This is a genomic window from Brucella lupini (genome assembly GCF_002252535.1).
GTDB lineage: Bacteria > Pseudomonadota > Alphaproteobacteria > Rhizobiales > Rhizobiaceae > Brucella > Brucella anthropi.
Genome location: NZ_NNRN01000054.1, coordinates 1 through 57671 on the forward strand (window position 1 = coordinate 1; position 57671 = coordinate 57671).

Consider the following 57671-nt stretch of genomic DNA (forward strand, 5'->3'; position numbering starts at 1 on the left):
CGGTGGAAACGCCGGGTCAGTTCTCAGTGGCAATCAACAGTGAAGCGCTTTAATGGCGAGTTTTTCAAAAAGCGTCGTGCTTTGAAGCTCGCAAAAGAAGAAATCGGCGAGCTGGCAGCAGCTGCAAGCTACAACTGGAAAGATGTCGAGCCCGCAATTTTTGGTACTTTTCTAGAACAGGCGCTGGACCCAACAGATCGCCGCAAATTGGGCGCGCATTACACGCCGCGAGCCTATGTTGAGCGGTTGGTTATTTCGACAGTCATAGATCCATTGCGCGCGGAATGGGATAGTGCAAGATCTACTGCTGATCGGCAAAAATCCGAGGGTAAGCAGGATGCTGCAATCAAAACGGTGCAAGCATTTCATGACAAGCTGTGTGAGACCCGCGTACTAGACCCTGCCTGCGGTACGGGCAATTTCCTCTACGTTTCGCTTGAGCTTATGAAGCGCCTTGAAGGTGAGGTGCTCGAAGCATTGAATGATCTTGGCGGTCAGGAGGCGCTTGCTTACGAGAGCCATACAATCGACCCGCATCAATTCTTAGGTATGGAAATAAACCCACGTGCGGCAGCAATTGCGGAGTTAGTGCTTTGGATTGGTCACTTGCAATGGCACTTCCGCAACCGTGGCGTCGCACCGTCTGAACCTATTTTAAAAGCTTTCAAAAACATCCAATGTATGGATGCGGTTTTGAAGTGGGATGGATATCCTCTTCCTCAGGTCATTGACGGAAGGGAATGCTATCCGAACCCGCGTAAACCCGATTGGCCGAAGGCTGATTATATAGTCGGTAATCCACCTTTTGTGGGTGGCAAAGATATCCGTGCACGAATGGGATCGGCTTATGCTGAGGCTTTATGGAAAGCGCACAAGCATATGAATGAAAGTGCTGATTTTGTCATGTATTGGTGGGATCGAGCGGCGGAAATTCTCTTGAAACCTAAAAGCGGATTGAAGCGTTTTGGCTATGTAACGACCAATTCTATCAGCCAGTTGTTTCAACGGCGCGTGATGGAGCCTTATCTAAACGCCAAGAAGCCGCTTTCCCTATTGATGGCCATTCCAGACCATCCTTGGACCAAGGTTACCAGAGACAGCGCTGCCGTTCGCATTGCGATCACTGTAGCAGGAGCGGGCAAACACGATGGCCGGCTGTTGGAGGTTGTTAAAGAAGAAGCTGTCGATACCGATAGTCCCGTCATTTTGTTTGACGAACGGAGTGGAAAAATTAATTCGGATTTGACCGTTGGAGTGGATGTTGCTTCCGCCACCAAACTTTTGGCTTCAGAAGGACTGTCCTCTCGTGGCATGTCTCTACATGGTGCAGGGTTTATCCTATCACCACAGAAGGCTGAATATCTAGGTCTGGGACGCCACCAAGGTTTAGATAAGCACATTCGTGTTTACAGGAACGGTCGCGATTTGATGGATCGCCCGCGTGGCGTAATGGCGGTCGATTTGTTTGGCTTAACAGCGGAGCAAGTACGTTCGCGTTATCCTGAAATCTATCAGCATATTCTTACAAATGTAAAGCCTGAGCGCGACAGTAATAATCGTGCTTCTTATCGAAATAATTGGTGGGTTTTCGGCGAACCGAGAAAAGAGTTAAGGCCCGCTCTTTCTGGTATTTGTAGATATATAGTTACTGTTGAAACCGCCAAGCATCGCGTGTTTCAGTTTTTAGAAGCCGACATTCTCCCAGATAATATGCTTGTAGCGATTGCATTATCAGATAGTTGTTTGTTAGGCATATTGTCGTCTAAAATTCATGTAATTTGGGCGCTTGCTCAAGGGGGCACGCTTGAGGATCGCCCGCGCTATTCAAAGTCTTTATGTTTCGATCCATTCCCATTCCCTTCTGCATCAGATGTGCAGAAAGCCCAAATTGGCGACATTGCCGAAGAACTAGACGCTCAACGTAAACGTGTTCTCGAAGAGCATTCACATCTCACGTTAACCGGACTCTACAACGTTCTAGAAATGCTGAAGGCTGGCACTAAGCCTGATGACTTAGGAGCGAAGGAGCGTCGAATATTTGATGATGGATTGGTTCTCATCTTGAAAGAGTTGCACGAAAAACTTGATGAAGCTGTAGCTGTTGCCTATGGCTGGCCTGCCGATTCATCCGACGAAGAAATCCTAGCGCGCCTCGTGTCGTTGAATAAGGAACGAGCAAAGGAAGAAAAACGCGGATTGGTGCGTTGGTTACGTCCTGAATATCAGATCCCACGTTTTGGATCTGATAAAGAAAAAGCTGAGCAGTTAGAAGCCGATCTTGGCGAGGGCGGAGCTCCGGTGAAAGAAGGGCCTAAACCTAGTTTCCCTACTGACGAACGCGACCAGACGCCTGCTGTATTGCAACGCCTCATGGAGGCCGACGGAACACTTGATGCAAATGCAATCGCTTTGTCGTTCAAGCAAGGACGCAGAGCTTTACCAGCTGTATCTGCGGTATTGGCTGCTCTTTATCGCATGGGGCTCGTCTCTACATCGGACGGTAAAAGTTTTTCTCTTCGCCGTGTCGCATAGTAACATTTCCTTATTTGAAGGTTTTCAAAGCAAGGACTTCACCTTCGTATACTATCATATGTGAGTAAAATTGGATTTAATTTTAATGTATTATGAATTCATGGAGGAAAGAATACATATGGCAAAAGTGCCGTTTTGCCATGTGTCGATCTTGCAGAAAACTGGCACGTTATAGCGGCGAACCATTTGTATTTCTCGGGTTGGCCATTTTGAACGAGATAGGCGGCCGAGCCATGTCCGCGAGCCTACCGATAGGGCTTCCGCCATGACTGTCGAGTCGCAGCGCGCCCTGATAGATGCCACCTCTTAAAAGAAAACAATGGCTTTTCCGGTATTCAAATTTTTCTTTATTTGAGTCAGCGCTCTTGGCAGGGACGGAAAGCTGAAGGCTTCTATATCTGGAACAACTAGCATTCCACGCGTGATCATCTCGAACAGGTTAGTGCCGGCAGTACGCCAATCACGCCAGTCCGCCTCAGTACCGTAAGCGTGTATACTATTTAATGCGACTTCGTGACAGGAAACGGCAGTGCTGAAGGGAGCCTGCGGATTCTGATCTATACGGTCTTGAATACAGACAAGATGACCATTATAGCCAATCATAGGTAATAACGAGGCGGCATGGTCGCGGCTTACAGTATCGAATGCTGCATAAAGTTTGCGCGCACCCAATGCTTCCTGGAGCTGTTTACTCCAGTCGTTCAGATGATAGTCGAACACACCACTGATCCCCAGTGACAATAGCTTGTCGCGATGTCTGGACGAAGCCGTTGCCCAAACTCGCCAACCTTGCGCGACAGCAAGTTGTGAAAGGACAAGGCCAACGGCTCCACCGGCACCCACAACAAGAACATCCCGAGCGCCATACCGTAGCGAGATTTTTTGAAGCGCCTGCCAAGCAGTCAGAGCGGGGCAAGGTACAGCAGCAGCCATTATATCGTCGACGCTATCGGGGACAGGTATAATGCTGGCTGAATCCACCACGGTGAATTCGGCAAAGCTTCCGTCGCGTGCGAGCGATTGATGATAAGCGACACGCAGTCCAAGTGGTAAATGCACGTCGGGACTGGCAGCAACGATATGGCCGACCCCATCCACGCCAGGTACATGCCCAGGCTTCCAATCGGGATTGCCCCAGGCAATCATCTTCCAGTCTACGGGATTGAGACCAATACTTCTATTGGCGATCAGCACCTCACCGGGACCTGGTTGAGGCAAGGGGCGCTTTTCCATACATAAGCCACTTGGTTCGCCTGCTTCACGCCACGCCCAGACCCGATACGTTGTCGGTAGCGCTTTATCCATTGCCACATCCATTTCCAAAGTTGCACGTCGTTTCCGTTTGTCAGCAGTTAGAAGCCACCACTAACAAAGCCGCCATCTACCGCAATATCAGTAGCCGTGATATAGGCGGCAGCGGGCGAGGCCAGAAATAGGGCGGCTCCCACGACGTCATCTGGCGTGCCCCAGCGCTCTATTGCGCAGCGATTAAGTATTCGCCCGGTCAAGTGGCTGTCTTCCTGCAGGCCGGTCGTCATGGCCGTGGCTATATAGCCGGGGGTCACTGCATTAACCCGGATACCTTCAGCGGCCCATGCATGAGCAAGATGACGGGTCAATCCCAACACACCGGCCTTGCTTGCGCCATAGGCAGGCACAGCGATATCGGTAAGGTAGCTCAGCATTGAGGCTGTATTGATGATGTTGCCGCCGCGAACGGCGAGAAGCGGCTTTGCGGCGCTGCTCAGCCACATGACACTGTTCAGGTTAACATCCATCACTTCCTGAAACGTCTCGGCCTCGTATTCTTTGTCGGGCCTTGCGATCCCAGCGGCATTGACGAGAATATCGAGCTGCTGCATGCCTTCGAATGCCTTTTCTGCCGCTCTACGGTTGGTCACGTCAAGTTGGACGAAGTGCATGCCGCTGATGGGCGGCTCGGCGGTTAGCGCAGCAACTTTCGCAGACGAACTGCCCGAAGCCGTAACGATTGCACCAAGTCGGGCGAAGGCAGTCGCAATCGCAAGACCGATTCCGCTGGTGCCGCCGCTGACATAAGCGGTCTTACCGGTGAAGAGATTGGGGGCGAAGCTGTCAATGTTCATACTTGGCTAGTCTCCATTTCAATCAGGAAAGGACCGATCAGTGGTTTGCGGCCTGGCGATAGGCTTGCAGTGGCCCGGACAAAATATGCTGCTGTTCGGCAGCAAGACGGTAACCGCTAAGGCCGTTTGTATAGGTTGCGTGCGTTTGCGGCGATGGGCGGCTTATGGCTTCAATCTGGTGGATCGAGCGCAGCGGCGTGAAATCAGCCCACAGACCCAGTGCCTTAAAGGCGATCGCGGCAGCTCCCAGCGTTGCCGCTTCCTGATCTATGGAAGTCTTAACAACGTCGATATCCAGAATATCTGCAAAAATCTGCCGCCAGAAAGCGCTTTTTGCGCCACCGCCAACCGTTACCATCGACTTGCCGATGGCAGTCATCCCCCGCAATTCGTCGAGCGCAACCCGTAACCCGTAGGCGACCCCTTCATAGGCTGCGCGAGCGAGTTCGCTACGTCCGTGCTCTAAGGAAAGGCCGATATAGGCACCACGCACTTCCGCGCCGCCTTCAAGCGAAGTGCCGCCGCCAAGCGTCGGCACTAGAAGCAGTCCGCGTGCTCCGGGCGGGGCGGACGCGGCACAGGCCTCCATGTCGGCATGGCTGGCGTCTTTGTCCAGCAACCGGTTACGCACCCAGTCCATCGTCGTTCCCGAGGAAAAGATCGATGTGGCGGATATGAATTGCCCAGGCACCAGATGGGCGAAGGCATAGGATCGCACGCGCGTGTCCAGAACCGGCCGCGAGGCTGAAATAGTCAGCCAGCTCGACGAACCCATCGAGGAGAAAAGATCGCCGTCTTCGAAGGTTTGTGCACCGAGTGCCATGCATGAGTTGTCGACGCCGCCGGCAATGACTGCCGTTGCGGGCAGAAGCCCGAGGGTGTTTGCAATATCGGGCAGAAGGGTGCCAACGATAGAGGCCGAGGGGACAACCGGCGGCAGAAGCTCTACCGACAAACGGGCAGCGGCCAGAATGTCGGCGGCATAATGACCACCTGTCAGATCGTAGCAGCCCGAGCCCGAGGCGTAGGATGGATCGGTCGCGATCTGTCCGGTCAAGCGATGGTTGAGGTAATCCTTGGTACCAAGAATTTGACGGGTTCGCGCAAAAATATCAGGCCGGTTTTCACGCAGCCACATTATCTTGAAGAGAGGATAGAGCGGTGCGGGAAAGCCGTTTCCGGTGCGCAGATACCACGCGTCTTCATCGAAGATCTGAAAGAAGCGGCGCGCCATGTCTTGGGCTCGCGCGTCGGACCACAGCGGGACGGCTTCCTGCAAAAGCCGGCCTCCGGCATCGAGCGGAATACAGCCTAGGCTGTGGCCGGACAGGCTGATCGCCTTGATGTCGGAGGCGGCAAAGCCTCCGCAAACACCTTGCGCAAGCAGGTCATGCACGGCCCGCACAAGGTTATCCCACCACTCCGCCGGACGCTGTTCGTGTAGGAGCGGTTCAGGATAATAGGTCGGATAGCGCTGGAAGGTTTCGGCAAGCAGCGTTCCGTCTGCTGCGAAAATGGCGCCCTTGAGGCCGCCGGTGCCGAGGTCGCAGGCAAGGACGAGGTCGTTCATTGTTTCAGCTTCCGAGTGAAAAGCAGGATACGAGCGAAAACGGATCAGCCGGGAATCGACAAAACGCCACCGGGAAGCATGCGGCATTGCGCGACCAGTTCGCGGGCGACCTGCGTATTGATGCCAAAGCGCGTGACACCTGCTGCAATCATCCTTGCCACCGTGTCGAGATCGCGAATGCCACCTGAAGCCTTGATGCCGATATCGGGGCCTGCGGCTTTACGGATCAATCGAATATGGTCCAGTGTGGTTGGCATACCCGTCCAGCCCGTACCCGTTTTCACGAAAGCAGCGCCCGCATCCGCGACTAGCCGGGCGGCCCGGGTGATTTCGGTATCGGTAAGTCGCGAAACTTCTATGATTACCTTGACAGGCACCGGCGCAACCGCGGCGATGACGATGGCAAGTTCACGCTCCACATAAGCATTGTCACCCGATTTCAACCGTCCGATATTCATCATCAGATCGACTTCGGTTGCGCCAGCCTCGACAAGCCCGCGTGCCTCGGCTGCCTTCGTCGCAATCAGGCTGCCGCCGGAGGGAAAGCCGATTGGCCCACCGACCAGAACACCGCTTTCGCTCGGTAAAAGCTCGGAGAGAAGCGCGGTAAAACTCGGCAATGCATGCACTGCGATAAACTGTTCGGCGAGTCCGACAGCAGCCACGGCACGTACATCAGCCTCGGTGTGAAAAGCCTGGACGGCGCTGATATCGATCATCTGCGCAAGGTCGCGTGGCGAAAGGGTACGAGGTGGCATTTTATCTCCTGCATTGGTGGTCGCCGCTGGGCGGCGTCAGATGTTGTCGCGTGTTCGCAGCAGGGCGAGATGCTGCTTCATGCGTTTGAACCGGTCGGCATGTTGCATATCGCGGCGCAATGCTACGGCTGTCGACAGCACGTCGATGGCCACGAGAGCGGCAAGGCGCGATATGGTTGGCGTGTAGATATCGGTGTTATCGAGGGTTTCGAGGACGAGCAGCACATCGCAATGCTCGGTCAGTGGTCCGCGCTGTCCCACGAGCGCCAGAACTTTCGCACCATTCTTGCGTGCAAGATCCGCCATCTCGATCAGAGAAGCGGTTGAGGCTGTGTTGGAAATGACAACGGCAACATCACCTTTACCCATCATGCCGGCGAGCATCATCATCTGGTGCATATCTCGTTCCGCGCCGCACGGCACATCGAAAAGCGGAAACTTCTGTTGGGCGTCATGGGCGACCACACCTGATGCTCCAAAACCGAAAAATTCGATACGGCGAGCAGCAGTCAGCATCTCGACAGCCAAATCGAGTTGTTGATAGTCCAGCTTGCGACGTGCCCAGTCGAGACTGGTGATGGTGTAATCGAAAATCTTGCTGGCAATAACCTGCGGCGTATCATCTTCCGAAATGACCGAATGGGTTGCTGGCGTGCCGAGGGCAAGACTATGGGCAAGCCGCAGCTTCAGATCGCTAAAACCATCGCAACCGATGGCCGAGCAGAACCGGATGACCGTCGGTTGGCTGACCTCGGCAAGTTCCGCTGTTTCGGCAACCGTGGCGTTGAGGATGCGCGCGGGATCGTTCAGAACGATTTCTGCGACCTTGCGGTCTGATCGACGCAATGTCTCAAGTAACTCTCTGATAAGGGTGAGGATATCGTCCGCGTGATGTGGAGAGCCCTGTTCGGTCAGACCGACCTCAACCATTGTTTTTCCTCATATTGAGTCCTGATTCAGCGTTGCCATCATAGACGACATCGGCAAGAGCCCGAGAAACAAAAATTGAACGCTCCCAGCGTGCAGCTTCGTCAATAGCCTCTGGCGCACAGCTGTTGAAATCGAACATCCCGTAGTGATGCGCTATAAGTTGCGATGCCCCCACGTCGCGCGCCGTGGCAATGGCCTCATCCAGCGTGAAATTGCCGGGCACGCCAGCCGCGCGCAATACGCGATCACGCCCATTAACCGGCAGCAGGGCGACATCCGGCCGGAAGGCTTTCACGAGCGGGACAAGACTGGAAAACGGAACACAATCACCCGAATGCCAAAGGCGCAATCCGGGTATTTCTATCCCGTAGCCGAGAAACCTGTGGCGACCCGCGGCATCTGTTTCAGGCGTTTCATGAGCGGCTGGAAAGACGGTCAGACTCAACCCTGCGCCAAGCTCCATGACTTCCCCGGCATTGACGCCCACCAGCCGGGGGGTATCTATGGCAAGTCCGGTGCGAAGCGAGGCTTCGGTGAGTTCGGCTTCCGGCACGATGAAACGCGCTTGCGCAAATGTGCGGGCAAGTGCCGGTAAGGTTCCCGGGTCCATATGATCGGTATGGCGATGGGTAACGAGAACCGCATCGAGCCGCGGCAGTTCTTCGGGTTGGATTGGCGCTGGCATCATCCGTTCATGCGGATAGGTGGTGCCGCGATATTTCTCGGCCAGGCTGTCGGACAGATAGGGATCGATTACCAGCAACCGGCCCGCCGCCACCAGCGCAAAGCCCGCCTGTCCCAGCCAGAACAAGGCTAGATCATCCCCGCGTTGCAAGCTCTGCGAAAGCGCGCCGGCGAGATTTCCATGCAGCGGTCGTGGAATAAATGGGGCGGCGACAGAAATGTTCATTTTGCCGATCCCTGCGCCAAAAGCACGGCAAGAAGATTGTCAACCGCGATACTGGTCGCCCGGCTGACACTTTCTTCGGTCAGCGCGCCGATATGGCTGGTTGCGATGACGCGAGGGTGCCCGGCAAGATCGAGGTTCGACGGTGGCTCGGTTGGAAACACATCCGCGCCATAGCCGCCGATCTGGCCGCTGTCGAGCGCCTTGCGCAGGGCGGTTTCATCGACAAGTGTTGCGCGAGCCGTGTTGATGATCATCGCGCCTTGGCGCATCCGCGCGAATTCGGCTTCGCCGAGCAGCGCTGCGCCATCCGACCGGCCCGGCGCATGCAGGGTGATCAGATCGGAAGCGGACAACAACTCGTCCAGCGTTGTGAAGCGGAAGAGTGCGGGATGCAGGCCGGGATCACGCGGAAACGGATCGAAACCAATCACCTTCACGCCCATGGCGCTCACGATGCGTGCGACGTGGCTTCCGATCGCGCCCATTCCAACGATTCCGACGGTGCGCCCGCTCATTTCCGCGCCGCGCTCGCGGAGCCAGCCGCCGGATTTGACGCTCTGGTCAATCTGCGGGATACGACGCATTAGGGTCAGCATCAGTGTGACTGCCAGTTCTGCTACACCGATGGAGTTGGCGCCTTCGGCTTTCTTGACGACGATGCCGCGTTTTTCGCAAGCTGCCATTGGCAGATTATCGGTGCCGACGCCGTTGCGTGAGATGACGCGCAGTTCGCTGGCATATTCGATGACGTCTCCGGGAACCGCTTCAACACCGGCGAGCCAGCCGACGCAACCGGGGAGGAGCTCTTTCAGGTCGTTTGGTGCTGGCGTTTGCCCGGCCAGTGCATAGACGAGATCGTACCCCGCCTCTTCCAGTCGCCGCAGTTCGGGCGGTGGAGAGGATGTCATGGAACGGGGTGTGATGAGGATACGCGGCATCGCTTGGTCCTATTCTTTCGGCTTCTGGCGTCCGGCTTCGTCGGCAATTCGCGAAATTTCGTCGAATTCGGGTCCCGATGTGGGAATGGCCACGTCGAAGACTTCAGCGATAACCTGCGTCCAGCCATGCAGAAAATAGGTCCAGCCGTCCTCAATTTGCAGGTTTTTCGTTTCCTGCTGAAAGCGGGCCTGGCGCAGAAACACCAGATCGCCGCGATAATTAAGATCCCAGACGATGCCTTTCTCGGGGAATATTGCGGCATCGGTCAGCGGCGAGCCGGGCGCGTCCTTGCCGAGGCCCGTGGCATTTACGACGACGGAACCGGGCTTGAGACCGGCGAGCAGGGCATCGTTCTTGCCTGGCTGGTCGGCCAGCACATACGCGACAGGCAAGTTGGTTTCGACCTGCGCATGCACCTTGGCGATTTCGTCAAGGCGTGGCTGCGAACGGTTGCTGACGATGATGCGTGAGGGCACATCGGTGCCGCGCGCCTTGCGCATCAGGTGCCAGGTGATGGCGATGGTGGAGCCACCCGCGCCCAGCATCAACAGTTCTGCGCCGGTCTTCGCGAAATGGTTGGCTGGCAGGAACCCGTCCAGCGACTGGCCTGATGAAATTGGATCTTTCGCGTGGCAGCGCAGCTTTCCATCACGCTTGGAAATGCAGCTTGTTTCATGCATCAGCGCGGCATGTGGATCGATTTCATCGAACATGTCGCGGCAGGCCGCAAACAGGTCTAGCTTGTGCGTGGTCACGAGTGCGCCGAGCGACATCGGATCGTCACGGATAAAAGCGACGGCTTTACGATAGGCGTCCGGGTCGGCATGCAGCGGAAAATCCATGCCGACGATCTGGGCGTCCGTGAGACCAAGGAATTGCGCCCAGGCTGGAAAGACGCGCATGATCGAGGATGAGCCTGTGGTGACGCCGATAAAATATAGGGTCGGACGCCGGGCTGGCTGATAGGTAGTCATTTCTTGTTCTCCTCGCGGATCTGAGCGGCCAGTGCGACGGCTTCGCGAGCTTTGCGGGTGATGCCCGCGAAATTGTCGGAGGCGATGTCCTCGCGTGTTGCGATCCAGGTGCCGCCGACGGCAGCAACGGCGGGCAGGCTCAGCCAGTCGCGCATCGTGTCAGGTGTGATGCCGCCGGTTGGCACGAAACGCGGGGCGAGATGGGCAAAAGGTGCGTGGATAGCCGAGAGGAGTTCACGGTCACCAGCGGCTTTGGCCGGGAAGAACTTGAAAAGCCGGATGCCATCGGCCAAGCCTGCGCCGAGTTCGGAAGGGGTCATGATGCCAGGCGCAAAGGGCAGCCCGATATCGACCGCAGCCGCAGTGATCCGCGGATCGTAGCCGGGGGCAAGTCCGAAGCGCGCGCCAGCTGCGCGGGCGGCTTCAAGATTGGCGGTGTCGAGAATGGTGCCTGCGCCTGTGATCAGCGCCGGACGTTCCTGCGCCATAATGGCGATGACTTCGGCGGCGGCTTTTGTGCGGAAGGTGATTTCCGCAACAGGCAGGCCGCCTTCCAGAAGAGCGTCCGCCAGGGCGATTGCACGATTGGCGTCATCAATGGCGATAACCGGAACGACCCCGAGTTCGGCAATGCGATGAAAAATACTGTTGGTCATGGTTTTGCCTTCAGACTGCGGCGCTCTGGGTGACGGCTTCAATTTCGACTTGCGTCCGTTGGCGATAGAGATCGTTTTCACGTTCGACCCAGCCGCCGGTGTCATCGGCATAGATGCGGCTGTGCATGCCACCCGAACGGGCAATGATGTCGTAGTCCTGTCCGGAATCGGATGGATAGCAAAAGAACATCACCAGTTCGCCGGAACCGGTATTGACGGAGCGGTGGATCCAGAAGGGCGGGACGTAGCAGACAGTGTTCGGACGGATTTCAACGACGCGGGTCTCGCCTTGCGGCGATTCCATCAGCATAAGTCCTTCACCGGAAAGCCCCTGATAGATTTCGGGGCGGTTGGCCGTCTTATGAATATGGCCCCGCGTCATGAAATACTCGCCTGCAACCTGTCCGGGCTGCATATAGGTGACGCCGAAAATCAGATCGCCTGCCGTTTCGACCGGGCGGAATTCCTCGACAGCGTAGACGACACGGTCGCCTTGCGTGGCGGCAAGGCTCCTGAAAGCGTCTTCATCGCGGTAGAGGCCGCCGAGGTCGGAGAGGCGCTTTTCGTACCGTCCGGTCGCATTGCCGAGCTTTCCGGTTTCCGGGGTGATCGCGCATGCGGTGGGAGGAAATAATTTCAAGATGATGCTCCTGTGTCGTTTCGGCGACCAATGCCGTGTCAGCGAATTGTGTAGCCGCCATCGATTGCGAGGTTCGCTCCATTGACCATGGCCGCTTGCGGGCTTGCGAGATAAAGGACTGCTTCCGCGACCTCTTCGGGCTTGGCGAAACGCCCGGTGGGAATCGCAGCCCGCGTTGCCGCGCCCTTTTCGCCGCCCCAGCTCATCAGGCCGAGTTCGGTTTCAGTCACGGTTGGCGAGAGTGCGTTGACGGTGATGCCGTGCTTGCCCCATTCGAGCGCCATGCAGCGGGTCATGCCGAGAATGCCGGCCTTGCTGGTGCAATAGGCGACATGACCTTCAATGCCGATAACTGCCGCTTGCGAGGACAGGTTGACAATACGGCCATAGCCTTGCGCGATCATCGGGTGCGCGGCCGCCTTGGCGAAGAGGAACGCTGCGCGCAAGTTGATGGACAAGGTGGCATCCCAAAGGTCGAGCGGATAATCCTCCGCCGGGGCGAGGGGGCCGATGCCGACATTGTTGACCAGAATGTCCAGACGCCCGAAGGCATCCAGCGCTGCCGTAACGGCGCGATCACCGCATGTGTCCTCACGCACGTCGAGGCATATGGCGCGATGCCCGGCGCCGAGTTCCGCCGCGACCGCGACGATCTTTTCGTCACGGTCGATCAGAAACAGCCTTGCGCCGCGTGCAGCAAACATACGGGCGACGGCAAGGCCGATGCCTGCCGCTGCACCGGTGACGAGAACGACGGAATCCTGAAATGCGGAAGCGGAAGATGAAGTCTGCGGCATGTCGAAGTTCTTTCAGAGGGTGTGGCGGGCAAAAGCGTCGAGCGCGAGGATCGCATCGCGCACCGTGTCGACGGTTAGTTCAACGGGGGTTGCGAAAGTGCACTCGCCCGGCGCAAGAGCTGCTTCTGCTACACGGGTGATGTCGTCTCGGCTGGCATCCGCAAGACCGAGATCGGCCAGCGTGGTGGGCAATCCAAGTTTGCGGCAGAAGCGAATGGCTTCAGTGATTTCGGCGCTATCGCGGTTTTCCAGCATCAAAAGGCAAAGCGTACCGAAAGCCACCTTCTCTCCGTGCAGGAAGCGATGGGTCTGCGGCAGCGCCGTCAGTCCGTCATGAATACCGTGCGCTGCCGAGCAGCCGCAATTTTCGAAACCAAGCCCGCTCATCAGGATATTGGCCTCAATGATGCGCTCGACTGCGGTGGTGATGAGTCCATTCCGCGCGGCGCTGACCGCTTTTTCGGCTTCGGCCATTAATATGTCGTGGCAACGCCGCGCGATGGCAATACCGACATCGGTCGGTGGGAAGCCGCCCGCAACATAATTGGCGGTACGGGATTCAATATTGGAACGGGCCTCAAACCAGGTGGACAGAGCATCGCCGATGCCGGCAATCAGAAACCGAACCGGGGCGGCGGCAATGATCTCGGGGTCGACAAGAACCAGATCGGGATTGCGGGGCAGGCGCAGGGATTCCTCATAGACGCCAGCGTCCGTATAGCGCACCGCAACAGCGGAGCAAGGTGCATCGGTTGAGGCAATCGTGGGTACGACAACAATGCGCGCACCGGTTTCGATGGCGGCGATCTTGGCGGTATCGATGGCCTTGCCACCACCCGCGCCGATGACGACATCGACATTCGAATTGCGGATAAGGGCGACGGTGCGAGCAATTTCGGCTGCGCTGCATTCGCCGCCGAATGCCACGATTTGCAGTCCGGTCACGCCTTCGAGAGCGGCATTGAGGTGGCCCAAGACAGCGCGGTCCGCCAGCATGAGAAAGCGCTTGCCGAGGGCGTCGAGATGCGCACCGATCCGCGCGATCTCTCCGCGGCGTTGAATATATTTTCCTGGTCCGCCAAAAGCTCTCGACATTGTCGTCACCCTTTAATTTTGGTAATAACACTACTAAAACAATAAATGGAATTGCCTGTCAATCGCCAATTGTGCCGAAAAATGCGATTAAAATCCCTTTAATGGTGATTGACTAAACCATAAAAAGTAATAAAACTACATAAATCGCGATGTGAAAATAGCGCGGTTTTGGAATTGCAGTAGAGCGACCGTCTGGAGGAGGCATGGCGAACAACCTTGAAATGGCTTCGATATCGAAGCGTTTTGGTGGGATACGAGCGCTGTCCGACGTGACTTTTTCCGCCAACGGCGGTGAGGTGCATGCCTTGCTGGGTGAAAACGGTGCCGGTAAGTCCACGCTGATGCGGGTTCTGTCCGGCGACTATCAGCCAGATGAGGGCAAGGTTTCACTCGACGGCGAGGAATTGATCCTGTCCAATCCGCGCGTGGCGCGCGATCACGGCATTGCGGTGATCTATCAGGAATTTGCCTTGTGCCCGCATATGAGCGTGGCCGAAAATATTTTCATTGATGATCTTGCCTTCGGCAAGCGCGTTATCAACTGGAAGCAGCTCCATGCGCGTGCCGAGGAACTGGTCGCCAGTCTCGGTCTGGCGCAACTCGATGTCCGTCGACTGGTTTCGGACCTGTCGGTCGCCGAGCAGCAGATCGTGGAAATCTGCAAGGCATTGCGCCGCCGCTCACGGGTTATCGTCTTTGATGAACCGTCGGCGGTGCTAACGGAACGTGAAACACAGAAGTTGTTCCAGTTAATTGGCCGTCTGAAAGACGAGGGTGTCTGCGTCATTTATATCTCACACCGACTTGAAGAAATCTTCGCGATCTGCGATCGGGCGACTGTGATGAAGGACGGCCGTCGGGTTGCGACCGTAAGTGTCGGCGACATCGATCAGACCGGACTGGTCGAGATGATGGTGGGACGTGATCTGGCGCATGTCTTCCCGCCGCGCGACGTGACGATCGGTGAACCGGTTCTGGAAGTCGACAATCTGGCTCTGTCGCGGCTGGTCGACAATATCAGCTTTACGGTTCACGCTGGCGAGGTGCTCGGCTTTTACGGTCTGATAGGCTCGGGACGCACGGAGACGATGCGCGCCATATTCGGTGCTGATCGTGCGGTTGCCGGGGAAGTGCGTCTCAAGGGACGCACGGTGCGCAACACCAGCCCTGGCATGGGCGTGCGTAACGGCTTCGGAATGGTCCCGGAAGACCGCAAAGGACAGGGTGTGCTGCTCGACCTGTCGATCAGCGAGAACATCATGTTGCGGCGCAGCAATGAAACGCTGCGCGGCGGTATTCTCGACCGGACCGCGGAAAGGCGCGAGACGGATGGACTTATCCAGTCGCTTCGTATCAAGACGCCGAGCGGCGATCTGGCTGTGTCCACCCTGTCGGGTGGCAATCAGCAGAAAGTGGCGCTGGCTAAATGGATCGCCACGGATCTGGAAGTGTTGATTCTCGATGAACCGACACGCGGCGTCGATGTTGGCGCAAAAGCCGAAATCTATGAAATCATAAATGAGGTCGCCCGCCGAGGTCTGGCTGTAATCGTGATTTCCTCCGACCTGCCCGAGTTGATCGGCGTGGCCGACCGCATCGTCGTTATGCGGAATGGCAAGATCACTGGTGAGGTAAGTGGAGAGAACATGCGCGAAGAAGCCGTGATTGCACTGGCGATGGGAGTAAAACAATGACTGTGGATGGAACGCATACCTTGACCGCCCGAGAGGGGCTGGCTTCCCGGATCGTCCAGTTTCTGATGCGCCATAGCTCGATCGTGATGCTCGTGGCGCTGATTGCCATATCGGCCTATTTGTCGGATGCATTCCTGTCGCGCGGAAATATCTTCAACCTGCTGCGTCAGCTCACGCCACTGCTTCTGATCAGCATAGGCATGTTGGTTGTCATCAATACAGGCGGTATTGACCTGTCGGTCGGTGCAGTGGCTGCTGCGGGCGGTCTCGCGGTGGCGATGCTGACGCCGCAACTGCCTTTCGACGGCCCCATCGCGGTGCTGACAGGGGTTCTGATCGTGCTGGCTTTTGGCGGGCTGCTCGGAGCGTTTAACGGCGCGCTTGTAGCGTGGTGTTCCCTTGCCCCCTTCGTGGTGACGCTCGCCATGATGACGATCGCGCGCGGCATGACATACATGATGTCGAACGGCCAGCCAATACGCCTGCCATATGAATCAAAATCATCAGCAATTTTCGACAGTTTCGGCAGCGGTGGCGTGCCGGGCCTGATGCTGCCGTGGCCGGTTCTTCTGTCCATCGTCGCTATCGCCTTCTTCTGGTTCCTGATGCACCGTACTGTATTCGGACGCATGGTGATCGCCACTGGTAGCAACGAAACCGCCGTGCGTTTGGCTGGCATCGCGCATCGCCGCTACGTTTTCGCTGTCTATGTGATATCCGGCGCATTGTCCGCGCTGGCCGGTGTGGTCGTCACGTCCCGCACTGGCGTCGGCACGCCAATTACCGGCATCGGCTTCGAGTTGGATGCGATTGCGGCCTGCGTGATCGGCGGAGCGCGCCTGTCGGGCGGTCGGGGCACGGTTATCAACACGCTCATCGGCGTGCTGGTGCTGGGACTGATTGGCAACATCATGAATCTCATGAGCATTCCATCCTATCCGCAGCAGATCATCAAGGGGCTGATCATTATCGCAGCCGTGATGTTCCAGCGTTTCGGTAGGGATGCCCGCTAAACCGATATCCGCACGCCGCAACGGGGGCGGCGAGCCGGATTTATCTCAAACTTTATTACCCTGGGAGGAACCGATGAAATACAGAACTACGACACTTGCCTTCATTCTGGCCACGACAATGGCCGGCTCGGCTGGATTGGCCGTTGCGCAGAACGCCGGCGGCAAGGCCGAAATCTATAGCCTCATGCCCGATACCGCGCTTTCGGGTCTGATCGATCCGAACATGCCCGACCGCACCGATATCGAGAAAGCATGGCCGAAGAAGCCCGCCACTACGGACAAGATCAAGGTAGGCTGGACGGAAATCACCATGGGCAATCCCTTCTTCGTGGAGCTGATCAAGGGCGCGCAGAAAGCGGCGGAGGGCAGCAATCTCGATCTTGATGTGCAGGTGGCTGATGGCGACCTCCAGCGGCAGTGCTCGCAGATCGATACATTCGTCACGCAAGCGAAGGATGTGATTGTCGTCGATCCGACCGATACGCTGGGCATTGCAGCCTGTATCAACCGCGCAGTCGATGCGGGTATTCCAGTTGTGGCGATCGGAACGGTTCCGTCTGACAAAGCGCGCGTTCTCACTACGATTACGCCAAATCCATATGAAAACGGCTTTGGAGCCGGCCAGTATATCGCCAAGGATGCCGGACAGAGCCCCATCGTGGCGGCGCTGATCATAGGCGTTGTTGGCAACTCGACATCGGAAAGCCGTCTCAACGGCATGGTCTCCGGTATCGTATGGCAGCGCGTTCAGGACCTCGGCCTGAAGATGACCAAGGAAGAAGCGATGCTGCGCGGCTACAAGCTGTTTCAGTCCGCCAAGCAGTCCGGTAGTTTCAAGGACGACGAGCTGAAGTTCGAAGTCGTTGCCATGAGCGAGGGCAAATGGACGGAAGAGGGCGGCCTTGCCGCGTCGGAGGATATGCTGACCGCACATGGCAGCAGCCTTACCCATATTATCGCAGACAATGACTGGATGGGGCTGGGTGCATTGCGCGCCCTGCGCAATATCGGAAGCGACGGCAAGATCAAGGTCGCTACCTCCGCCGACGGCAACCGCATTGCGCTTGATGAAATCAAGAAGGGCAATCTTCTGGTGACAGGCACGTTCTCCGGCGAGCAAATGGGCGTTTCGACCTCGGTTTTCCTGAAGAAGATCTTCAACGAAAATCTCGACGCACAGAACCTGCCGCTTGGGTCCTATTTCCCGGCTAGCGCGATCACCAAGGAAAACGTGGATCAGTTTATCGATCCGAATCCAGACAACAAGTTCTACAAATTTGAGGTCTCCCCAATTCTCAACATCAAGCAGATTCGGGAACAGGCCGCAAAGTAGACAACACCCAAACCGGGGGGAGCATTTGTTTCGCCCCGGTTTTTCAAACCCACCTACAATTCAACTATAGGGAGGCGATGGACTTGCCGGAAAACACATCATCCACCACCAGGCCTCTGGTCATGATCACCGGTGCGAGCGCGGGCATCGGCGCTGAAATCGCGCGCATCTTTTCAAAAGCGGGCTATCCGCTTCTGCTGTTGGCCCGTCGCGACAGCAAACTCCATGAACTGGGATTGCCCAACACGGTCTGTTGCAGTGCAGACGTGCGTGACAGGGAAGCTGTGCTGCGTGCTATAGGAGAGGGTGAGAAGCGCTTTGGCCCCATCGATCTTCTGGTCAACAATGCCGGAATTTCGCGGCTGGCACGGCTTGACGATCAGGACCCTGAGCAATGGCAGGACCTGATCGATATCAATGTGCTGGGTGTTCTCAATTGCATGCATTCCATCTTGCCGGCCATGAAAGCCCGTCGGCATGGCACGATCGTCAATATTTCATCCATCGCGGGTCGCAAGGTTTATCCTTTCCATGATGTCTATGGCGGGACCAAGCACTTCGTCCATGCTGTCAGCGAAGGTGTGCGTGGCGCGTCGGCAGAATACAACGTTCGTGTGATGACTGTTTCGCCTGGCATCACTAAATCGGAGATCGACAAAACGATCACCGATCCAGCGGCATTTGCGGTGTGGTCAAAGGACCGCGATCATATGGACGGCGGCATCGACGCGATCCATGTCGCCAACACCATATTATTTGCGTATCAACTTCCGCAATCGGTCAACCTACAGGAAATGACTTTGACGGCTACCGCACAATCTTACTGATCGTTAGGGGTATAATTAAATGCTTCAGGTCTGCGGACCTCGGGATGACGAATGACAAACAGTGGCCGTCTACGGGCGGATTTTGGAGCGCTCTCGCAAATCTCGGTTGCATTCTATGATATTGAAATAGTTGTGATTTTTGTTCTGATATCGGATCTTTGGCTGGGGGCAGAGTGAATATCTTCTTCAGGGCGTCTGAAAACGGCGATGCTATGATGCTTTACACTTGTTCCCCTAGAGCATTTCATGCTTTGACCGAAACGTATCCAGCGTTTACGAGATAGTTGTTGTACTCGTTCGGCTGGATCGTTTCGACGATTTGGCCGATGTAACGCCATGTCTCGTCTATGGTGCGTTTTTGCGCTTCTCGCATCCAGTGCTTGATCTTGGCGAAGACCTGTTCGATCGGATTGAGATCCGGCGAATAAGGCGACAGAAACTACAGCTTTGCTCCCGCAGCGGGGATCATTCGTTTCCGACGTGCTCCCGTTAAATTAGGCTATTCAGAATTGGAACTTTCCACTTAAGTTCCTGATCGAGGAGCGGGCATGAGTTTTCCAGTCAGCTCGCTGGATATCGAAGATGGACATAACAATCTACCTTTTGTTTTCAGCGATCGAATTAATTTTGCGAATTTTCGACTAGGCTTCTAATTAGAAGTTAGAAGCCAATAACGCATTGATCTTCTCACAGATCTCCTCTGCAGCCGAAAGCAAAGCGTTGTCAGGACGGTGAATATATCGTGACGTGACACCTCTCCCCTTATGCCCTAGCAGGCCACCTATGGTTCCATCAGAATAGCCGAGCTCTGACGCATAGGATGCATACGTATGTCGTAGAGTATGACAAGTGACATTCTCTAGGCTTGCGGTTTGAAAAATTCTCACTGCCTCGTGATTCATCCCGTGATATGATTTTTCACCGCGATTTGCCGGAAATACCCAAGCCTTCCCGGCGTGCACATCACACTCTTTCAATAACGTGACAGCTCGAGATCCGATAGCGCGGATACTTTGCCCGGTTTTTGTGTCGGCGAGCCGTAAGCACTTTTGATCGGCATCAAACTCTTGCCAGCGAAGAGCAGATATCTCGCTCAAGCGACAGCCCGTCAGCGCCAAAAGCGTGACGATCTTTATCGCGAAGGGATGGAAAGTTTTGTCGGTCTCGTCTTTCCCATGACGGAGGACCGCTCCAAGTTGTGCTAACTCTTTTTCATTTAAGAAACGCTGCCTCGGTTGAGCGCGAAATCTCCGCACCCGGTGGACTGGATTAATTTGAATCAGTCCTTCATCCACCGCCCAGGTCATTATTCCTGATAACATATCGGCCGTTCTGGCTGCTGTGCTGGCACCACCTGTAACAACTGCGCGCCCGCGTTTCTTTGTCTTCGTAATCGCTTTCGTCTTACCGACGGTGATGTCATGGATCATGCGTTTGACGACACGTGCGTCGACATCAATGACAGCCATCTTTCCCAATAATGGTTTGATATGCCGAGCAATCCGGCCCTTATCCGTTTCTATAGTCGAGGGCTTTTTCGGCCGATTGAAACGGGTTAGGACGGCGCCCGCCTCGGCGGCTTTCATATACTGGTCGCAAAGCTCCGCAACCGTCAGCGGTTCGGCTTGAGTTTTCTGCTCATCACGTTCTTTGGCAGGATCAATCCCTGTCGCGACCAATCCCAATATGCGTTTAGCTTCCAAGCGTGCGGTTTCAACCGTCCAGGGTGCGCCGAATTTCCCAATAGAGACCCATCGAGCCCTACCGCGCGCGGAATATTTGACAATGAAAACTTGAACAGCACGTTGCCGCCTTACACCAAATCCGGCGACACTGCCGCGACCGGAATCCCATATTATTGAGTTCGGCGGCAACCCTTCAACATCAGTTTTTGTGATTGGCATCGCGGCTCCTAGCAACTAATTAGCAACTTTCAGCGACTGATTTGAGCAGAATTTTAGGGAAGATCAAGGATGTATTTTAAGATAAAAACTAATTAAATCAGTATTTTAAGGATATTTCGGGAAATTGAGGGAAGTACTAAGGAGCCATTTACACCGAAGATGTCGGGAGTTCGAGTCTCTCATCGCCCACCATTTTTTCATAATGATATCAATTATTTAGATGGTCGCCTCGGCGGCCTTTGTTTTTACCGCCACGAAAAACGTTTCCTCGCAATTGTCGTCGCCGGTGGCATTTGCGACGTCGGCTTTGAAATTTTCAAAGAGGCATCCCGAGTAGCGTGCAACTCATATCAAGCCAGCAAAATTCAGGACGATTTGAATTTGTAATCTATAGGTGACATGGCACCGCTCCATGTCGAAAATTGCCAACGAAAAAGGCCGCCGAAGCAGCCTATTTTTTATGTCGAATTGCAATGAAATCCTGCTGTGCGATTACAATGTTTTGTTGCTGTTACGCAGCCACCACGACGAGACCATCTTCATATTTACGAGCCAGCTGAATCAGATCACCGAGCGTCGCGGCACGGTCATCCAGACGCCAAAGGCGTTCGTTTATCTGATTGACGCGGTGCCCTTTATCCCGAAGCAGCGCGATCATCTGCTCTTGGGCGACCGGGATATCTTTCATCCCATACCTGGGAGCATCAAGCACGATAGCAGCGGCAGCGCCTCTGTGTCTACGAACGACTTCGCGCCAATCTTGTTCTCGTTCCGCATTTCTGGCTTCTCTGGCGGCATATCGTTGAACAGCGACGGCCTGTGAATGTGTGATCTGCACCGCATCTGGTAGCGCTGCAACCAGAACGCCATCATCCAATTTAAAAACGATATCCGTGAGATCCAGATTCTGCGCTGCTATTCGGCAGTGGTTGCCCAGAAAGTCCAATGTGTGGACTTCTGAAAAGCGGATTTGGTCTGCGCTTCCGAAAACTTCGATGCTTTCACGACAATCTCCTTCTCCCCAATAAGGGATCACAAGTGGAAAATTCCAGTTCTGAATGGCCTAATTTAACGGGAGCACGTCACTAGCTGCGTTACCGCAATGGTCTTTGATCTAACGCTAGGTCGAAATGATGGCTTATGCGAGCCGCCGATAGTACCAACGACTTCCCCAAGCTGCTTTATGAATAGCCAGAGCGTCGGCTTCGCTCACCTCTCTTGGATTGTTGACCAGCAGCCTTATTTGCTTCATGGCGTCGCGGGCCATTGCACGCAGATGAGCTTCCTCTTTCCTTGGTAGTCACGCCAGAATTCCCGAACTGCGTGTCAGGTGCGAATGTTGAAAACAGCCTTCAAGCGCCGGTTATCGCTTGTAATCCCAAAGCGACTTATTGCTTGACGAAACGGCAATGGCACCCTGCTTCATTGCCGTAGCAACATCGGTCTCATTGCAGATAAAGCCAGAAGCCACGACGGGCGGCAGGCGGCGCTTGTCTTCTGCAGACAGGTATCCAAGCATCGGCGATGGCATGATCTGCACCAGATTGGGTGCGCTCTGCGAGATTGCTTTCAGGCTGCGGGGCCAGGTGGAACGGTCGGTCACGAAGACCTTCTGCATGGTCAGAAGGCCGCATTGCGCAGCCTTCTGAATTGTTGGAACGCGGGTCGACAGCAGCACCGAAATGCCAATCTCGGCAAGAAACTCGATGGCCCCCTTGTCCTGCGACAGGCCTTCGCAACTGTCGATGTTCAGAACGATCAGCTTGTTGCTTTTCTTGAGCGCGTTCAGCACTTCAGCCACATGGCGCAGGGCAATATTGGCAACGATGCCAACTTCCGCCTTGCTGTCCAGAAAGGCCTGAAGATTATCCACGCCGTAGAGCGTTGCCATGACAGGCGCCCGCAAAAGCCGCTCACCGATCGTTCTGTCCAAAGTCATTCCATCATTTTCCGTCTCTTGGCATGTCGAGCGAAAGTCCGAGCTTGCCGGGGTTAAGCAGATTGTCTGGATCAAGCGCCTTCTTCACCGTTTCCAGCAGCGGAAATGCTGATCCCAGAGCATCCTTCATGTAAGGCGCGCGAAGCAGTCCGACACCATGATGATGGCTCAAGGCCGCACCATACTTGATTAGAACGGCATTGGCAGCATCCCATGCAGCGCGATACCATTCTGCGCGCTTTTCCACGTCCACGTCACCACGCAGCGAGAAATAAAGGCAGGCGCCATCGACATAGGCATGCGACTGATGCGCCGATCCCGCCAGCGTACCCGGCACGGCATTGATGGCAGCCACGACTTCATCGTAGATCGCAGGCAGATCGCGCCAGCAGCCGGTCATTTCCAGCGTATCGGCAACAAAGCCGGGGCTGCGTTTGAAGCCCTCGGCGCTCTTGCCGGTCAGATAACGCGTATCGAGCCACTTCTCGAAAATCGTATCACCATCAAGCTTGTCACCGAGTTCAGCGCAAACCTTCTCACTGATCGCCATCACGGCATCGACCATTTCCTGCGCGCCTTCGTCCGCAATCAGCAGCACGTTGCTTTCCGGCAGACCGAACTGCACGCCGCTTTCCAACTCGTCGTAAAGACGCAGCGCTGCCGGATTGGCACCGCCCTGCATGATGCGGCGGCAGGCTTCCAGACCGATGGCAAAGCTCTTGAACCCATAGGCAATCGCACGAGCGTAGTCCGGCAGGCGATGCAGTTTCAGGCGCGCCTTCACGATGATGCCGAGCGTACCTTCCGAACCGATAAAGATCTGCTGCAGATCAGGTCCGATTGCCGCGCGGGCATAGTTTCCAACCGTCACCAGCGAACCATCGGCCAGCACGACTTCCATGCCATAGACCATGTCCTCAATCTTGCCGTAGCGCGTCGAAAGCTGGCCCGCGCCGCGGCAGGCTATCCAGCCGCCCACAGTGCTGATACCGAACGAGGACGGCCAATGCCCCATGGTCATGCCAAAGTCGCGCTGGATCATTTCCTCAAAAATATCGCCGAACATGCCAGCTTCAACTTCGACGATCTGGCTGTCCGCATCGAAGCTGACAAAACGGTTTAGATTGCAGACATCAAGCACGATACCGCCGCGCAGCGGCAGCGCCGCGCCAGTAACATTGGAGCGCCCGGCAGAAACCGTGACGGGTACCTTGGCTTCATGCGCAAGGCGCATGACAGCCTGAACCTGCTCCACCGTCGAAACGCGAACGAACACACCATCAACCGTTGCGGGCTTTCCGCCCGTTTCCGCGACCATCGTGCGCGCCCACCAGTCGCGGGTATTCACAACGAGATCTTCGCGCGCGGTCAGAACTTCGTCTGCAACGCCCTGCAGCTTCGCGACAAGGGCGGCGTCCACTGAAACGGCGTCCTGAGCCAGATCGGCCTTGGTTCCGATTTCGTTGATGCTGCCGGCATAATGCGGCTGGGTCGGGGCACCAACGACATAATTTCCGCGATTGTAACCGCGCTTGATGGCTTCCTTGCTGATCATGTTCAGTTCGCTCCTGTGAGAATGGATTTTTCTTTTTCGGTCGCGGCCACATAGGCGGCGACCTGACGGTCGATTTCGGCCTGGGGGAGACCAAGCTCTTCACCCAGCAAGGCGCCAACCTTTGCGGCGGCACGGGCGGAGGCATCGCGCGCCATCAGGCGGGCACGCATACGACGCGACAGCACGTCATCGATGGTCCGGGCAAGTTCATGCCGGGCAGCGTAGACGACTTCTCCGCCGGTATAGGGCAGGCCCTCCACCACCGGTTCGGCAAGTTCAGGACGAGCAGCCATCAGATCGCTGACGAAGCGCGATTCCGTGCCGTAACGTTCACCCAGATGTGCCTCCATGCCACCGGAAGCCACGATTGCCTGTGCGTCATAACCGGCTGCACCCAGCAGAAACGCCTTCTTCGTGGTGCAGCGGCGACGATCACCCAAAACTTTTGCAGCAGCATCCACCGTCTGTTCGGCCATATGACGCGAAGTCGTCAGCTTGCCGCCCACAATCGTGACGAGGCCGTCTGGTGCAACATGCACGGAATGATCGCGTTTGACGTCCATGGTGCTACCGCCAGACGAAGCGGCTACCAGCGGACGGCACCCGGCGATACTGCCGACGACATCATCCGGCGTCAGGTCGATATTGAGTGCGCTGCACGCGCCCTCAATCAGAAAATCAAGCTCGCGACGCGTGCAATGCACATCATCAAGATCGCCCTGATAGTCCTCATCGGTCGTGCCAAGATAGGAGACGTTGCCCCAGCGCGTGATGGTCGCGCGACGGCTGCGGCCGGGCACCGGCACCGTCACGGTGCAGTCGTTGCGGATTTTCAACCATGGGATTGCCACGTGAACGCCTTTGGCCGGGCGCACATGCAACGGTTTTTCGCCATCCTTGCCGAGCCCCATCCAGTCGCGCAGCCACACGCCTGTCGCCATGATGACGGTCTTGGCGCGCACCTGGATTTCCTTACCCTCGACAGTCCGAACAATAGCGCCGTCGACCCGACCCGAGCTACGGGTGATCTCTGCTACCTTCGAATGGTTGAGGACCGTGGCTCCATAAAAGCCGGCAGAACGGGCAAGTGCCAGCGTCAGGCGCGCATCATCGACGCGGGCATCAAAATACATGAGGCCGCCACGCAGATATTCGTCCTTGAAGGTTGGACAATGCGCCAGCACTTCCGCCGCAGTCAGCTTCTGATGCAGGATGCCCTCGCGCCAGCCACCAGCCAGATCATATGTCCAAAGCAGGCCTTCAAATGCCTTGGCGAAGCGGGAATCGAACACACCATCCCGTTCCAGAATGGGGAACAGGAAAGGCAGGCGCTGCACCAGATGGCTGGCATTGCGGCGCAGGCGTTGACGCTCCAGCAGCGAGTGACGCACCAGACCGAGATTGCCCTGCTCGATATAGCGCAGGCCACCATGCACCATCTTGGAGGATTTGGACGACGTACCGGATGCAAAATCATCCTTCTCGATCAGCGCAACACGAAAGCCGCGCAGACTTGCATCAAAGGCGCAGTAAGCACCGGTCACGCCACCGCCAACGATCAGAATGTCGTAGGTTTCAGTGGCAAGATGGTCTTCCTGTTCCGACCGGTTCAACCTCAGCGGCTCGGTGCGGATCATCCGGGCGCGATCCTTGTCCGCGCGCCGGGAGCGCAGATTCAGCATTTCAACTCCTGTTTAATGATAGTGACCCGACTGAACGCGTGCGACTTCCTCATCCGTGAGGGAGTGCCATCGCGCTCTACGGTCTTGTCTTTCCGCTTTGCTGGTCTTGGGGATGAAGAGATTGCCTTCGGGCAGCGTGGCGCGCGCTTCCGCAAGGTCGCTCCAGAGCAATCCGTCGCTACCTGCCAGAAACGCGGTGCCCCGAAGGCTCGCGCGATCCTGATCCGCCATGCGCCGCACAGGAACACCGCTGAGATCAGCCTGTAGCTGAAGCAGCGTATCGCTGGACGAAAGCCCCCCGCCTGCCACCACTTCCCGCACCGGAACGCCAGCCACTTCAGAGCTTGCCTCTGCGCAGGAAACAACCGAATGGGCAATGCCCTCCAGAATGGCATGAGCAAGATGCGCCCGGCTGTGGGCCATCGAAAGCCCGGTCAGCGATGCCCGGCCATCCGGTACGATGTTCGGCTGACGCAATCCCGTCAGGGTCGGCATGAAGAAAAGGCCGTTGGAAGACGGTACTGTCGCAGCCAGTTCGCTGATTTCCCTGGCATTCTCGAACCAGCGCATTTCATTGCAGAGCCAGTTGAGCGCCGAGCCGGTTGTGGCGGCATAGGTCTCGACCGCGAAATGCGAGAGGTTCTCGCTCCGCCAGGCCGCCATGGTGAAAGTTGCCTCGTAGAGGCCGGGATTTTTCGGCGTCTGCTTTCCAATCACCAGATCGACGAAGCTTCCCGTGCCATGCACGCACATGGCCTGACCCGCATCGTGACAGCCAAGGCCGACCAGACCGCCGAGCTGATCACCGCAGGACGCCTTGATCGGCACGCGGATACCCAGAATGTCCTGCCGCGTAAAACCGAAATCATCGGCGTCCTGTTTCAGCTCGGGCAACAGTTCCAGCGGAAAATCCTGCGCTTCCACCCAATCGGTGAAATAGCGATGTTCACCAAGAATATAGGCACCGGCAGAGGTCGCATTGGTCGGCGTCGTGACGGCTGTGCGTTCTTCGGACAGGTTCCACAGCAGCCAGCTGTCGACCGTGCCAAAGGCAAGTCTTTTCGCTTTCCACGCCTCGCGCACAGCAGGCGTTTCCTGCATATGGCGCGCCGCCCACAGATAGATCGCCCGTCCGCCAACCGGACGCCCGGCAAGCGACACGAGTTTCGCGTCCCATATGGCGCCGAGCGGCTTCAGCTCTTCGGCATAGCGTGAATCCTGCCACACCATGGCCGGGACCAGCGCGCGACCCGTCTCGGTATCCCACAGAACACCGGTTGCGCGTTGCGTGGCAATTGCCATTGCGGCGATCTCCACGCCCGCATCCCGCGCTGCGGCGATCGTCTTGCCGCATACTTCGATGGTCTTTTGCAAAAGAACATCGGCGTCCTGTTCCACCACGTTATGACGCGGCGAAGATACGGTAAGCGTCGTGTAATTGACGGCGGAGACCGAACCGTCGGCCGCGACAAGCGCGGCCCTGGTTCCGGACGTTCCTTTATCAATTGCCAGAATGGCCTGTCTGCGTCCGTTCACATTATCCTCCGTTATTACCGGTCACCTTCGAACTGCGGCGCATTAGGCTCGTCATCCGGGCTGATCTTGGTGCGTGTCGGATCCCACTGAATGATCGAGCAGATGATGCAGGCAATCAGTGGAACGACCGATAGGATCAGGAATGTCGTGCCGAGACCGTAGGTCTCTCGGAAGATCGGAAAGACCAGCAGGCCAAGAGCCGCACCCATGGCACCGAGCGCACCGATGACACCGTTGGCGCCAGCACGCAGTTCGCTGCGGAACGAGAGTGACGACAGGCTCTTGCCGTTCGCACCGGGACCGCCGGAATGGAACAGGATGAACAGCGATGGCACGATCACCGCAAGCCAGGTCGGCATGGTGTCATGGAACAGGCCCATGATCAGCAGCATGACAAAGACTGCACCGAAGCCGATGGCGGAAGCCTTGCGCAAGCCGAGTACGCGTCCGATGACTGGCGAAGAGAAGCCACCGATGATGCCAAACACGTTGAACACCAGCGTGCCCATCATGGCGTAGAGGAAGTCCTTGCCGAACAGCGCCGCACTGATGAGCGGCAAGTACCAGCCCACGGCAAAATACTGGATCGACTGTCCGATCTGGACGGTTGCGGCAAGAATCGTGCGCGGCAGATAGATGCCACGGAAAATCAGGGCAACATTGGCGATGCCGCGACGGGCCTGATTGAGAACCGGCAAACGGTCTTCGGGCACGGCGGCAACAAAATCGCGGTGATAGATGCGGGTCATTGCACGGGCGGCATCCTCCAGTCGTTCCTTGCGGGCGAGCCAGATCGGGCTTTCAACCATGAATACCGCCTGAAGAATCATGATGGCGAAGGCGAACACACCCGTTGCGGCAACAGAATAGCGCCAGATCGAGTCACCCACGTCCCAGCTGTAGAACAGCATGGCCAGAAGCACGTTTGTACAAACGGCGGTGTACCAGATGCCCTGCCACGTATTGAGGCGGCTGCGCAGGCGCGCAGGCGTAAATTCGGCAAGTACGGCCATAGCGATAGCAAAATCGATACCGTAGGCGGCGCCCACGAAGAAACGCCCCATGAGGATGACTTCATAGGAATGGGCCGTCATCACCAGCACTGCACCGATGAGCGCAATGAGCTTTGCGAAGATCAGCGGGCGCATACGGCCCCAGCGGTCGGCGATCCAGCCGCCGATTGGATTGAATGCGATCGATACCCACGAGGCGAAAGACGTCATAAGCGCAACCTGCGCCGCATCCAGCCCCAGATCCCGTGTCATAGGTCCAAGCCCTGCGCTCAGTGCCGAATTGGCGAAGGCATCAAGAAACAGGCCGCCAAGGGCAAGCCACCAGATGATACCGGCGCGACCTCGAATACCGTCATTCGCATCAATGTAGGAAATAATATCCGGCACGCCCCTCAGGGCTATCTTGCTTCCGTGCATTACGGCGTCCTCCCAACGTCGTTAAGACATCTGCAAGAGGACTTATCCGGATTCCAGACGCAATAAGACCATCCTTGCAGATGGTCTTAAATCTTCAGTCTGCATTTATAGTTATAGCCAGTTTTTAAGAGGAGTCAATGCGCCGCTTTTATCGCTGACCACCATGGCTCAATAGAATTATTCGACAATTTTCTCGACTTTGCATTGTGTCTAAACGCGCGGGACGCAACTAGTTTAGGTCACAGAATGAATGGTTTCCACCTCCCACTGCCATCCTCATTACATAATTGCCAATCGGCAATCTTCGGCCTTTAACGACTGGAATGGGTAGATGGCCGGCCTCTCCTTGCCCCTCAGTAGACGCTTCCTAGACTGTGATGGACTGTTACAAAAAACTAAAAACTGTACTTGAGAAGTGGCTCAGTTTGTCTGAACAGTTTCGGGCGTTTCGCTAAGTGGATTTCCGCCTCGATTATGCCGCCGCCATCATTGGTGTCAGTGCGTTGAAGTAAGCCTGATCCGGCGTCTGCCGGTCAAGCGATGAATCTGGGCGTCGGCTATTGTAAAAGTTTTCAGATGCCGGCCGATGCCAGCGCGAGCAAGCTCTTCGAGTGCTCGCTGCACCGTACGTGGGCTCACGTTCAAGGCGAGCGCCAATGCGAACTCGACCAGGCTTCCCCATCGTTGAGCAAAGCTAGGATTTGGGCACGGTCGCTCACATTGGCGGAAGTCAATCCAAAGCGCGCCGATGATCTGTTCAAGCGCGGGTTGTCGTTTGGACAAAGCCGGGTGATCTGTAACGCGCACTGGCAAAGCGATGTCGATGCGGGACGCATTATGGGGGCCGCGACAGTCGCCAAACTGCACAGCAATCCCGAATTCCTTGCTGATGTTCAGGCCGCGCGCAAGGAATTGGAATCAGCGAACAGGCCGTCTGTCGATTGCACTGTTGAGGAGCAGGCGCTCTCAGAGCAAATGCAATGACAACCCTTTCCCTCAACTGATCACCGAAGCGGAATTTCGGGGGGAATGCATCACTATAGATTTTTCGCGATTGCGCTGACTGTTTTGATTGGCAGTCAGCATATGGCCTTTGCCGCTGATATTCCGTTCGCATCCACTGTCTCAGAGCCTGTAAGTCAAGAAGTCAAACCGGATGGATGGCGCTTTAGTGCAAGCCCATGTTTCTGGGCAGCTGGTATCGGTGGCACTGCGGGCCAATTTGGGTTACCACCTGCAAAAATGAAATCTGATTTCGGGAGCCTCTTCAAAGAACTCGACTTCTCGTTCATGGGTGTCATTGAAGGGCATTATGATCGCTATAGTCTGTTCAGCGATATCATTTATACAATAATATCGACAGGTGGTCAGACCCCTTACGGAGTATTGAGCAACGGCGTTGATATTAAATCTGGGACGTTTTCCGGTTTTCTCGGCGGGGGGTACAGTCTTTTTGAGGAAGGGAGAAGCCGCCTTGATGTGGTGGCAGGCGCGTGCGTCTGGTACGCGAGTACGGAAATCTCTTTTGATGGTGGATTATTGGACGGCCACAGCGGGCGCGACAGTGCTGCATGGGTCGATGCCGTTGCCGAAGTACGCGGTAAGTACTTCCTGACAAATGATGTTTTCTTCAGTGGTTGGGGCGTCGTGGGGGCGGGGCAAGCCAAGATCGATTGGGATATTGCCGGAACGCTTGGATATCAGTTCAGGAACAATCTATCTGCTGTTGCAGGCTATCGCGCGCTTGGTATCGACTATAGTCATGATGGTTTCGTTTATGATGCGGTTCAAAAAGGGCCGATACTGGGGCTTGTGGTACACTTCTAACAAGATACCGAAGCTCGAATGAACCATTGAAATCAACGTCAATCGGGTTGCCGTCGGTTAACGTGGGCGAGAATGGAGCGAAAGATGATTTTGCGAAATGTCACCAGCGTCGAACCCGGTAAATCAATGCGCTATGGATCGTTGGTCGCCCATAGCGCATCGCCCACGATTTCGAGAGGCGGTTATCCGCGCTCAAGTCAGACTTGATGGTGCTTCTCCCACCACCGAAGCTGAACTAGCCGTCATTTCCGAAAGCATCGAAATCAAAGTACTTATCGTTGATTTCCTTATATTTTCCGTTGATTCGGATTTCCTTGATCGCTTCGTTGAACTTTGAAACCAGTTCCGGGCGTCCTTTCTTGATAGCAGCGCCAACGCCAGCGCCATGATATTGTGCCACCGGCGGATAGGTGCCGATCATCTTGCAGCATGCGCCCTCGGGTGTTTTGAGCCACTCAGCCAGCGACACACTGTCATCATTAATGGCATCAAGACGACCATTCACCAGGTCTAGCTTGAATTCCTGAGAGGTCGGATAGGCTTTTACTGTGCTGTCGGTAAAGTAAGCCTCTGCATAGTTCGCGTGGGTCGTTGAGCCTTGCACACCGACAGTCTTGCCAGCAAGGTCGTCCTTGGTGACACCCTTGATGTCAGAATCCTTCAATGCCACCATTCCCGGAGGAGGGTTGAAGTACTTATTGGAAAAATCAACCTGCTTCTTGCGTTCCTCGGTTATCGACATGGAAGCGATAAACGCATCAAACTTTCCGGATTGGATAGCAGGGATAGCGCCGTCCCAATCCTGAGCGACAATTTCACATTGCGCCTTCATCTGATCGCAGAGCGCCTTGGCGATTTCAACCTCGAAACCGGCAAGCGTTCCATCTGCCAATTGATAATTCATCGGCGGATTGGCACCCTCAGTACCAATGATGAGCTTCAAAGGCTCTTCGCCATGGGCAATGCCCGCTCCTAAAGAGAGTGCCATCGCGATTATTGATGGTGTGAGCGCTGCTGTTTTCAAATATTTCATGGTTTCCTCCCATTTTGTTTGAAATTGAAATAGGTGTTCGAAAGAATACTAACCGCTGTGTTTTTCTTTATTTTCAGATCGAAAGTATTCGATAGAATATTGCGCATAGAGGGCTGCACCCCTGAAAAGAACATCTTCATCGATATTGAATTTCGGATGGTGGTGGGGATGGACGGCGTCGATCTCTTCGTTTCGCACGCCGATGAATGCGAAGGCACCGGGATAGACTTTAAGGAAATCGGCAAAGTTTTCTGAGGCCATTACCGTGTTGAAACTCGTGCAGTCTTTTTCCAGGCCGAGAGACTGAATGGCGCGACGGGCAACGTTGCTGCATGCCGGATCATTAGTGACTGCTGAAACACCGCCGCTGAATCTGATTTCTGCTCGGGTGCGATAGGCATCGGCCGTGCTTGTTACTGTCCGCTTCAACGCTTCTTCGAGATAATTCATTATCTCAGGGCGCGTTGCACGCATCGTGCCCGAGACGCTGACCTTGTCTGGAATGACATTATCTGCATTGCCGCCGCAGATACTTCCAAAAGTCAGCGCGACGGGTTCCGTAGGATCGAATTCACGGCTGACGAGTGCAGCGCAATTCAAAATGATCGCTGCAGTCGCGATGATAGGGTCGATACCTCTGTTGGGGTAAGCGCCGTGCGTGCCCACGCCATGGATTGTCAGATCGATTGATTGCCCGGCAGCCATTCGAGGGCCTGATTCAATGGAGATTTTGCCGGTCTCCAGCTCCGACCAGAGATGAATGCCCAATACGCTTTCAACGGGGTGCCTTGCGAGTTCTTTCAGAATGTCCTCTGTTCCCTCGCCAACTTCTTCGGCTTGTTGAAAGCATAGCTTGACTGTTCCATGGAGCTGGTCGCGAGATTTCATGAGAATGCGCGCCGCTCCCAGCAGCATGGCGACATGTCCATCATGGCCGCAGGCATGCATGACGCGAGCCGTGCCGGACCTGTACTCCAGGTGAGGGTTGTCTTCTTCGATTGGCAAAGCATCCATGTCGGCGCGCAAGGCGATAACCCGTTCGCTTTGCGATCCGGCAATTGTTGCCACAATCCCAAATTCGCCGACTAAAATATAAGGGACGCCTATTGCATCAAGTTCTTCCCTGATACGTGCAGAAGTGCGTCGCTCATTCAGGGAAAGCTCAGGGTATTTATGAAATTCCCTGCGCAATTCGCGCATATAGTTTTGCTCACTTCGAGCCAGTTCCAACGTTTTCAGTTCCGCCCCCGCATTATTTGTCGTCCCCATCACCTTCCGATGATCCTGCCTACGAACAGCCAGTGCAGGTCCAGAACCTCCGTGAGTGATCAGGTGCAATCAGTCGAACATCCGATTGCGACTTGCCCACTTTCTTTTCCGTCCTGTGTCTTGTTCTGTTCCCGCTTGACCGTCGAGGCTGTCATATCTCCCGCCGCACTTCATCCGGTAAAATGCCGTCTTGGCAGGCACCATGCCTAAATCTGCCGTCATATTGTCGGCGGCGGCTATCCATGAATGAGCCGAAGGTTTTGTGTGGGGCAGGTCTGTTGATAATGGCTAATATTGATCGATTGACAAAACTGCTGGCGCCACAGCAATCTGGCGTGGGGAATCGCTCGGGGGACACGTGACTATGCTCAATAACGGGTCTGTATCAGTCGGGCGGCTGCATTCATCATGACGCTCGATCCAGTATTTCACCTGCGTCCAAAGAATACTGGCGCTGCACCTCTTTGTGTCGTGGAGCGAAATTCCTGTTTCCAGGGCGCTGTACATATTTCCGGATTTGTCATCGCGGCAAACAGCAAAGTGCTTGGTTTGAATCTCAAACTGCCGGACGGGCGTGAACTGGTAATCTCACAGCACAGCCTGCCAAGCCCCGACCTGAGCCGTGTCTATGGGCGTTCGGCGGCAGCATGTCGTTTCAATGAGCGAATCTTTACCGGCCTCGAAACCGCTCAAATGCTGAATGCTACGATAGAAGTTTGCCTGGCTGATGGGTCCAGATTGGAACAGCCGCTTTCCGCAGCGGATCCGCATGACCCTGTTCTGGTGCTGGTCAACCGTTTCTTCGATGAGATTCATCAGTGCTCAAACGGGCATATGCTCGAAATCGGCTCTCGCAATCGAACCGGTGCCATGTGGCGCGAACGTCTGCCTGCCGCCTGGCAATATACCGGTTTTGATATTCTGGAAGGCGAAAATGTCGACGTCGTCGGCGATGCCCACGAAGCGAGCAGTTTTCTGCCCAGAAATCAATTCGACGCCGTCATGTCATTTGCGGTGTTTGAACACCTGCTGATGCCGTGGAAAGCAGTCATCGAAATGAACCGGGTGATGAAGCCGGGAGCGATTGGCATCATACTCGCACCACAGACCTGGCCGCTGCATGAGGAGCCTTGCGATTACTTCCGCTTCTCGCGCCATTCATGGAAAGCGCTGCTCAATCGCGCAACGGGCTTTGAAATAATCAAAGCCGTTGATGGTTGTGACGCTTATATCGTGGCGAAAGTCCACAATCTGGCGACAAGCTTCGGCGAGTTCTATACCGGGGCCTTGATGTCAGCGGTCTTTTTCAGGAAGACAGGCGAAACGAACCTTGACTGGCCTGTTTCACTTTCCTCTCTCGGCGATGATGTTTACCCGATGTGATGCGATTTTCAGACAAAGATGCGTGTTAAAACAAAGCGTTAAAGCGCCGATCTGATCCAGTCAGATCGGAGCTCTAGCGCAATGTTTTTTAGAGCTCAGTCTAAGCAGACGCTTTGGAGCGCGAAGCCAGGATGGACAGAGATGGTCCATGTTCGGCATCGGGCTTATCGTGCGCGGTAATGATCTCGTCAAAGCCGAGCTGGGCCAGAAGCCAGAGCAAATCTTCCCGGTTGATCCAGCGAGGTTCCGCCTCCATGCCGCCGCAAAAGGTCTTTTCCTTTTGTTCCAGATAGGGCCGCTTGTGGAGCTTGATCAGTCGTCCGTTCCAGTCGCGCAATTCCGGATCGCCGAGGGCATCCAGGCGCGGATCACCGGGAAGCATGGCATCCGGATCGACAACATGCGTCCAGAGATATAGCCGATCAGTACGGCTGGAAAGAAGCTCGAGCGTACGGATCGGGTCCGACATGTGATACAGCACGCCGCTGGCGACGATCAGCGGCCATTGCGTTTCCTCTCTTTCCAGATAGGGGAGGAAATTACCCAGCTGGAAAGATGCGCCGTGCAGTTGCAGAACTTCTTTCGTTACCAGACAGCGAAGATAAGAATCCCGTTTTGCCTCAATAGCCGTAACGGATGCAGCACCTTCTGAAAGCAAGGTTGCAGTATGGGCACCTTCCAGGGGCCCCAGCTCGAGGACGTCTTTTCCTTTGAACCAATCCTTCAACTGTGCGGTGAGCCAGAGGATTCTCGGGTCCGCAAACAGGGCATTGGTGCCCGCCCGCAGGCCTGTCTCTGAAGGAAAGGCCGATACCCAGCCACCCTTGAATATGTCCATGGCATTCTGTGCCGAAGGTGCTGTGCTTTCATAGCCCGGCGCAATGTCAATTTGCCGGGGAGTTGCCGCTGCCGACGAAGGTTCCTCCGGGCCTGCTTCCTTGATCGCATTCAGTGCAAGGGTAAGTCTGTCCGGCTGCGTCGTTACAGATGGATTGCGGCTCATCACCACATAGAATTCGCAGCCGAAACTTGGGTGAAACAGCTCTTCCTTGAGACCCAGAACGCCAGCGTTGTACAAATCCTGCATGGCGAGACGGAAACTTGAGGGTGTGAAAACCCAGGCGTGGCAATCGACGTATTCGTCATTCTTGCTCGTCGCGCTCGCGTAGCCGGACGAGGGGGTGCCGGCAAAAGCGAAATCGCCCTTATGCCCTTCCATCCAGACCTGTATGCCGCCGCGGGTTGCATTGGAGGCATGGTGATCGAAGAGGACAGCTGTTCCATGTCTCTTTTGTTCCGCGAGGTAGGCAGCCAGCATATGACCTGCTGTGGTGCTCGGACGCAGATAATCAAAAGTATAACGTCGGTCCGGCACGAGAAGATAAACCTTGCCGCCGGGCTTGAGCGCACGCTCACAACGCTGAAGGAAATGAATGGGGTCTGTCAGATGCTCGAAAACATGGCTGGCAACGATGAAGTCAAACCCATCCCCGGTCAGATCCAGCTCGCTGAACTCGCCGCCATCGTCAATTGCATCGACGGTTTCCAGCCTGGAAGTGTCGACGCCCATACTATTATACTTGAGACGCAAGGATTGCGTGTCGGTATGGTCTATGACGAGCGTCCTGAAGCCGTCTCTCTTTGGTAAAATCGGAGCATAAGATGCACCTATTTCTATGCCGCGAGAGTTTTTTCCCACTTCATTTCTGATCAGCTCCCGGAAATCCATGAATAGCCTACCCCCTTTATTATATCTTCTCTGAATATCGCATCCGAGCCATTTATTTTAGCGAGGCCCAGTGTTATTCACAAAGAAATTGAGCCGGGGGGGCAGGAATGCGCATTGGAAAAGCAATGAACTGGTTGGCTGTGCGCGCTTATATACGTAGCGCCAAGCTTGTTCAGGCGCCGCATATTTTCATGGAAAAAACGCCGCGATTTCTATCGGATGAAACAACACGTCAGCCGAACGGCGATCTCTATGCAATCGTCGTCAAGTATAACAAGTTTGGTGTTACGCCCGATTTTCTGCATCTCCTGAATGAACTGCGTCATCAGAACATCAATCCCATTGTTGTTTGCAATGGCAGACTGTCGCAACCGGAGCATGACGCAATCAAAGCCGTGGCCCAACGCGTTCTCGTCCGCCAGAATATCGGCCGCGATTTTGGCGCCTATCGCGCAGCTACATTGCTTCTTGCTGCTGAAGGGCTGCAACTCCGGCGACTGCTCTATTTCAACGACAGCATCATGTATGTTCCCGGTGCTGGCCTTCGAAACATGATCGCATCGCTTGCCGATAGTGAGTATGATGTCGTCGGCACGAACGAGAATCACGAATTCATCCACCATGTTGGCAGCTATGCCTTCAGCGTTTCCGGCAAAGTATTCAACGATGCTGCGGTGCGGCGTTTCTGGTCGCGATATCGCCCATACGATATCAGACCTCATGCCATCAGAAAGGGTGAGGTGGCTCTGTCAGAATGCTTCGTGCGCTGCGGTTACAACATCGATGTGCTGTACTCCACTGACAAGCTGGCTCTCAAACTCGACAAAATGGCGATGCCGGATATCGTATCCAATCTTCGCTATCTGCCAAATGGCGCTTTTCGCAGCTATGAACTTGAGCCGCTTCTGGCTGGCGCGATCTATACCGGTAAAATGCTTTCCAAACGCTCCGGTAAGCGGAACGCAAAGCCTGCGGCTATCGATGAGATGAACCTGACGCCAACCATCAGCCAATATTCAAAGGCGATGAAGGGACGTGTTGACACATCGCCCGCTGACGACCGGGGCAGGCTTGTCGGCGAACAGGTGAGGCGAGAGGTCCTGGTCAATCACATGATGGGGATCGTCATGAATGGCAGTCAGGTTCACTATGGTTTTGGGCTGTTTCACAGAACGATGGATAGTCCGCTGATCAAGCGTGATCTGCTTCTTCGCGGTCTTCTTTTCGAACATGATTGCGCACGCATTCTGGACTATATGCCTGCTCAGCAGCGCGAGCCCATCATGCGCGAGTTGCTCAATCGGGGCCGTAGCGTCAATGTCGGCGGTTTCCGGCGCTTTAAGTTGCGCAACGGGTTGGTCTGAGCCTGATGTGACAGGTGCTCAAAATTGAGGTGTTACCTGTCCGGTACTTGCGATTTTGAAATTTCATGGGGAATATGTCTTGTGTCTTCCCCTAATACAGCTAATCATCGACAGCAGTTTATTTGATACGGAAGAAGAAATTCAATCATTGCTATGAGGAGGTGAAAATCCATGACCTCGATAAAGCAGTATATGATTCAGTTTGCGTTGATGCTGGGCCTTTTCTCTCTGGGCTCTATTGATGTTTCCCGTGCACAATTTCTCGATGCTTTCAAAGCCCGAAATACAATAACGGCTGATGCCATTACCCGGACGCCGGTCGGAACCCGTGTGGTGCTCACCGGTTCGATCAAAAGCAATGTCAGGAGGGCTCAGTATGTTTTTCAGGATCGCACTGGACGAACGAGAGTTCGGATCGAAAGAGAAGTCTGGCGCGGAAGAGAAATAAACACCAAGAACAAAATTGAAATTCGGGGTCGCGTCGAAAACGACGTCAGGGGAAGGTTCATCGACGTATATTACTTCAAGATAGTCGAATAGTTGGTTCGAATAACTGATTCAATCGGGAGTTGCCATGTTTAGACTGGGTGGAAAATATCAGCATTTCATTCACGGTGACAGCTGCGGTTGTTCCACCCCCATGTTGCAACAGGTTTCCCGGCGTCTGGACCGATTATCGCGAAGACATTTTCTTGCAGGAGCGGCGGCGACAGCTGCGGCAACGATGATCGCGGATCGCTCTTTCGCACAGTCTCCTAAAACTCTCCTGACGCGGGCGCGGCTTTTCGACGGCAAGGCGGACACTCTGAAATCCGGTGTGCAGGTTCTGGTCGAGGGCAATCGCATCGCTGCTGTCGATACGACAAACAGTGCTCCGCCCGAAGGCGCGACGGTCATCGACTGCGGCGACCGCGTGCTGATGCCGGGTCTGATCGACGCGCACTGGCACGCCGTTTATGCGGCGGTGCCGCTGCCGGTGCTTCTCGAGGGAGATCTGGGTATAATTTTCGCAGCGTCTACGGCAGAAGCAGAACGCACGCTTCTGCGCGGTTTTACGACGGTGCGCGATATGGGCGGGCCGACTTTCTCGTTCAAGCGCGCGATCGATACGGGGGTCATCTCCGGCCCGCGCATCTTTCCCGCAGGTGCGATGATAACGACTACCGGCGGTCATGGTGATCTGAGGCTGCCAACGGAAATTCCGCGCGACGGGGGCAAACTTAGCACTGGTGAATTGATGGGGGCTTCAGCAATCGTCGATGATTCAGGCAGCTTGAAGCTTCGTGTGCGCGAGCAGCTGTTGCAGGGCGCCTCGCAGATCAAGATCGTTGCTGGCGGCGGTGTGTCCTCGCCGCGCAGTCCGCTTGACATGTCGACATTCAGTGAGGACGAAATTCGCGCGGCGGTCGATGTGGCAAAGGACTGGAACACCTATGTCACGGTCCATGCCTATGCGTCGAATACGGTCCAGCGGTCTATCAGAGCTGGTGTTGCATGTGTCGAACATGCGCACCTGATGGATGAGGAAACTGCGCGCATGTTTGCGGAAAAGAGTGTCTGGTTGAGCATGCAGCCTTTCCTGACGATGGAGGATGCGGCGTCACAGACAGGGCCAGGCGCCGAACGGATTCAGCAGCTTTTCGCAGGCACGCCAAGGATTTACGAGTTCGCGCGCAAATACGGGATAAAGACCGCCTGGGGTTCAGACGTTCTGTTCTCACCCGCATTGACCCCGCGCCAGAATTTCATGCTGACCCATTTGAGCCAGTGGTATTCAAATGCGGAAGTGCTTCGTGCGGCTACATCGGTCAATGCGGAATTGCTCGCCCTTTCCAATCTGCGCAATCCTTATCCCGGCAAGCTCGGCCTCGTGGAACCGGGCGCTTTCGCCGATCTTCTGGTTCTGAACGAAAATCCGCTAGATGATATTCATGTGCTTGAAAAGCCGGAACAGACGCTGGCGGTCGTCATGAAAGACGGTCAAATTCACAAGAATACCCTGAAATCATGAGTTGATTTCTTGGCTGGGGATGGGGAGGTTTTATGCTGAAGGCTGGCAATGCAACCCTGATCCTGATTGCAGGATGCGTCCTGATTGCATTGCTCCATTACGGCGGCGCGGTATTTGCGCCGGTCGTTTTTGCATTGTTTATCATTATGCTCGTCTGGCCGGTCCAGCGCAGACTTTCATCGCTCATGTCGCGCTATCTTGCATTGGTGATCACTTTTCTTCTGGTGGTTTTCCTTCTGCTCGGTTTTGGCTGGCTGCTCGCGTGGACAGTCGGGCAGGTCGGTCGCCGCATATTGATCGATGCAGTTCGGTATCAGCTCCTCTATGAGCAGCTTAAAATCTGGCTTGAGGGGCATGGTATCGCGGCTTCAGTTCTGTGGTCGGAGAATTTCAGCGTAAGCTGGACTTTGCGGATGCTTCAATCGATAGGAAGCCGCCTCAACAATACATTCAGTTTCTGGCTCGTGGCTCTGGTCTATGTCCTGTTGGGGCTTGCCGAAACCGATGAGTTTCGCGCGCGGATCAAGCAGCTGAAAAATCGGGAGGCTGCAAATTCATTCCTGCGTGCCAGCCAGTCAGCAGCTACAAAAATCCGGTTCTATATGCTGCTTAGGGCTTTGATGAGCCTTGCGACTGGTTCGTTTGTCTGGCTTCTAACCCGTTTGATCGGTTTACCATTTGCCGAAACCTGGGGATTTGTCGCGTTCATCCTGAATTTCATCCCTTTCCTCGGCCCGCTGGTCGCCACGCTCTTTATTACCGCGTTTGCCTTCACACACTTTGCCAGCTGGCAATGGGTGCTCGCGGTCTTTGTCGGTTTGAACATCATACAATCTGTCATCGGAAGCGTGATAGAGCCTCGATTGACGGGAAAGACAATTTCCCTGTCGCCGTTTGCAACGCTCTTTTCCGTGTTCGCCTGGGGCTCGCTCTGGGGTGTCTTCGGAGCTTTTATCGGCGTGCCGATCACAATCGTCGCCCTGACTTTCTGCGCGCGATATTCCGCTACCAGCTGGTTTGCCGAAATATTCGGCTTTTCCCGCGAATAACGTTGAAAGTTTTACGATGGAAGAACCAGTAATCGGGTCTCAAGCGGGTGCCTTGACCTTTCAAGATGCAGCCTATGTAATATCTGGGAATGGGCATAATCAAAATGGGAAGGATATTTCTATGAGAATGATCCTGTACAGTGTCTTGACGATGGCCGTAATTGGCGCCACTGCGAGCGGGTGCACAACCGACGAAAGAAGAACAGCCGGCTATGGTGTTGGCGGTGCCGCGATTGGCGGGCTTGCCGGAGCTGCCATTGGAGGTGACACGCGTGGCGCGCTCACCGGCGCAGCCATCGGTGCAGCCGCAGGTACGCTCGTAGGCGTCGCACAGACCCGTAATGGCGTTCAGTACTGCCGCTATCGCGATCAGCACGGCCGTATTTACGAAGCACGTTGCCGCTAGAGCATGTCTCCCGCAAGCGGGAACCGGTTTTGGAATAGAGACTTGCGGTCCTGATGCGGCTGTGCCGCATCTATGCATTGGATATCTGGAGCGTCTCTCGATCTGATTGTATCAGATAGGCGCTCCAAAAGTTTGTTTTCATGACATTTTCCCGAACCTGTTCATCCGCTTCGGGACTTTTTATGCCTGTCGCCAATCATGAAACCGGCGAACAGGTTCGGCTTGTGAGTTGTGGTTCTTTGTTACTTTGGAGGGGACATGAAGCTGCATTCGATCGGGGCTATTCTTGCATTCACTGCCATTTTTACGATTGGAACCGTTGCCGAGACGGTTCCGGCTTTCAGCCAGAGCTATTCGGTTACAGTGGGCGTGCGGATCAACAACGGACACAGGATACGGTGTTCCGAAGGTGTCCGATTGCTGAGAATGCGCGGTTTTCGCAATGTTCGCGCACTCGATTGCCGCGGGAGTCATTTTCTGTATCGGGCTGATCGGTCTCGTAGAACTTACGATGTAACGGTTCGGGCCAGAGACGGCAGAATTACCAATGTTCGCACGGTGAGATGGCGTCGCTGATCCATGTGATATCCTCATTTCAGACTTGTCGAGGAAAGGAGCACGGTTGTGTCAGAACTGGTTGTTATTGGATTTGATACGGTAGGAGAGGCGGATGCTGTTCTTTTGAAACTCAATCAGCTTCAGAAGGAATATCTCGTCGATCTTGAGGACGCCGTGATTGTCGTCAGGGATGAACAGGGCAAGGTTCATCTCAAGCAGAAATATAATCTGCCCGCCATGGGCGCTGGATCGGGGCTGCTTTCCGGAGCGATCTGGGGCGGGCTGGTAGGGCTTATTTTCCTCAATCCGCTTGCCGGCATGGCGCTTGGTGGCGCTGTAGGGGCAGGCGCCGGAGCCTTGTCGGGTTCGCTCGCCGATTACGGCATCGATGACAAGTTCATCGTGTCTCTTGGCGAAACCATCCCGGAGAATTCGTCCGCCTTGTTCGTTCTCCTGCGCAAAATCCAGTGGGATAGGGTAATGGCCGATTTCCCTGACCTGCGCGGCAGGGTCCTGAAAACGTCCTTGTCTCTAGAACAGGAAAAGCGCCTCAAGGAAGCACTCGAGGGAGCGTTGCCGACAACCTCATAAATGCGGTGTTGCCCAGAAACCGGCGATGCGACACCATCGCGACAACGTGGCCGTTTTGCCTCGATTATCGAGCGAGGGCATGATTTGAAGCAGATTTTCATCCTCGCATTTGTTCTGCTTGTCGCAGTGGGATGCGCCGGAAACAGGGCTGTCACTGGTCTGGGAATGGATGTGTCTGACCAGACCCTTTCCAAAGTGGTGGTTCCGTTTACGGTTGCGACCGTACGCGAGCGAATAGACGATCCCAGTATCGCCTATTCGCGCGACAGGTCTCAAGTACTGAACTTCTCGACGATTGACGTGCACATCCCGGAAACGCACCGTCCGGGAAATGTAGAGACTGCGTCGGGCAAACCTGATCCCCGAAGGAATTTCATAGCCTCAAACTATGCACCGTTGCCTGATCGACAAGCCATGATCCGGGAGTTGAACCGGCGTCTTGCAAGCCGCCCGGCAGCACAGCGTGAGATATTCGTTTTCGTCCACGGCTATAACAACAACTTTGCCGAGGGACTTTTCCGCAATGCGCAGATTGTCCACGACTATGATGTCTCCTCGGTGCCTGTTCATTTTTCATGGGCATCCGCTGCGGCATTTACGCGATATCTCTACGATCGCGACAGTGCGATCATCGCGCGTAGGGGACTGGCGGAAACACTCGAACTTGCAGCACAGACAAAAGCCAACGGCATCGTCATTGTCGGCCATTCGATGGGCGCTGTCGTCGTTATGGAAGCCTTGCGCACACTGTCTGCAGATAAACGCCTTAACGTGTTGAAGCGCATCAAGGGGGTGCTGCTTGCAGCTCCCGATCTCGATCCGGATCTTTTTCGCAGCCAGATTGATGATATCGACTATTTGCCTCAGCCTTTCACGATTGTCGTATCCCGGCGTGATCGGGCTCTCGATATCTCGCGCAGACTGGCAGGTGGGGCGCCGCGGGTCGGTAGCGGCTTTGATATAGCTTTCCTGCAGAACAAGAATATTCAGGTTCTTGATATTTCTCAGGTTGATAGCGGTGGTCATAGTCTGTTTGCCAGCTCGAACACGCGGATCAAGTTTCTGGGTTCGGGCTATCTGCTGCGCCGACTTATTACAGATGAATATGCAGGCATGGATGATACTTTCATCGCCGCCGGGCAGGGTACATTCGAACAGGCCTCGCTGGCCCTTCATCTGCCTGCACGTGTGATTGATCGCCTGGGTTCACGATAGGGGCACCACACCGTGACAGTGGACCCTCAATGATAAACTAGGTTAAGATTCTTGTGCGGCTCACGACTGAACAAGTTGATGGTGCATCACTCAAGTCTATAATTGAACTTGTCTATAGTGATCCAGCGAGTTAATCTGCCTGAATATTTCATCCTGCCTTGGTTTTATTGTTCGGTATCGATAACGCATCGTAGTTCCCTGAGAACATAGAGGTGGCAATCGTCGATGAGCACGGGTTGGCATGCCGAGCTTGAACTGCGGTTCGAGCATAATCGCGAAGTGACGCGGCTCATGCGGCGACGCCATGTGGGGCCACTTGCGGTGCAACAACCGTTCTATCCTGAAAAGGATGGCAGTGCGCACGTCTATCTTCTTCATCCACCCGGTGGCGTGGCTGGTGACGATGTCCTTGATATTTCTTGTTTTTTAGGACGTGGCGCCAGAACCGTTCTAACGACGCCCGGCGCTACCAAATTCTATCGCAGCGAGAGGGGCCAGAGTACCCAGACGACCAGGATCGATGTGGGTGAGGGCGGCATATGCGAATATCTCCCGCAGGAAACAATCGTTTTTGATGGCGCAAAGGCTTCCATAGGCACGAAAGTATTCCTGAGTGGAGATGCGGTCTATCTGGGGTGGGACATTATCAGTCTTGGACGGCCGGCCTGTCAGGAAAGTTTTGACACTGGCGAAGTCCGTCAAAGGGTCGAAATATTCAGGGATGGCAAGCCGATCTGGTTCGAGCAGTTTCGCCTTCATGGCGCCGACCCGGCGCTGAATGCCGCTTTTGCCTTCTGCGCAAAACCGATTGTCGCGACGATGGTTTATGCCGGTCCGGCAGATGAAAGCGCGCTTCACGCTATTCGCGAAGCGGTCGGCGATGCAGCCAGAAATCTGTTCTCGGTGTCGCGGCTCGAGCGGGTGATCGTCTGTCGCTATCTCGGCGGGCGCATGACGGAAGCCAAGACACTGTTTCGAAAAGCCTGGGAAGTTCTGCGCGAAACCGGACTGGGGAAACCGGCAGCTGCGCCACGCATCTGGGCAACATAACTCACTTTGGAGAGGGCCTACAAATGGAACTATTGCCACGTGAAAAGGACAAACTTCTGATTTTCACCGCAGCATTGGTTGCGGAGCGACGGAGAGCCCGAGGGGTGAAACTTAACTACCCGGAAGTTGTGGCTTACATCTCCGCCGAAATTCTGGAGGGGGCCCGTGACGGCAAGACAGTTGCGGAACTCATGTCCTACGGTGCCACGCTTCTCACCCGCGATGAGGTGATGGAGGGTGTGCCTGAAATGATCCACGACATTCAGGTGGAAGCCACCTTTCCTGACGGCACCAAGCTTGTGACCGTTCACAACCCAATTCCGTAGAGCATTCCCTAAATCTTCGGAAACGCTCTGAGTTTTTGTTTTTATGCGCATCTTGTCCGAAACGTTTCACGTCTTTCGGGATGCGTCTCAGGAGACGATCATGATACCGGGTGAATATTTCATCGAAGAAGGGTCGATCGACCTCAACAATGGTCGCGAAACGCGCACCATCGCCGTGGAGAACACGGGCGACAGGCCGATACAGGTTGGATCGCATTATCATTTCTATGAAACGAACGAAGCGCTTGCCTTCGACCGGGAGCAGACGAGAGGTTTCCGGCTCAATATTCCGGCCGGAACTGCGGTGCGGTTCGAGCCGGGACAGGATCGAGAAGTCGAACTGGTAGCGCTGGATGGCAACCGGGAAGTGTATGGCTTCAACGCAAAAATCGACGGAAAACTCTAGGAGGGACAGATGGGAAGGATCTCAAGACAGGCCTATGCCGAACTGTATGGCCCGACCAAGGGTGACCGTTTGCGTCTGGCCGATACAGAGCTCATCATCGAGGTCGAGGAAGATCGCTGCATCTATGGCGAAGAAGTAACCTTCGGCGGCGGCAAGGTCATTCGCGACGGTATGGGGCAGGGGCAACGACCCTCGTCCGAAACCGCCGATCTGGTCATCACCAATGTCATCATTCTTGACTATTGGGGCATCATCAAAGCCGATGTCGGCATCAAGGAAGGTCGTATCTCAGGGATCGGCAAGGCCGGTAATCCCGATATTCAGCCCGGCGTCGACATTATCGTCGGACCGGCGACCGACGTCATTGCAGGCGAAGGCAAGATTCTCACCGCTGGCGGTATCGACACCCATATTCACTTCATTGCGCCGCAACAGGCCGAAGAAGCTCTGGCTAGCGGTACAACGACTTTGGTTGGCGGCGGAACGGGGCCGACGGTCGGCACGCTAGCAACCACGGTTACACCGGGGCCATGGGCTATCCATCGCATGCTTGAGGCCGTCGAAGCGCTTCCGATCAATGTGGGACTGCTCGGCAAAGGCAATGCAAGCAAGCCGGAACCGCTTCGCGAGCAGATCAGAGCCGGTGCTGTCGGCCTGAAGCTGCATGAGGACTGGGGAACCACGCCAGCCGCCATCGATAATTGCCTGAACGTTGCCGATGAGGAAGACATTCAGGTGGCTATCCATACGGATACGCTGAACGAGAGCGGGTTCGTCAAGGATACCTTTGCTGCCATGAAAGGCCGCACCATCCACAGTTTCCATACGGAAGGTGCAGGTGGCGGCCATGCGCCGGATATCATCACAGCGGCGGGCGAAGAAAATATCCTGCCGTCCTCAACCAATCCGACCCGCCCCTACACCATCAACACGGTCGATGAACATCTCGATATGCTGATGGTCTGTCACCATCTCAGCCCGAAAATCCCCGAGGATGTGGCATTCGCGGAATCCCGCATCCGGCGCGAAACCATCGCCGCCGAAGACATTCTCCATGATCTGGGCGTGTTTTCGATGATGTCGTCGGATTCTCAAGCCATGGGCCGTATCGGTGAAACGACGCTGCGTTGCTGGCAAACTGCTCACAAGATGAAGGTGCAGCGAGGCCCGCTGAGCCAGGACAGCAGCCGGAATGACAATTTCCGCGCCAAACGTTATGTCGCCAAATATACGATCAATCCTGCAATCACACACGGGTTTGCCCATGAGATCGGCTCAATCGAAGTCGGAAAACGGGCCGATCTGGTGTTGTGGAAGCCGGAATTCTTCGGCGTGAAACCGAGCCTCGTCATGATCGGCGGCATGATTGCGATTGCACCGATGGGCGACCCAAACGCATCGATCTCGACGCCCCAGCCGGTTCATTATCGGCCAATGTATGGGGTATTGGGCCGGGCGCTTGGTTCCACCGGCGTCACCTTCGTCTCGAAAGCGGCGCTGGATGACGGCATCGGCGAGAAGCTGAAACTCAGCAAGCAACTGGTTGCGGTGAAGGGCATCCGGTCGATCCGCAAAAAGGACATGATCCATAACGGGCTTACACCCAAACTGGAGGTCGATCCGCAGAGCTATCAGGTGCGGGTGGACGGTGAACTGATCACGTGCGAACCGGCTGACGTTCTGCCGATGGCGCAGCGTTATTTTCTGTTTTAGAGCATGTCTCCCGAAAGTGGGAACCGGTTTCGGGAGACATACGTAAAAACAAAGAGATAGAGTTTTTCCGGTGATTCAATCAAAACAGAAAATGCTCTAGTCAGCGGAAAATAGATCACGAAAGACGGGGAATAAATCCATGCAGCTCAATGCCTTGCAGGATCATCCTTCTCTGGGGTTTGTTGATTGGACGCTGCGCGGTATCGGGCAGGTGGTGTTCCAGAACAATCCTCTGTCGGGGCTGGTCATTTTGTTCGCCATTCTGGTCAATTCCTGGATTTATGCTTTCATCTGCGTGCTTGGCGTTGTTGCCAGCACGCTGACGGCAATCATCCTCAAGGCTGACAAGGGGCTGATCCGGGATGGCTTGTTCGGGTTCAACGGCGCTCTGGTCGCCCTTGCGCTGATAGCGTTTACCAGTGCGGATTTCCGCAGCGGCGCACTGCCGTCGCCCGCCATGACGATCTATCTCATCTGTGGCGCCGCTTTCTCCACCATGGCTTTCGCCAGTATCGCTACGCTTCTGGGGCCGCACAAGGTGGCACCCCTGACAATGCCATTCGTACTCGTCGGCTGGCTCTTTCTGTTCGCGATACTCAAATTCGATGCCATAGATGCCGGTCCGATGGCAAAGCCGGTATCGCCGGAACAGTTTTCCTACGCCGTCCCTTATGTGCTTCCGACCTGGTACATGGGCATCGGCACTGCCATCGGGCAGATATTCTTTCAGGATAACTGGATCACCGGTTACATCATCCTTGCCGGTATCGCGATCCATTCGCGAATAAGCGCATTGATGGGGCTTCTGGGAGCCGTAACCGGAGCTGTGGTTGCCGCCGCCTTCGGTGGTCCGGAAGGCGCCATTCGCGATGGGCTCTTCGGTTATAACGCGGCGTTGACGGCAATTGCGCTCGGCGGCTTCTTCCTTGTTTTCAGCTGGAGCAGTTTTCTTTACGCAATCTTCGGCGCCATCGTGGCCACATGGCTTTGGGCTTCGGTCGCCATATTCCTGAAGCCGATTGGAATGCCGGTGCTGACCTCGACATTCGTGCTCGTCACCTGGGTCATGCTGATCGGTCAGTATGCTTTCAAGGCGCTGGTGCCGGTCGCGCCGGCTGATGCGACTTCGGCAGAGGACAATCTCAAGCGATACCGTGAAACGCTTCACTCACGACCGGAATAGGCGGCTATATTGTGTCTCGTGCCAGGCACTGGCCATGGCCAGCGCGGGAGCCGTATTACCGATTTCGTCGTCATTCAGCGTCCGGGCCTTTTCGACGGCCCGTTCAATCTTCGCTGCTCCGGCGATAAGTATCCTCTGGCCCGCCGTATGGCCAAGCGGGACGAGACGGATTGCAGCCATGATCTGGCTTTCAACCACGCTCCACATGAGACCGCGTAGCGCATCGACGGGGTCGATATTCCAGTGACATGCTGCAATGGAGAAAGCTGCGGGATAGGTGGCTCGCTGTTCCGAAGCGAAACTACGGGCCCGTTCGACACCAAGTTCCGACAGTAGAGTGAGCAGGGATTCGCCCATGCGGCGATCTTCAAGCTCAAGTTCGCTGCTTTCGCGACTTGCTCCAAGCCAGTCATTCAGGCGGCAGAATTCGGCGTCATCGTTTCGCATCAAAGCCGAAATCATGCGCCAGAAAATCGCGCCATCAAGCGCAGCGTAACTGTGTTCAAGAAGGCCGAAAACCCACCCGGCACAACTTTCCTCGTTCGTCACTGTTCCCGTATGCACGGCCCATTCGAGGCCGCGCGAATAGGAAAACGCGCCAACTGGCTGGCTGGGACTGACAAGCCGCATGAGATGCAGCATAGGCAGCGCCGGAGAATGCATAGGCATTTCCGGCACTGACCCATCATGTTCAATATCAGCTTCAGCGTGTCTCTTCGAATGATCCAGCAAGATGATGCTCACATCACCCGGCCATAAGGTAGAGTCCGCTCAGGGTAGCAAAGCCGCCAGCTATTCGCATCACTATCTGTCCCGTGCGCCCCTGCAGCAGGCGACCTGCTGCAAGACCGACACCAATGCCTGCCGCGTGGAGCAATGCCGTCGCAAGAGCAAACCCGGCGCCATAGGAAAGAAACGCAGCGCTGCCGATTTCTCCGCCATGAGCATAGCCATGGAAGAATGCAAAGAAGCCGACGATAAGTGCCGCCGTCAGGGTCGATGCGCGGAATGCCATGGCGACAAGGAGGCCAAGCACTATCACTGACGCAAGGATGACCGGTTCGACATAGGGGAGTGATACTCCGCCAAGCGCTGCCACGAATCCCAGAAGCATGACACCGACAAAGCTCAAGGGAACGACGACGAGTGCGCGTCCACCAAGCATTGAAGCCCAAAGACCGACGGCAACCATTGCAAGTATGTGATCGGCACCGGAGAGGGGATGTGTAAACCCTGCGGCGAACGAACCGTGCTCTGCGGGATTGAGATGCGCGAATGCAGGGCTCGCCATCAAGGAGAGCAGGACGGCAATCAGGAGAGAAGTCCTTTTCATTTCAACTTCCTTTCAACAACAATGGCCATGCTCAGAAGGAACCAAACATTGATCCCAGCACGAAAACCGCGACGAGCGAGATGATCACACCGACAATCACGGTCATGACCATGTCGAAATAGCTCGATGCGTGGGTCTGTTTGCTGATCTGTAGAAGTAGCAGCACCGTTCCATTATGCGGCAGCGCATCCAGCGTACCGGCGCTGATGACGGTCAGGCGGTGCATGAGTTCTGGATTGATCCCGTACTGGATCGCGAGCCGCATATACTCTTCACCCAGCGCATTGAGCGCGATGGCCATGCCGCCGGATGCCGTTCCGGTGAGGGCTGCGAGCGCGTTCATGGCGACGACCAGCGACACAAGCGGGCCGCCCGGTACTTCAAGCACTGCGTCGCGAACCACCGCAAAAGCAGGCATTGCCGCCACGACTGCGCCAAAGCCGACGAGGCTTGCAATGGTGAGGATCGGCAGAACTGAGGAGTTGGCGCCTGCGTCGAGGCTTTCCCGGATTGCCCGCAGTCGCCCGAAATTGACTGCTATCAGGGTCAGGATAGCCGCTGCCAGTGCGATCAGAACTGCCCACAGGCCGATCGAGGAGCCAACATCGATTCCCCATGGTTCCTGTTCCAGAAACGAGAAATCGATACGGGGCAGGATGATGAGCGCCATCAGGAAATTGACGACGATGACCACAAGCAGGGGCAGAACCGCAAAGAAAAACGGCGGCTGATTGTCGGGACGTGCGCCGTGTTCGAATTCGGCCGGATCGAAATCGCCCGACAATGTTGATTGTTCTCTAACTTTCTCTGTGATTTCGAGATCGCCAGTGTCGTCGACATAGTTTTCGCCTGCGGCCCGCGCCTTAGCTTCGGCGCGCTGCAGCCACCACATGCCGAAGGCCAGTGTGATGATGGATGCGATGATCCCAAGCCCCGGTGCCGCAAAGGTCGTGGTTTCAAAATAGGGCATCGGAATAGCATTGTTCGTGGAGGGCGTGCCCGGCATTGCCGACATGGTGAAAGTAAAAGCACCAAGCCCGATGGCGGCTGGCATCAGCCGCGCAGGAATATTGGCCGCCTTGAACATTTCACGTGCCATGGGAACCAGCACGAAAAAGGCGACAAACACGCTGACACCACCATAGGTGACGACTGCCGATGCAAGCACGACGGAAAGCATGGTGCGTTTTACGCCCAGTTTCTCAGTCAGATACTTCGCGATGGACGTGATGGAGCCGCTATCGTCCATCAACTTTCCAAAAATGCCACCGAGCAGAAAGAGTGGAAACCATCGGCCGACGAAACTGGCCGTCCCGCCCATGAAGGTCGATGTCCAGTTCGCCAGAAGAGGTTCACCGGAAATGAGCGCGGCGAGCAGTGCTGCTACAGGAGAAAGCAGAAGCACACTCCAGCCGCGATAGGCAAACCACATGAGTAGAGCTAGTCCGAGCAGTATTCCAAGCAAACCCATGCTATCTGACCCCTCAGTCGATGTAGGAAAGAATGCGTACGGAATTTACTGATGAAACTACTTTAGATGAAATAATTCAAGTACTATAATAAAATATGATGAGGCTGATGTGAGAAGACTTCCTAACCTCCCCAAATAATGTCTATACTGCCATCTGTTTACTACAATGGCTTTGGTTGCGTCACTCAAGTGTAACGCCAATTAAAATATCGTGATCGCTTTCAGCTTTGTGGCTTCCGCGCGATTTCTCGCCTGGTCGTCCGAGGCATAAAGAGGACTGCATGCCGGACGTCGTAATCCCATCCATCATGGTCAATCTCGGTCTGGCACTCCTGCTCGGTTCTGCAATCGGGCTGGAACGTCAGATCAAACAACGTCATTCCGGTCTCGCCACACATGGCCTCGTGGCGCTGGGCGCGGCAGCCTATGCTTCTCTACCCTACGCTCTTGGACTTGAAGGCGATCTCAGAATGGGCTCGCAAGTCGTTACGGGGATTGGCTTTCTCGGTGCCGGGCTGATTATCAAGGATGGCGCAAGCATCAAGGGACTGAGTACTGCAGCTACGATCTGGAGCACGGGGGCAGTTGGCGTTCTTACCGGTTATGGACTGTGGCTTCTTGCCGTGGAGACGGCATTTTTCATTGTCTGCCTCAATGTTTCGCTGCCAAAAATTGCGGTTCTCGTGAACCGCTATTCCTTTGTCGAGCCGGAAATCGAACAATTCTATCTTGTGAAGTTCCGATGTCCTGCGGAAAGCGAGATTTCTGTGAGGGCGTTGCTAATCCAGACACTAGATCTGAAGAAGCTCCGGTTCCACGCGATCCGAAGCCACCACATAGAAGGCAGCGATGAAGTCGAGGTCGAGGCGACGCTATTCGCCGGCAAGGAAGACGATCGTCTGGTCGAAGGGCTGGTAGCGCAACTCTGCTTGCGTTCCAGCATCACGTCTACAAGCTGGTTGAAACTGGAAGATGGCGATTGGTCGGTAGCCCACTAAATTTGTTGCCTTCGGGCTGTACTATTATATCGAAACATGCACATACTTTCGCATTCGCAGTAACGCATCCCTTTTAACATAGAGGGGTCTATAATGGACGTTCAGCAACTGCAGGTATTGGAACGCAAAACTGTCGAACAGAGAAAATGGAAAGGTTTTCTCGGGATCGGCGCTTTGCTTATGGCGGGCGGAATACTTTGCCTGTTCTTGCCTGTGTTCTCTGAATTCGCAGCCAGCACGATGTTTGGCCTCGTCCTTGTGGCTATCGGCGTCGTCAAGATAATCCAGTCGCTCTGGGTCAAAAGCTGGGCGGGCTTTGTCTGGCAGGAACTGTCCGGAGCAGTGGAGCTTGTCGGCGGGATCATGATCTATCTGAACCCGCTCAAGGGTGCCCTTGCCATCACTCTGTTGATTGCCATCGTGGTGTTTGTGCATGGTTTCCTTCAGCTGGCGCTATCCTGGAAAATCAAACCGGCAAGCGGCTGGTGGTGGTTTACGCTTTCCGGCCTGATCGCCTGGACTGCCAGCGCGGCACTGGTGGTAAAATGGCCCTGGACGCGTGACCTGCCATCAGGATCGATTGCGGGAATTGCACTGCTGATCGCTGGTGTCGCCTATATCGGAATAGCCTTGAGTACCCGAAATGCGTGAGTGATCGGTCGATTTCCGACCGGAGGGAGGACACGCAATTGAAGAAGACTCTCGTTCGTCGTTCTTTGAACGCTGCCTTTGTAGCCGTGTTGTCGCCTTTGCTTCTGCAGCCAAGTCTGGCTCAGCAAGCTCCAACTGGCGCAGCGCCTCCCGTGATCGTGCGCCAGGTGGAACTGGCACCTGCGACCGCACCGCTTCGTTTCAACGGGCAGGTCGAGGCGATTGAAGCTGTTGATATTCAGGCGCGGATCACCGGTTTCCTGAAGGAAAAGGCGTTCGAGCAGGGGGCTGCGGTCAAGGCAGGCGATCTCCTCTTTGAAATTGAGCCGGACCAGATGCAGGCGGCAGTTATGTCTGCTGAGGCACAGGTTGCACGTGCCGAAGCCGCCCAGAATGCTGCCCGGCAATCATTGTCGCGAACGCGGACGCTCGCCAACCGTAACACCGCTTCGCAAGCTTCCCTCGACGATGCACAGGCAGCGTTTGATATCGCGACTGCGGATGTGCGGAACGCAGAAGCCGCGCTTAACAATGCGCGGCTCAATCTCTCCTATACGCAGGTCAGATCACCAATCAACGGGACAATAGGGCGCTCGCTCTTTACCGTCGGCAACCTCGTTGGCCCGGGCATGGGACCGCTCGCGCGCATTGTGCAGCTTGATCCCGTGCGTGTTGTGTTTTCGATCACGGACCGCGCTCTGATTGCTATTCGCCAGAAGGAAGCAGGAGGCGGGACGGTCAATCCCGAAAGCTTCAAGCTGACTTTGATGCTGGCCAACGGTACGCAATATGGCGAGCGGGGAAACATCCAGTTCATCGACAATGAAGTGAGCGCGCAGACCGGCACAGTGGCGGTGCGCGCCCTGTTCGCCAATCCCAACCATATTCTGGTTCCGGGGCAGGTGGTTGCCGTCAATCTGCTGGATGAAACGGTTGGTGAGTTGCCGATAGTTCCCATGTCTTCCGTGTTGCAGGACCGGCAGGGCAAATATGTCTATGTTCTCAACGAGGGTAATACGGTTTCCCGGCGTGCGATCGTGACCGGCACGCGTATCGACAATGGCTGGTCGGTTACAGATGGCCTCAAGGCTGGTGAAACGATTGTCGTCGAGGGCTTGCAACGCATCGCCGATGGGCAGGCCGTATCCCCGCGTGACCCGATCTCCGGTACTGCAGGGGTGGGGCAATGATTTCTGAAGTCTTCATACGACGAACCCGCCTCGCAATCGTCATCTCGATCATCATTTCCATCGCCGGTGCGATTGCGATCTTTTCATTGCCCATCCAGCAGTATCCGCAGATTACTCCGCCGACAGTGAACGTATCGGCGGTCTATCCCGGTGCGAGTGCGGAGGTAATTGCCGACGTTGTCGGTGGCCCGCTGGAAACGGCAATCAATGGCGTGGATGGCATGATGTATATGTCATCGACCAGCTCCAACGCCGGGCAGTATTCGCTGTCGGTCACTTTTGAAGTCGGGACTGATCCCGAACTGGCGCAGATCAATGTTCAAAACCGGGCGCAACTGGCGATTTCCCGACTGCCCGCGGCAGTGGCGCAGCAAGGCGTGTCGGTCCGTTCCCGTTCGCCCGATTTCGTGCTGGGCATTGCATTCTATTCGCCGGACGATAGCCTCAACGCGCTTGAGATCACCAATTTCACCACGACTACAATTGTCGATGCAATCTCGCGCGTGCCCGGCGTCGGCGAGGCGAGTGTTGTGGGCGCATCCGAATATTCGATGCGCGTCTGGCTCAACCCGCAAAGAATGGATGCGCTGGGCATAACCGTCGATGAAGTGTCGGCGGCAATCCAGCGTCAGAATATTCAGGCAACGCTGGGGCAGGCTGGTGCGCCGCCGATGCGGGTGGGCACCGAACTACAATATACGCTGGTGGCACAAGGGCGGCTTCGCGATACGGATGAATTTGGAGGCATTGTCATCCGCACCGGGGCGGACGGAGCAAAAGTGTTTCTGCGCGACATTGCACGTCTTGAACTTGGCGCACGTAACTATGCGTCGCGCGCAAGTTTTGCCGGTCATGAGTCGGCCATGCTGCAGATCAACCAGTCGCCCGATGCCAATGCGATCCAGACCGCGACTGCCGTGCAGGCAGAGCTTGAACGTCTGTCGTCCAGATTTCCTTCGGGACTGCAATATCATGTCGTCTACGATGCGACCCGGTTTGTCGAGGCCAGCCTGCAACTGACTGCGCGAACATTGTTCGAAGCTTTCGTGATCGTGCTCGTGGTTACATTCATCTTTCTGCAGGACTGGCGGGCAACACTCATTTCAGCGCTTGCCATTCCGGCCTCGATGTTGGGTGCGGTCGCGGTGCTGCTCGCCGTTGGCTATTCGCTGAACATGATTTCCCTGCTGGCGCTTGTCCTCGCCATCGGGCTTGTGGTGGATGACGCAATTCTGGTCGTGGAAAACGTCAAGCACGTGCTGGATGATACGCCCGATATCTCGGTCATCGAGGCCACGCGCAAGGCGATGCATCAGATCACCGGGCCGATTATTTCCACAACGCTGGTTCTGCTGGCTGTGGTCACGCCCACGGCGTTTCTGGAAGGCATTGGCGGGCAGCTCTACCGGCAATTCGCAGTCACGATCTCGTCGGCGCTGATCCTTTCGTCATTCGTGGCCCTGACGCTCAGTCCGGCACTTGCGGCACTTTTGCTCAAGCGCGGTCAGGGAGGCTACAAGCGCGGTCCTCTGGCCTGGTTTTCAAGCTTCATGGAGAAAACCCGCAACGGCTACGGCAAGATCGTCGGCTTTCTGGTGAAATATTGGATAGTGCCGGTTGCCGGCATCGTCGCCTGTTTCGCGTTGGCCTATTTCGTTTTCGTCAATCTTCCCGCGACGTTTTTGCCCGACGAGGATCAGGGCGCGCTCTTTGTCGACATCCAGCTGCCAAGTGCGGCCTCGCTCGACCGCACAAACCTGATTGTCGAGAATGTGCGTAAGGTTCTGAGCGAGACCGAAGGCGTTCAGGATGTCATAACGGTTGCCGGGTTCAGCATCCTGCAGTCGACCAGCACGCCCAACGGCGCCATGGCGGTTGCCGCTCTTACACCATGGGAAGATCGTGAGACGGAGGCGCTGCAGCTCAACAACATCATCAACACCTTGCGCGCGCAGTTCTCGCAGGTGCCGGGCGCAAATATCTCGGTATTTGCACCGCCTGCAATTGCGGGCATCGGTGCTGTTGGCGGTCTTGATTTCCGTCTGCAGGCCTTGCAGGGCCAGCCTCCGCAGGAAATAGCGCAGGTGACCAGCGCTTTGCTCGGTTACTTCAACCGGCGACCGGAAATCGGTGGTGCGGCAACCACGTTCAACGCGAATGTGCCGCAGATCTATGTCGATGTGGACCGTGCCCGCGCGGAAGCCCTTGGCCTTAGTGTGTCGGATATCTATGCCTCTATCGGTGCGAATTTCGGCTCGCGCTATGTCAATGATTTCACGCTGAATGGCCGTGTGTTTCAGGTCAATCTTCAGGCCGATTCCGATTTCCGCGCGCATAGCGAGGATATTCTGAAACTTCATGTCAGAAGTCGCAACGGAACCATGGTGCCATTGCGGAGCGTGGTGTCGTTGACCACGGTATTGGCGCCTTTCGTCATCACCCGCTACAACCTCTCGGTTTCGGCGCAGGTGAATGCTGTCCCGGCTCCCGGCTCCAGTAGCGGACAGGCCATGGCGGCCATGGAACAGGTCGCTTCGGAAGCTCTCCCGGATGGCTATGGTTACGAGTGGTCGGGACTGTCTTTCCAGGAAAGCAGAAGCAGCGGTCAGGAGGTAATCGTCTTCGCGCTTGCCTTCCTCTTCGCCTATCTCTTCCTTGTTGCCCAATATGAAAGCTGGGCATTGCCAGCGGTGGTTATCCTTTCGCTGGGTGCTGCGCTGCTGGGGGCTGTTGCCGCTCTTACATTCTTTGGGCTGCAGAACAGCCTCTATGTCCAGATCGCGATGGTGTTGCTGATCGGGCTGGCGGCAAAGAATGCGATCCTGATCGTGGAGTTCGCCAAGGAAAAACGCGAGGCCGGTCTGACAGCCGCAGAAGCGGCCCGTACAGGAGCCGAGCAGCGTTTCCGCGCCGTCATGATGACGGCCGTATCGTTCATACTTGGTATTCTTCCCCTTATCCTGTCTTCGGGCGCGGGCGCCGGTGCACGTCAGGCTGTCGGTGTGACGATCTTTGGCGGAATGCTTGCCGCGACCACGATTGGGTTGATTCTCACCCCCGGTCTCTACTTCGTCATCCAGCGTCTGAGCGAGCGTCTCGGACGGCAAACGGATGAGAAAAAGGATACCGCATCTGAAACAGTATATGAGTGAAGCCTCACGGAGCCTTCGACCTATTGTCCGATACTGGGGAACTGAATGACCGAGACAAAATCACAGAGCATCGACCGGCGCGATTTCATGCTCGCATCCATTGCGGCAGCAGGGTCCGTTGCGCTCGCATCCGGGCAGGCACAGGCCCAGACGGGTGATGCAAAACCGGATACCGACGGCAAGGGCTCAGGCACGATCTATACCGGTGATGTCATAGACGGTAAGCGCGTGATTTCCTTTCTCGATATTTCCGATCTGGAAGCGGGCAAGCGGCACAATTTCTATTTCCAGGGCGTGCAGATGCCGACGGGCCAGCATTGGCATGTTTCAGTCACGGTGATGAAGGGCAAGTTGCCCGGCAAGCGGATCGGATTGATCAGTGGCGTGCACGGCGACGAAATGAGCCCGGTGCACACATTGCACACCATCGTGAATCAGCTCGACCCGCAAAAAATGTCCGGCTCTGTTGTCGCTGTCTTCGATCTGTCTCGCCCGGCGCTTGAAGCAATGGCAAGGCGATGGCCGAGTTCAGGACGCGGGATTGACCTTATCGATATCAACCGGCTGTTTCCGGGTAACGAGAACGCACCGGAAGCCGCGGCACGCCACGCCTGGCTGGTGTTCAATCGCCTGCTGCGACCGAATCTCGACTACGGGATCGATTTTCATACCGCAGCCACAGGCATGGATATGACCTCATTTCATCTGGCTCGAATGGACCTGCCGGAAGTTCGGGCGATGGCTGAGCTTTATCCGATAGAGCAGATTTTCGACAATTTCGGCGCCCACGGCCTTCTCGCAAATGCACTGATCGATGAGGGTATTCCAGCCTTCACACCGGAAATAGGCCGACCGCGTATCTTCGATCATGCGATGATTGCCCTTTTTGTCGAAGGCACCATGAATGTTCTCAAACACCATAAGGTCATTGAAGGCAATATAGG

Annotated in this window: 50 protein-coding genes and 2 pseudogenes (1 of these 52 running past the window's edge); 26 read left to right on the top strand and 26 right to left on the bottom strand. The window is 55.5% G+C overall.

All coding sequences use genetic code 11. From position 1 onward, the window contains the following. Nucleotides 1-2532 (top strand): class I SAM-dependent DNA methyltransferase (locus CES86_RS18895; RefSeq protein WP_143851088.1); only part of this gene is annotated, 2532 nt, incomplete at its 5' end. 306 nt (nt 2533-2838) lie between these two features. On the opposite strand, the gene CES86_RS18900 is transcribed toward CES86_RS18895, so the two are convergent. From CES86_RS18900 to CES86_RS18955, 12 genes are read right to left on the bottom strand one after another with little or no spacing between them, the layout of a single operon-like run. After that, the gene (locus CES86_RS18900; protein ID WP_094515125.1) at nt 2839-3837 is read right to left on the bottom strand and encodes a zinc-binding dehydrogenase; all 999 of its coding nucleotides are present in this window, start codon (nt 3835-3837) and stop codon (nt 2839-2841) included. A 47-nt stretch (nt 3838-3884) separates the two neighbouring features. Next, entirely contained in the window at nt 3885-4637 is a 753-nt protein-coding gene (locus tag CES86_RS18905) for an SDR family NAD(P)-dependent oxidoreductase (RefSeq protein WP_094515076.1), read from the bottom strand. 37 nt (nt 4638-4674) lie between these two features. Next, on the bottom strand, nt 4675-6207 hold the full coding sequence (locus tag CES86_RS18910; protein WP_094515077.1) for a xylulokinase: 1533 nt from the start codon (nt 6205-6207) through the stop codon (nt 4675-4677). Nucleotides 6208-6251: 44 nt separating this feature from the next. After that, a complete protein-coding gene (deoC, locus tag CES86_RS18915) occupies nt 6252-6965 on the bottom strand; it encodes a deoxyribose-phosphate aldolase (protein WP_094515078.1) in 714 nt (237 codons plus the stop codon). Nucleotides 6966-7001: 36 nt separating this feature from the next. Then, the gene (locus CES86_RS18920; RefSeq protein ID WP_094515079.1) at nt 7002-7895 is read right to left on the bottom strand and encodes an SIS domain-containing protein; all 894 of its coding nucleotides are present in this window, start codon (nt 7893-7895) and stop codon (nt 7002-7004) included. Next, nucleotides 7888-8805: an MBL fold metallo-hydrolase gene (locus CES86_RS18925; protein ID WP_094515080.1), complete on the bottom strand. Its 918-nt coding sequence runs from the start codon at nt 8803-8805 to the stop codon at nt 7888-7890. Before CES86_RS18925 ends, CES86_RS18920 begins: the two co-directional genes overlap by 8 nt. Next, nucleotides 8802-9743: a phosphoglycerate dehydrogenase gene (locus CES86_RS18930; protein ID WP_094515081.1), complete on the bottom strand. Its 942-nt coding sequence runs from the start codon at nt 9741-9743 to the stop codon at nt 8802-8804. Before CES86_RS18930 ends, CES86_RS18925 begins: the two co-directional genes overlap by 4 nt. A 9-nt stretch (nt 9744-9752) precedes the next feature. Beyond that, nucleotides 9753-10718, bottom strand: a complete 966-nt coding sequence (locus CES86_RS18935; protein ID WP_094515082.1) for a shikimate dehydrogenase family protein — start codon at nt 10716-10718, stop codon at nt 9753-9755. Next, entirely contained in the window at nt 10715-11374 is a 660-nt protein-coding gene (gene eda / locus CES86_RS18940) for a bifunctional 4-hydroxy-2-oxoglutarate aldolase/2-dehydro-3-deoxy-phosphogluconate aldolase (RefSeq protein ID WP_094515083.1), read from the bottom strand. The genes CES86_RS18935 and eda overlap by 4 nt, the downstream gene beginning before the upstream one ends. Nucleotides 11375-11384: 10 nt before the next feature. After that, complete coding sequence (locus CES86_RS18945; protein ID WP_094515084.1) at nt 11385-12017, bottom strand: glucose-6-phosphate isomerase; 633 nt, start codon at nt 12015-12017, stop codon at nt 11385-11387. 35 nt (nt 12018-12052) lie between these two features. Then, the gene (locus tag CES86_RS18950; RefSeq protein ID WP_094515085.1) at nt 12053-12811 is read right to left on the bottom strand and encodes a GolD/DthD family dehydrogenase; all 759 of its coding nucleotides are present in this window, start codon (nt 12809-12811) and stop codon (nt 12053-12055) included. A 12-nt stretch (nt 12812-12823) separates the two neighbouring features. Further along, nucleotides 12824-13906 carry a glycerol dehydrogenase gene (locus CES86_RS18955; RefSeq protein WP_094515086.1) on the bottom strand — a complete coding sequence of 361 codons (1083 nt, stop codon included), beginning with the start codon at nt 13904-13906 and terminating at the stop codon, nt 12824-12826. A gap of 203 nt (nt 13907-14109) precedes the next feature. Here CES86_RS18955 and CES86_RS18960 point away from each other — a divergent pair, with 203 nt between their 5' ends. From CES86_RS18960 to CES86_RS18975, 4 genes are all read left to right on the top strand, one after another. Beyond that, nucleotides 14110-15600, top strand: coding sequence for a sugar ABC transporter ATP-binding protein (locus tag CES86_RS18960; protein WP_094515087.1), 1491 nt, complete (start codon nt 14110-14112; stop codon nt 15598-15600). Next, nucleotides 15597-16613: an ABC transporter permease gene (locus CES86_RS18965; protein ID WP_094515088.1), complete on the top strand. Its 1017-nt coding sequence runs from the start codon at nt 15597-15599 to the stop codon at nt 16611-16613. The genes CES86_RS18960 and CES86_RS18965 overlap by 4 nt, the downstream gene beginning before the upstream one ends. 73 nt (nt 16614-16686) lie before the next feature. Next, entirely contained in the window at nt 16687-17946 is a 1260-nt protein-coding gene (locus tag CES86_RS18970) for a sugar ABC transporter substrate-binding protein (RefSeq protein ID WP_094515089.1), read from the top strand. 122 nt (nt 17947-18068) lie between these two features. Next, entirely contained in the window at nt 18069-18773 is a 705-nt protein-coding gene (locus CES86_RS18975) for an SDR family oxidoreductase (RefSeq protein ID WP_235819947.1), read from the top strand. Between the two features lie 244 nt (nt 18774-19017). Here the strand turns inward: CES86_RS18975 and CES86_RS18980 are convergent. Next, nucleotides 19018-19212, bottom strand: a pseudogene (locus tag CES86_RS18980) (IS630 family transposase); the annotation flags it as partial. A gap of 214 nt (nt 19213-19426) precedes the next feature. After that, a complete protein-coding gene (locus CES86_RS18985) occupies nt 19427-20677 on the bottom strand; it encodes a tyrosine-type recombinase/integrase (protein ID WP_094515091.1) in 1251 nt (416 codons plus the stop codon). Between the two features lie 412 nt (nt 20678-21089). Between CES86_RS18985 and CES86_RS18990 the strand changes: the two genes are divergently transcribed. After that, nucleotides 21090-21500 carry a hypothetical protein gene (locus CES86_RS18990; RefSeq protein WP_029925050.1) on the top strand — a complete coding sequence of 137 codons (411 nt, stop codon included), beginning with the start codon at nt 21090-21092 and terminating at the stop codon, nt 21498-21500. 540 nt (nt 21501-22040) lie between these two features. Here CES86_RS18990 and CES86_RS18995 read toward each other — a convergent pair. From CES86_RS18995 to CES86_RS19025, 6 genes and pseudogenes are all read right to left on the bottom strand, one after another. Continuing rightward, a complete protein-coding gene (locus CES86_RS18995) occupies nt 22041-22616 on the bottom strand; it encodes a glycerol-3-phosphate responsive antiterminator (RefSeq protein WP_081861771.1) in 576 nt (191 codons plus the stop codon). A 4-nt stretch (nt 22617-22620) separates the two neighbouring features. After that, complete coding sequence (locus CES86_RS19000; RefSeq protein ID WP_029925047.1) at nt 22621-24171, bottom strand: FAD-binding oxidoreductase; 1551 nt, start codon at nt 24169-24171, stop codon at nt 22621-22623. 2 nt (nt 24172-24173) lie between these two features. Continuing rightward, a complete protein-coding gene (locus CES86_RS19005; RefSeq protein WP_094515092.1) occupies nt 24174-25853 on the bottom strand; it encodes a glycerol-3-phosphate dehydrogenase/oxidase in 1680 nt (559 codons plus the stop codon). Nucleotides 25854-25865: 12 nt separating this feature from the next. Continuing rightward, the gene (locus CES86_RS19010; protein ID WP_094515093.1) at nt 25866-27389 is read right to left on the bottom strand and encodes an FGGY-family carbohydrate kinase; all 1524 of its coding nucleotides are present in this window, start codon (nt 27387-27389) and stop codon (nt 25866-25868) included. 14 nt (nt 27390-27403) lie between these two features. Then, a complete protein-coding gene (locus tag CES86_RS19015; protein ID WP_029925044.1) occupies nt 27404-28819 on the bottom strand; it encodes an MFS transporter in 1416 nt (471 codons plus the stop codon). Between the two features lie 472 nt (nt 28820-29291). After that, nucleotides 29292-29419, bottom strand: a pseudogene (locus CES86_RS19025) (IS3 family transposase); the annotation flags it as partial. 120 nt (nt 29420-29539) lie between these two features. On the opposite strand from CES86_RS19025, the gene CES86_RS19030 reads away from it, so the two are divergent. Next, on the top strand, nt 29540-29803 hold the full coding sequence (locus CES86_RS19030) for a phosphatase PAP2 family protein (RefSeq protein WP_051517819.1): 264 nt from the start codon (nt 29540-29542) through the stop codon (nt 29801-29803). A 45-nt stretch (nt 29804-29848) separates the two neighbouring features. Further along, on the top strand, nt 29849-30646 hold the full coding sequence (locus CES86_RS19035; protein WP_094515094.1) for a hypothetical protein: 798 nt from the start codon (nt 29849-29851) through the stop codon (nt 30644-30646). A gap of 235 nt (nt 30647-30881) precedes the next feature. Here the strand turns inward: CES86_RS19035 and CES86_RS19040 are convergent, their stop codons facing one another. Further along, a complete protein-coding gene (locus CES86_RS19040) occupies nt 30882-31679 on the bottom strand; it encodes a transporter substrate-binding domain-containing protein (protein ID WP_010661140.1) in 798 nt (265 codons plus the stop codon). A 48-nt stretch (nt 31680-31727) separates the two neighbouring features. After that, nucleotides 31728-32948: a M20 metallopeptidase family protein gene (locus CES86_RS19045; protein WP_235819948.1), complete on the bottom strand. Its 1221-nt coding sequence runs from the start codon at nt 32946-32948 to the stop codon at nt 31728-31730. 408 nt (nt 32949-33356) lie between these two features. Here CES86_RS19045 and CES86_RS19050 point away from each other — a divergent pair, with 408 nt between their 5' ends. Next, nucleotides 33357-34331, top strand: a complete 975-nt coding sequence (locus tag CES86_RS19050; protein WP_029925041.1) for a methyltransferase domain-containing protein — start codon at nt 33357-33359, stop codon at nt 34329-34331. Nucleotides 34332-34431: 100 nt separating this feature from the next. Here the strand turns inward: CES86_RS19050 and CES86_RS19055 are convergent, their stop codons facing one another. Beyond that, nucleotides 34432-36060: a methyltransferase domain-containing protein gene (locus CES86_RS19055; RefSeq protein WP_094515096.1), complete on the bottom strand. Its 1629-nt coding sequence runs from the start codon at nt 36058-36060 to the stop codon at nt 34432-34434. Nucleotides 36061-36185: 125 nt separating this feature from the next. On the opposite strand from CES86_RS19055, the gene CES86_RS19060 reads away from it, so the two are divergent. The 12 genes from CES86_RS19060 (at nt 36186) to CES86_RS19120 (ending at nt 47932) form a co-directional block, all read left to right on the top strand. Then, on the top strand, nt 36186-37424 hold the full coding sequence (locus CES86_RS19060; protein ID WP_235819946.1) for a rhamnan synthesis F family protein: 1239 nt from the start codon (nt 36186-36188) through the stop codon (nt 37422-37424). Nucleotides 37425-37595: 171 nt separating this feature from the next. Beyond that, nucleotides 37596-37964 (top strand): NirD/YgiW/YdeI family stress tolerance protein, encoded by a 369-nt coding sequence (locus CES86_RS19065; RefSeq protein WP_029925038.1) that lies wholly within the window; start codon nt 37596-37598, stop codon nt 37962-37964. A 34-nt stretch (nt 37965-37998) separates the two neighbouring features. After that, nucleotides 37999-39435 (top strand): metal-dependent hydrolase family protein, encoded by a 1437-nt coding sequence (locus tag CES86_RS19070; protein WP_029925037.1) that lies wholly within the window; start codon nt 37999-38001, stop codon nt 39433-39435. A 32-nt stretch (nt 39436-39467) separates the two neighbouring features. Further along, a complete protein-coding gene (locus CES86_RS19075) occupies nt 39468-40484 on the top strand; it encodes an AI-2E family transporter (RefSeq protein ID WP_029925036.1) in 1017 nt (338 codons plus the stop codon). A gap of 121 nt (nt 40485-40605) precedes the next feature. Beyond that, nucleotides 40606-40890 (top strand): glycine zipper 2TM domain-containing protein, encoded by a 285-nt coding sequence (locus CES86_RS19080; protein ID WP_012092279.1) that lies wholly within the window; start codon nt 40606-40608, stop codon nt 40888-40890. Between the two features lie 624 nt (nt 40891-41514). Continuing rightward, complete coding sequence (locus CES86_RS19090; RefSeq protein ID WP_010661149.1) at nt 41515-42039, top strand: DUF1269 domain-containing protein; 525 nt, start codon at nt 41515-41517, stop codon at nt 42037-42039. An 84-nt stretch (nt 42040-42123) separates the two neighbouring features. After that, complete coding sequence (locus CES86_RS19095) at nt 42124-43254, top strand: alpha/beta hydrolase (protein WP_374828159.1); 1131 nt, start codon at nt 42124-42126, stop codon at nt 43252-43254. 225 nt (nt 43255-43479) lie between these two features. Then, entirely contained in the window at nt 43480-44304 is an 825-nt protein-coding gene (locus CES86_RS19100) for an urease accessory protein UreD (RefSeq protein ID WP_029925034.1), read from the top strand. Nucleotides 44305-44327: 23 nt separating this feature from the next. Then, a complete protein-coding gene (gene ureA / locus CES86_RS19105) occupies nt 44328-44630 on the top strand; it encodes an urease subunit gamma (protein ID WP_010661152.1) in 303 nt (100 codons plus the stop codon). A gap of 100 nt (nt 44631-44730) precedes the next feature. Then, nucleotides 44731-45036, top strand: coding sequence for an urease subunit beta (locus CES86_RS19110; RefSeq protein WP_094515126.1), 306 nt, complete (start codon nt 44731-44733; stop codon nt 45034-45036). Nucleotides 45037-45045: 9 nt separating this feature from the next. Next, a complete protein-coding gene (gene ureC / locus CES86_RS19115; RefSeq protein ID WP_029925032.1) occupies nt 45046-46749 on the top strand; it encodes an urease subunit alpha in 1704 nt (567 codons plus the stop codon). A gap of 139 nt (nt 46750-46888) precedes the next feature. After that, a complete protein-coding gene (locus tag CES86_RS19120; RefSeq protein WP_010661155.1) occupies nt 46889-47932 on the top strand; it encodes an urea transporter in 1044 nt (347 codons plus the stop codon). Here CES86_RS19120 and CES86_RS19125 read toward each other — a convergent pair. The 3 genes from CES86_RS19125 to CES86_RS19135 all read right to left on the bottom strand — a co-directional run bounded on the left by CES86_RS19125 (nt 47918) and on the right by CES86_RS19135 (nt 50736). Beyond that, nucleotides 47918-48601 carry an urease accessory protein UreF gene (locus CES86_RS19125; RefSeq protein ID WP_029925031.1) on the bottom strand — a complete coding sequence of 228 codons (684 nt, stop codon included), beginning with the start codon at nt 48599-48601 and terminating at the stop codon, nt 47918-47920. The genes CES86_RS19120 and CES86_RS19125 overlap by 15 nt on opposite strands. A 76-nt stretch (nt 48602-48677) precedes the next feature. Next, nucleotides 48678-49265 (bottom strand): HupE/UreJ family protein, encoded by a 588-nt coding sequence (locus CES86_RS19130; protein ID WP_010661157.1) that lies wholly within the window; start codon nt 49263-49265, stop codon nt 48678-48680. Nucleotides 49266-49296: 31 nt separating this feature from the next. Next, on the bottom strand, nt 49297-50736 hold the full coding sequence (locus CES86_RS19135) for a GntP family permease (protein WP_010661158.1): 1440 nt from the start codon (nt 50734-50736) through the stop codon (nt 49297-49299). Nucleotides 50737-51017: 281 nt separating this feature from the next. Between CES86_RS19135 and CES86_RS19140 the strand changes: the two genes are divergently transcribed. The 5 genes from CES86_RS19140 to CES86_RS19160 form a co-directional block, all read left to right on the top strand. After that, nucleotides 51018-51734 (top strand): MgtC/SapB family protein, encoded by a 717-nt coding sequence (locus CES86_RS19140; RefSeq protein WP_010661159.1) that lies wholly within the window; start codon nt 51018-51020, stop codon nt 51732-51734. A 93-nt stretch (nt 51735-51827) separates the two neighbouring features. Further along, nucleotides 51828-52385 (top strand): HdeD family acid-resistance protein, encoded by a 558-nt coding sequence (locus tag CES86_RS19145; protein WP_010661160.1) that lies wholly within the window; start codon nt 51828-51830, stop codon nt 52383-52385. A 38-nt stretch (nt 52386-52423) separates the two neighbouring features. Continuing rightward, on the top strand, nt 52424-53575 hold the full coding sequence (locus CES86_RS19150) for an efflux RND transporter periplasmic adaptor subunit (RefSeq protein ID WP_029925030.1): 1152 nt from the start codon (nt 52424-52426) through the stop codon (nt 53573-53575). Beyond that, nucleotides 53572-56727: an efflux RND transporter permease subunit gene (locus CES86_RS19155; protein ID WP_094515098.1), complete on the top strand. Its 3156-nt coding sequence runs from the start codon at nt 53572-53574 to the stop codon at nt 56725-56727. Before CES86_RS19150 ends, CES86_RS19155 begins: the two co-directional genes overlap by 4 nt. 45 nt (nt 56728-56772) lie before the next feature. Beyond that, nucleotides 56773-57671: the 5' portion of a succinylglutamate desuccinylase/aspartoacylase family protein gene (locus tag CES86_RS19160; protein ID WP_094515099.1), read on the top strand. It continues 292 nt past the right edge of the window; the window shows 899 of its 1191 coding nt (coding positions 1-899); the start codon lies at nt 56773-56775; its stop codon lies off the right edge, out of view.

Excerpts from the sequence above, each read along its gene's own strand:
- CES86_RS18900 (WP_094515125.1), bottom strand. The coding sequence starts at position 3,837 with ATGGATAAAGCGCTACCGACAACGTATCGGGTCTGGGCGTGGCGTGAA.
- CES86_RS18905 (WP_094515076.1), bottom strand. The coding sequence starts at position 4,637 with ATGAACATTGACAGCTTCGCCCCCAATCTCTTCACCGGTAAGACCGCT.
- CES86_RS18910 (WP_094515077.1), bottom strand. The coding sequence starts at position 6,207 with ATGAACGACCTCGTCCTTGCCTGCGACCTCGGCACCGGCGGCCTCAAG.
- deoC (WP_094515078.1), bottom strand. The coding sequence starts at position 6,965 with ATGCCACCTCGTACCCTTTCGCCACGCGACCTTGCGCAGATGATCGAT.
- CES86_RS18920 (WP_094515079.1), bottom strand. The coding sequence starts at position 7,895 with ATGGTTGAGGTCGGTCTGACCGAACAGGGCTCTCCACATCACGCGGAC.
- CES86_RS18925 (WP_094515080.1), bottom strand. The coding sequence starts at position 8,805 with ATGAACATTTCTGTCGCCGCCCCATTTATTCCACGACCGCTGCATGGA.
- CES86_RS18930 (WP_094515081.1), bottom strand. The coding sequence starts at position 9,743 with ATGCCGCGTATCCTCATCACACCCCGTTCCATGACATCCTCTCCACCG.
- CES86_RS18935 (WP_094515082.1), bottom strand. The coding sequence starts at position 10,718 with ATGACTACCTATCAGCCAGCCCGGCGTCCGACCCTATATTTTATCGGC.
- eda (WP_094515083.1), bottom strand. The coding sequence starts at position 11,374 with ATGACCAACAGTATTTTTCATCGCATTGCCGAACTCGGGGTCGTTCCG.
- CES86_RS18950 (WP_094515085.1), bottom strand. The coding sequence starts at position 12,811 with ATGCCGCAGACTTCATCTTCCGCTTCCGCATTTCAGGATTCCGTCGTT.
- CES86_RS18955 (WP_094515086.1), bottom strand. The coding sequence starts at position 13,906 with ATGTCGAGAGCTTTTGGCGGACCAGGAAAATATATTCAACGCCGCGGA.
- CES86_RS18960 (WP_094515087.1), top strand. The coding sequence starts at position 14,110 with ATGGCGAACAACCTTGAAATGGCTTCGATATCGAAGCGTTTTGGTGGG.
- CES86_RS18965 (WP_094515088.1), top strand. The coding sequence starts at position 15,597 with ATGACTGTGGATGGAACGCATACCTTGACCGCCCGAGAGGGGCTGGCT.
- CES86_RS18970 (WP_094515089.1), top strand. The coding sequence starts at position 16,687 with ATGAAATACAGAACTACGACACTTGCCTTCATTCTGGCCACGACAATG.
- CES86_RS18975 (WP_235819947.1), top strand. The coding sequence starts at position 18,069 with ATGATCACCGGTGCGAGCGCGGGCATCGGCGCTGAAATCGCGCGCATC.
- CES86_RS18985 (WP_094515091.1), bottom strand. The coding sequence starts at position 20,677 with ATGCCAATCACAAAAACTGATGTTGAAGGGTTGCCGCCGAACTCAATA.
- CES86_RS18990 (WP_029925050.1), top strand. The coding sequence starts at position 21,090 with ATGTCGAAAATTGCCAACGAAAAAGGCCGCCGAAGCAGCCTATTTTTT.
- CES86_RS18995 (WP_081861771.1), bottom strand. The coding sequence starts at position 22,616 with ATGACTTTGGACAGAACGATCGGTGAGCGGCTTTTGCGGGCGCCTGTC.
- CES86_RS19000 (WP_029925047.1), bottom strand. The coding sequence starts at position 24,171 with ATGATCAGCAAGGAAGCCATCAAGCGCGGTTACAATCGCGGAAATTAT.
- CES86_RS19005 (WP_094515092.1), bottom strand. The coding sequence starts at position 25,853 with ATGCTGAATCTGCGCTCCCGGCGCGCGGACAAGGATCGCGCCCGGATG.
- CES86_RS19015 (WP_029925044.1), bottom strand. The coding sequence starts at position 28,819 with ATGCACGGAAGCAAGATAGCCCTGAGGGGCGTGCCGGATATTATTTCC.
- CES86_RS19035 (WP_094515094.1), top strand. The coding sequence starts at position 29,849 with ATGCATCACTATAGATTTTTCGCGATTGCGCTGACTGTTTTGATTGGC.
- CES86_RS19040 (WP_010661140.1), bottom strand. The coding sequence starts at position 31,679 with ATGAAATATTTGAAAACAGCAGCGCTCACACCATCAATAATCGCGATG.
- CES86_RS19045 (WP_235819948.1), bottom strand. The coding sequence starts at position 32,948 with ATGGGGACGACAAATAATGCGGGGGCGGAACTGAAAACGTTGGAACTG.
- CES86_RS19050 (WP_029925041.1), top strand. The coding sequence starts at position 33,357 with ATGACGCTCGATCCAGTATTTCACCTGCGTCCAAAGAATACTGGCGCT.
- CES86_RS19055 (WP_094515096.1), bottom strand. The coding sequence starts at position 36,060 with ATGGATTTCCGGGAGCTGATCAGAAATGAAGTGGGAAAAAACTCTCGC.
- CES86_RS19060 (WP_235819946.1), top strand. The coding sequence starts at position 36,186 with ATGAACTGGTTGGCTGTGCGCGCTTATATACGTAGCGCCAAGCTTGTT.
- CES86_RS19065 (WP_029925038.1), top strand. The coding sequence starts at position 37,596 with ATGACCTCGATAAAGCAGTATATGATTCAGTTTGCGTTGATGCTGGGC.
- CES86_RS19070 (WP_029925037.1), top strand. The coding sequence starts at position 37,999 with ATGTTTAGACTGGGTGGAAAATATCAGCATTTCATTCACGGTGACAGC.
- CES86_RS19075 (WP_029925036.1), top strand. The coding sequence starts at position 39,468 with ATGCTGAAGGCTGGCAATGCAACCCTGATCCTGATTGCAGGATGCGTC.
- CES86_RS19080 (WP_012092279.1), top strand. The coding sequence starts at position 40,606 with ATGAGAATGATCCTGTACAGTGTCTTGACGATGGCCGTAATTGGCGCC.
- CES86_RS19100 (WP_029925034.1), top strand. The coding sequence starts at position 43,480 with ATGAGCACGGGTTGGCATGCCGAGCTTGAACTGCGGTTCGAGCATAAT.
- ureA (WP_010661152.1), top strand. The coding sequence starts at position 44,328 with ATGGAACTATTGCCACGTGAAAAGGACAAACTTCTGATTTTCACCGCA.
- CES86_RS19110 (WP_094515126.1), top strand. The coding sequence starts at position 44,731 with ATGATACCGGGTGAATATTTCATCGAAGAAGGGTCGATCGACCTCAAC.
- ureC (WP_029925032.1), top strand. The coding sequence starts at position 45,046 with ATGGGAAGGATCTCAAGACAGGCCTATGCCGAACTGTATGGCCCGACC.
- CES86_RS19120 (WP_010661155.1), top strand. The coding sequence starts at position 46,889 with ATGCAGCTCAATGCCTTGCAGGATCATCCTTCTCTGGGGTTTGTTGAT.
- CES86_RS19125 (WP_029925031.1), bottom strand. The coding sequence starts at position 48,601 with ATGCCTATGCATTCTCCGGCGCTGCCTATGCTGCATCTCATGCGGCTT.
- CES86_RS19130 (WP_010661157.1), bottom strand. The coding sequence starts at position 49,265 with ATGAAAAGGACTTCTCTCCTGATTGCCGTCCTGCTCTCCTTGATGGCG.
- CES86_RS19135 (WP_010661158.1), bottom strand. The coding sequence starts at position 50,736 with ATGGGTTTGCTTGGAATACTGCTCGGACTAGCTCTACTCATGTGGTTT.
- CES86_RS19140 (WP_010661159.1), top strand. The coding sequence starts at position 51,018 with ATGCCGGACGTCGTAATCCCATCCATCATGGTCAATCTCGGTCTGGCA.
- CES86_RS19145 (WP_010661160.1), top strand. The coding sequence starts at position 51,828 with ATGGACGTTCAGCAACTGCAGGTATTGGAACGCAAAACTGTCGAACAG.
- CES86_RS19155 (WP_094515098.1), top strand. The coding sequence starts at position 53,572 with ATGATTTCTGAAGTCTTCATACGACGAACCCGCCTCGCAATCGTCATC.